Origin of the sequence: Kribbella sp. VKM Ac-2571 (assembly GCF_004362255.1) — a bacterium.
Lineage (GTDB): Bacteria > Actinomycetota > Actinomycetes > Propionibacteriales > Kribbellaceae > Kribbella > Kribbella pratensis.
The window spans coordinates 115,344-170,876 of record NZ_SNWS01000002.1 but is presented as its reverse complement, the minus strand read 5'-3'; the positions used below and the strand labels follow the sequence as shown (position 1 = coordinate 170,876).

Sequence of the window (55,533 nt, the reverse complement as noted above, 5' to 3'; positions counted from 1 at the left end):
CCATCACCAGACCGGCGGCGAGCAGACCTGCACCGGCGAGCGGCACTGCCAGCGACGAGCCGACGTGCACCTGAGTGAGTACGCCGTAGCCCGAAGCCGCGAGGACAAACGCTCCACCAATCACGTACGCACGGTCCACCTTCCCGGCGAGCGCGGTGGCCAACGGAGCCGCACCACCGACCAGCACCGACGGGGCCAGCGACCACAGCGCCGCCTTCAGCGGGCTCAGACCGTGCACCAACTGCAGGTACTGGGTCAGGAACACCGCGTTGCCCACCAGCGCCAGGGTCCCGATGGTGTTCGCCGCCAGCGACCCGCTGAACGCGCGGTTCCGGAACATCGACAGGTCGACCATCGGGTGCGCCGCGGTCCGCTGCCGCTGGACGAACAGCACCCCGAACACCAGCCCGCCCACGATCGCCACCACCGGCATGACCGCCGCACCATGAGCGGCCAGCTCCTTGATCCCCCAGATCACCGGCAGTACGGCGGCCAGCGACAGGACCGAACCGAGCAGGTCGAACCGCCCGCGCACCGGGGCCTTGAACTCGGGCAGCAGCACCGGCGCGAGGACGACCAGCAGAACCATCGCCGGGGTGTTGATCAGGAACACCGAGCCCCACCAGAAGTGCTCCAGCAGGAACCCGCCGAGCACCGGACCGAGGGTGATCCCGCCCATCATCACCGCGCTCCAGAACGCGATCGCCTTCGACCGCTGCTTCGGGTCGTGGAACATGTTCCGGATCAGCGCCAGGGTCGACGGCATCAGGGTGGCACCGCCGATCCCGAGCAGCGCGCGGGCCGCGATCAGCTGCTCCGGGTTCTGTGCGTACGCCGCCGCGACCGAGGCGACCCCGAAGCCGACAGCACCGAACAGCAGCAGCTTGCGGCGGCCGATCCGGTCGCCGAGCGAACCCATGGTGATCAGCAGGCCCGCCAGCACGAACCCGTAGATGTCGAAGATCCACAGCTGCTCGGTCGCGTTCACGCCGAGGTCCGCGCTGATGAACGGAACCGCGAAGTACAGCACCGACACGTCCATCGAGACCAGCAGCAGCGGCAGCGCGAGCACCCCGAGCGCGATCCACTCCTTGCGTCCCGCCCGTTCTGTCGAACCCATGACACCCCTCCGGAGTTATCTGTCTACGCCGCACACTGTGTGCGCCATACACAGACCATACACAAGACTGTCTATGCTGTAAACAGATAGGATCACGGAAGGAATGAGAGCCTCGCTTCGCTCGGCGGAGGGGAGGGAGAGGATGGCCGCCATGGACGAGAACGAACTGCCGCGGGTGTTGCAGCAGCTCTGGGGAATCGAGGCGCGGAGTCGCCCAGGGCCGAAACCGGCGTTCCACATCAGCGACATAGCGCGGGCCGCGATCAAACTGGCCGACGCGGGCGGGCTGGGCGCCGTGTCAATGAGCAAGGTGGCGGCCGAGCTCGGCTTCACCACGATGTCGCTCTACCGGTACGTCGACGCCAAGGACGACCTGTACGTCGTGATGCTCGAGCACGCCTTCGCCGAGCCGCCGGTCCTGGACCCGGAGCTCGACTGGCGCGGCCGGATCACCGCGTGGGCCGAGGCGTTCCGCGACGGACTGCGGCGGCACCCGTGGATCCTGCAGATCCCGATCCAGGAGCCGCCGCTGTCACCGAACCAGCTCGCGTGGATGGAGTCGGGACTGGACGCGTTCGACGGTACGCCGCTCACGCCGCAGGACCGGCTGTCCGCGATGCTGCTGGTGAACATCTACGTCCGCGGTACGGCGCAACTCACCGCGAACCTGCGCACCGAACCCGACGAGGTCCGCGAGGCCGACCGGCTCTACACCCAGCGCCTGACGATGCTCGCGACCCCGGACCGTTTCCCCGGGATCGCGGCCACCCTCGAGCAGCCCGTCGACGAGGGCTACGCCGGCGACTTCGACGCAGCCGAGTTCGCCTTCGGCCTGAACACCGTCCTCGACGGCATCCACACCCGCATCACCCGCCAAACCCCCTGACTCCGCCGCAAGCCCATTTGCCTGGTTGACCAGGCAAATGGGGGGTTCCTGACCGCTGACCAGGGTCCAGAACCCACCACTTGGTGGGTCAGCCAGGCAAATTGGTGGGTCAGCCAGGCAAATGCGGACCTGGTGGGTGGGTCAGACGTCGAGTTTGTCGGCGACGCCGCGCAGGACGGTGGCGACCTGGCGGGCGGACTTACTGTCGGGCTGGCGGCCGCGGCGGTAGCCCTCGCCGAGGCGGTCGAGGAGCTTGATCAGGTCCTCGATGACGACCTGCATGTCCTCGGGCTTCGGCCGCATCGCCTTCGCCACCGACGGCGGCGGGTCGATCAGCCGGACCTGCAGAGCCTGCTCGCCCTTGCGTCCCTCGACGACACCGAACTCGACCTTCTGGCCCGGCTTCAGGTTGGTGACACCCGACGGCAAGGCCTCGGCGCGGACGTACACGTCCCCGCCCTCCTCCTTGCTGAGGAATCCGAACCCCTTCTCGGAGTCATACCACTTCACCTTGCCAACGGGCACGGGAGACCTCTCTTTGAAACAAGCGCAGTACACGTCAATCGAACGGATGCAATCGAGCGCGCAGCGCGACTGGAAAACCCAGCGTACGTGAACCGGCGCGGCGGCGCCTCCGGGAAACTACCTGATCGAGCAGACTTCCCGCACCCCTTACAAGTTCCGGTACTTTTCGGGCTCCGGCAGCCGCTCGTTCATCGATCCGGACCGGAATCCGCGCGGGTCCACCCGCGCCGCCGGGAACCCTTCGGCCATGACCGCATTCACCAGCGGCTCGTGGTCCACCTGGTCCAGCAGCGCCGCGTCGATCTCGATCGAGGCGCTGTCCCCGAGGTCCCGGACCCGCACGTTCTGGACGCCGTACGACGCCAATCGCGAACGGACCGCCTGCTCGGCGCGATCGACGCGGGCGAGCAGGTTCGGGGTGATCCGGATGCCGTACGCGATCCGGCTGGACAGGCACGCCGCGGCCGGCTTGTCCGAGGTCTCGAGACCCCAGCTGCGCGAGGCCGTACGGATCTGCGCCTTGGTCAGCCGCGCGTCCTTCAGCGGGGTCAGCGCGCCGCGCTCGAAGGCGGCCCGGATCCCCGGCCGGAAGCCGGCGATCGCGTCGTCCGCGTTCGTCCCGGTCGCGATCGCGGTGATCCCGAACTCGTCCGCGATCGGCTGCAGCGTCTCGACCAGCTCGGCCTTGCAGAAGTAGCACCGGGCGCCCGAGTTCGCCTGGTACCCCTCGCGCTCCATCTCGTGCGTGTGCGGCGTGACGTGGCGGACGCCGAGGTTGTCCGCGAACCGCGCCGCCGGCTCGAGCTCCGCGGCCGGAAGCGAAGGAGACACTGCCGTCGCCGCGACGACGTTCGCCGGTCCGATCGCCCGCGCCGCCGCCGCGAGCAGGAACGCCGAGTCGGCGCCGCCGCTGAACGCGACCACCATCTTGTCGTACGACGACAGCCGCCGCATGAGCGCTTCGAGCCGCTGCTCGAGCACGTACTCGTCGAGCCAGGCCGGAAACTCGGTCAGATCGTTCAGCACGACGTCGGCGCCGTACGCGCGCAACTCGTCCGCGGTGAACGGGCCGGTCGCGACCGACACCGCGAGCGCGCCGGCCGCATGCGCTCCGTCGATGTCGGCAGTGTGGTCGCCGACGTAGATCGTGGCCTGGTGCTCGCGCAGCGCCGTACCTTTCTCGGCGCCGTGCAGGTCGCCGACCGGCTCGTCGACGTCCAGGCCGAGGTGTTCAAGGTGCAGCCGGACGGACGGGGTGTACTTCGCGGAGACGACCATCGTCCGCCCGCGCAACGCCCGGATCGCGGCCAGCGACTCGGCCACGCCGGGCAGCGGCAGGCTGCCCGTGATCGCGTGCGACGGGTAGTGCTCGCGGTACCGCGCGACCATCGCGTCGACCTGCTCGGGCGGGAACCAGTTCGCCATCTCCCAGGTGAGCGGCGGCCCGAGCCGGCTCACCACCAGGTCGGTGTCGATCGGCACGCCGGTCTCCGCGGCCAGCAGGTCCCAGACGGCCTGGATCCCGGGCCGGGAGTCGATCAGCGTCATGTCCAGGTCGAACCCGACCACCAGCTCCGGGACGTCGGCGGTATCGGGAGCGGGCTGGATCGCGGCGGTTGACACGTCCCCAACCCTAACAAGCGCCTGACGTCCGCATCCCGAAACGGCGTTTAAGTCCACTAAATCAGTTGGATTATGGGACATAACAACCGACCCGAGGGAGCACGTATGACCACGCAACTCGAAGCGCCGGAGATCACCGTCACCAAGGCCGGCGGGGCGATCGGCGCCGTGATCGGCAACGTCGAGCTCGGCGGCGACCTGGCGCCGGAGACCGTCGCCGCGATCCGGCAGGCCCTGCTCGACCACAAGGTGATCTTCTTCCGCGACCAGCACCACCTCGACGACGCCGGCCAGCTCGCGTTCGCGAAGTTGCTCGGTACGCCGACGCTCGCGCACCCGACCTCGAAGAGCCTCGACGGCGCCGCGAACGTGCTGCCGATCGACTCGGACTACAGCAAGGCGAACAGCTGGCACACCGATGTCACGTTCATCGACCGGATCCCCGCGATCAGTCTGCTCCGCACTGTCACGCTTCCGGCGTACGGCGGGAACACCACCTGGGCCAACACGGTCACGGCGTACGCGAATCTGCCGCAGTCGCTGCAGGCGCTCGTCGATCGCCTGTGGGCGGTGCACAGCAACAAGTACGACTACGCCGGGCATGCCGACGAGCGGCGCATCGGCGGTGTGGACGTGAGGGTCGAGGAGCACCGCAAACAGTTCGTGTCGAAGGTGTTCGAGACCGAGCACCCGGTGGTCCGCGTCCATCCCGAGACAGGCGAGCGGTCGCTCGTGCTCGGTCATTTTGTCCGCCGGTTCGTCGGACTGAGCAGCACCGAGACGACCGCGCTGTTCCAGCTCCTGCAGAACCGCATCACCAACCTCGACAACACCGTCCGCTGGCAGTGGCAGCCGGGCGACCTGGCGATCTGGGACAACCGCGCGACGCAGCACTACGGCGTCGCCGACTACGACGACCTCCCCCGGCGGCTGCACCGGATCACACTCGCCGGCGACGTACCGGTCAGCGTGGACGGCGTCCGCAGTACGCCGCGAACGGGCGACGCCTCGCACTTCTCCGCACTTGACAACTGAAGACACGATGTCCGAGCACTTGACATTCGGAGCCGTTTTGTAAACCCTCATCGGCATGGACTCGTTTGCCGATCGAACCAAGCGCCGGCTGCGTGACGAGTTGCTGGACGCTGCGCAGGACGCCATCGAGACAGGTGGGTACGACGGGCTTCGGATGGCCGAGGTCGCTCGTCGTACCGGGGTGTCCCGGCAGACCGTCTACAACGAGTTCGGCGACAAGTGGGGCGTACTGGAGGCTGTCGCGGCACGCGAGACCGAACGGTTCCTGCTGGATGTGAACGCGGCGCTCGCCGAGCAGTCCGACCCGATCGACGGTCTCCGGGCCGCGGTCGAGCGGGCGCTCACGCTCGCCGGGGAGAACCCGCTGATCAAGGCGGCGCTGAGCCAGCCGGGATCCGACCAAGCCAGCCAGCTGCTGACCACACGGGGGCAGCAGGTGCTGGAGCTGGCACAGCTACGGCTGGGTGCCCATGTCAGGGAGCACTGGCCGGAGGTGCCGGCGGAGGACGCGACCAGCTGCGTCGACGTCGCCTTGCGCGTCGTCATCAGCCACATCGTCACCCCGGGCCCTCCCCCGGCGGTGGTGGCGGCGCAGCTGGCTCGCGTCCTTTCGCCCTTCTTAGCCGAGTCACGGAGGTTGCACGTATGAACGAGTTGCACCGACAGGGCTTCACCTCGCTCCGGGCCGGCGGGCTGAACTGGGACGCGTTGCCGCTGCGGCTGTTCGACAAGGGCAACCGCAAGTTCTGGAACCCGCGCGACATCGACTTCAGCCAGGACGCCAAGGACTGGCAGGAGCTGGGCGACAACGACAAGGACAACGCGTTGATGCTCTGCTCGCAGTTCATCGCGGGCGAGGAGGCGGTGACCGAGGACCTGCAGCCGTTCCTGCAGGCGATGGCCGCCGAGGGCCGCTTCGGCGACGAGATGTACCTGACCCAGTTCTGTTTCGAGGAGGCCAAGCACACCGCGGTCTTCCGGCTCTGGCTGGACGCCGTCGGCGTCACCGAGGACCTGCACCGGTACGTCGAGAACAACCCGGGCTACCGTGCGATCTTCTACGAGGCGCTGCCCGTCGCGCTCAAGTCGCTCGCCGACGACCCGTCACCGGCCAACCAGGTCCGCGCGTCGGTGACCTACAACCACGTGGTGGAAGGAACTCTGGCCCTCACCGGGTACCACGCGTGGAACCTGCTCTGTACGGCGCGCGGCGTCCTGCCCGGGATGCAGGAGCTGATCCGCCGGATCGGCGACGACGAGCGCCGGCACATGGCGTGGGGCACGTTCACCTGCCGCCGGCACGTCGCCGGGGACGCCTCGAACTGGAAGGTCGTCACCGACACGATGGAGGAACTCCTCCCGCACGCGCTGACGCAGATCCAGTGGGCGATGGACAACTCCCCCGAACTTCCGCCGGAGATCAACCCGACCGCGTTGATGACGTACGCCGGCGATCGGGCCACCCGCCGGCTCGGCGCGATCGAGTCGGCCGTCGGCGCGGACGTGGCCGGGATCGACCTCGACTACTCCCCCGAGAAGCTCGAGGACGACTTCGGCGACGAGGACTCAGCCGCGCTGGCGGCGGTTCGCTAGCAGGACAACGAGCGCCGCAGTCGCCAGTACTGCGGGAATCCAGGTGACCGTCGTCGTACCGAGATGGTCGGCGATCTGGCCGCCGGTGAAGGCGCCCAGTGCGATCGATCCGTTGTAGATGCCCACCAGCACAGCGGACGATGATTCGGGGGCACTGGGCGCCGCCGCGTGTCCCCATGCTTGCGTGCTGACACTAGTTCCGCCGTACGCGAGACCCCAGATCACCAGTAGGACAAGGGATCCGGCGAGGGTGGTACCGAGGACGGGCATGGCCAGCGCTGTCAGGGCGATGCCTCCGGCGATGACGGTGAGAGCGCGGGTCGGGCGGAGTGCACCGGTGAGGAAGTTGCCGATGACACCGGCCACGCCGTACGCGAGGAGTAGCGTGCCGATCAGCGCCGCGCCGGCGTGCGGCTCGAGGAGCGGGCGGACGTAGGTGTACGCCGCGAAGTGGCCGGTCACGATCAGCGCGACGAGAACCAGGCCGACGCGCACCTGCCTGAGTTTCAGCACTTCCCGTACGTCGGCCAGCCGGACTGCGCGCTCCGGGGGCAGGGTGGGCAGGAAGATGCTCAGAGCAACAGTTAGCCCGAGGGCGAGCAGTCCGACGCCCGCGAAGGCCCAGCGCCAGCCGACGAGTTCACCGACGTACGCCCCGGCCGGAATCCCTAGCACGGAGGCGATTCCGATGCCGCTGAAGATGAGTGAGGTGGCCGGTCCGGCGGCGTGTTCGGGTACGACGCGGCGCGCGAGGCTGACGGTGAAGAGCCAGACGCCGCCGATCGAGATGCCCATCAGAACGCGGGCTGCGAGGAAGACCGGGTAGACCGGGGCCGTTGCGGCGATGAACGCGGCGACGGCGAGCAGCACCATCAGAGCGCTGAGGACCGTTCTGCGATCGAGCTTGCCGAGCAGCAACGGGAGGACAGGTGAGGCGACGGCGGACACGATGCCGGTGACAGTGAGGCTCAGGCCGGCGGTGCCTTCGGTGATGTGCAGGGTGTCGCTCAGAGGGGTGAGCAGGCCGACCGGGAGCATCTCGGCGGTGACCACGGTGAAGACCGTGGCGGCCATGGTCACGGAGGCGGCCCACGCCCGCGTGTCGGTGGCCGGCTGGTCGACGCAGATCGTTGTCATATCACCAGTGAGCCGTCGCGAGGTGGTGCGGAACAACGGCGATGTGGTCATGCTTGTATTAGCTGAGCTAATCGATGATCGTGGAGTTATGGCTGTCGAGATCCGCGAACTCGAGTGTTTCCTGGTGTTGTCCGAGGAGCTGCACTTCGGGCGTACCGCGGAGCGGCTCTACCTCTCGCAGAGCCGGGTCAGCCAAATGCTGCAGTCGCTGGAGCGGCGGATCGGCGGGCCGTTGTTCGAGCGGACGAGCCGTCGGGTGGCGCTGACGCCGTTAGGCAAGGAGTTCCTGACGTCCCTGCGGCCCGCGTACGCCGCTTTGGAGCGGGTGGTCGAGAACGCTCGCGAGTACGCCGCCTGCGTGAAGGGCAAGCTGCGGATCGGGTTCCAGGGGTCCGCGAACGACGACATGCTCCGGGCGGTGTCGGCGTTCCAGGCGCGTAACCCGAACTGCCTGATCGACGTCTGCGAGCTCCCGTTGAACGATCCGTTCGGAGCGCTCCGGCGCGGCACCGTCGACGCGGCCGTCGTACTGCTGCCGGTCGCCGAAGACGACCTCGTCGTGGGCCCTGTCTTCTCGCGCCACCCGCAAACCCTCGCGGTGTGCAAGCGGCACCAGCTCGCCGACCGGGCCTCGATCGACGCCGAGGACCTGGCCGGCGAGACCCTGATCGCCTTCTCCGGCCCGGCGCCCGGCTACTGGCGGCAGGCCCAGGCGCCCACCCAGACGCCCAGCGGCGCGCTCATCCACCGCGGTCCCGACGTCGCCACCTTGCAGGAAGGCCTGTCGCTGATTGCCGCCAACCGCGGCGCGATGCTCGTCTGCCAACCCACCGCTGCCCTCAACGGCCGGGCCGGCATCGTCACGGTCCCCCTGACCGGCCTCCCCGACTCCGCCCTCGGCCTCGTCTGGCGCCGCGGCGAACAGACCCCCTCCGTCAAGGCCTTCGCCGAACACCTGAAGACCTAACGACAGGAGGTGTCGGTCGGCTGGGTAGTGCACCTGAGCGGGAACCCGGTTGCGCGTACGGTGTCTCGCCGGTGCACTACCTGTCCTTGCGTACTTCGGTGTCGCTCGCGGCGACCAGGCGGCCGTCGGCGGCGTGTACTTCGAGCGGTCGGAGGGGCTGCTGATCGCGGCGGTCCAAGAGTTGTGAGTGCGGCTCACCGGGCTCGAAGGCGAAGGCCTCGCCCCACTGGCGCAAGGCCACGATGACCGGGAAGAGCGCCTCACCCTTGGCGGTCAGGACGTACTCGTGGCGGGCGCCGGCCGGGACGGTCTCGAGAATGCCGTTGTCGACCAGGGATCGCAGGCGTGCGCTGAGGATGTTCTTCGCGACCCCGAGGCTGCGCTGGAAGTCGCCGAACCGGCGGCTGCCGTCGAACGCGTCCCGCACGATCAGCAGCGACCACCAGTCGCCGACCACGTCCACCGACCGCGCCACCGGGCAGCTCTCACCGTCGAACCTGGTCCGCTTGACCATCCCACACCTCCTGGTTGCAACATGCTACCAACTTCTCTTACGGTAGCAACATGCAACCAAAACTCCTAGGGGTGGCAGCCGGCCTCGCGGTCGCCACGGTGTACTTCGCCCAGCCGCTCCTCGTCACGATGGGCAGCGACCTCGGCATCGCGCCCGGGACGGTCGGCGTCTTCGTCACCGTGACGCAGGTCGGCTACGGCCTCGGTCTGTTCTTCCTCGTACCGCTCGGCGATCGGCTCGACCGCCGGCGACTCGTCCAGGTCCAGTTCCTGTTGCTCGCCGTCGCGCTGCTCACCACTGCTCTCGCCCGGAACACGGCGATGCTGATGATCGGACTCGCCGCCGTCGGCGCACTCGCCGTCGTCGCGCAGTCCCTGGTCGTGCTCGGCGCCGCGCTGAGCGATCCGGCCGAGCGCGGCCGCACGGTCGGCACCATCACCACCGGCATCGTGCTCGGCATCCTCCTGGCCCGCACCGCGTCCGGCATCCTCACGGACCTCCTCGGCTGGCGGGCCGTCTACCTGATCGCGTGCGCCGCTTCCCTTGCAATCACAACGCTCTTCGTCCGGTCTGCCCCGCTGCCACGGGTTCGGTTGACGTACGGCGAACTACTGCGGTCGACCGTCGACCTCTGGCGCGAGCGACTGTTCCGCGAGAGCGCGATGCGCGCGTTCTTCATCTTCGCGTCGTTCTCGACGCTCTGGAGCTCGATCGCCCTGCCGCTGTCCGAGCGGTCGTTGTCCCACACCGAGATCGGCGCGTTCGGCCTGATCGGCGCAGCGGGCGCACTCGCTGCGGGACCGGCCGGACGACTCGCGGATCGCGGCCACGGGCGAGTCGTGACAACGGCCGCTTCGGTGCTGTTGGCAACAAGTTGGGCGGTCACCGCCTGGACGCCGAGATCCCTGGTGGCGTTGGCGATCGGCACGATCCTGCTCGACCTCGCCGTACAGGCCGTGCACGTCACCAACCAGAGCCGGATCTACCCGCTCCGGCCGGAGGCAGGGGGCCGGATCATCGGCGGCTACATGATCTTCTACTCCCTCGGCAGCGGCACCGGCGCGATCGCATCGACCATGCTCTACGAACGCACCGGCTGGACCGGCGTGTGCCTCCTCGGCGCAGCGTTCGGACTGGGCGCCGTACTGGCGACGATCAGCCGAGGACCGCGAGCATCTTGTCGCAGAAGTTCTCGTCGGTCACATTGCCTTCCTGGCCGGTGACCTTGACGTCTCCCAGTGAGTCGATGAACTCGTCGTCGGTCGGGTCAGTCGGCGTACCGCCGTCGTCGACCAGGATCTGGGTCCACACCGACCCGCTGTCCGGAAGGACCAGCTTGCCGTCGGAGTCGAACCAGTGGTCACCGCCGTTCACTTCATGGAAGGTGACCGTTAGGGTGCCGTTCCCGTTGTCGGTCACTTGCGTGTCCTTGTGAGCGACGTTGATCTGGTGGTACGCGGTCTTGCCGTTGGACAGGTTCGTCAGGGTGTTGGTCAGATGATCGTCCTCACGGTAGTAGGGCAACCCGTCCTGCTGATTTCCGCGGTACATGAACGACCCCGAGACGTGGAAGTCGAAATGTACGGTGTCCCCGCTGCCGCAGAAGTCCTCGATCAGACCGGTCCCGGCGTCCTCGAAGTGTTCGTGCAGGATCAGCGTGGCCGAGGCCGGGACGGCGACCGTCATCGCCAGCAGCGCAGCTCCGCAGGCCATGGGTGTTCGATGGCGCAACTTCATGGGTGTTCCCCCTCGTCAGTGTGCAGTTCCCCCCACGAACGCCCCCCGTCCGCGACACGTGACTCCCACCCACCCTCCCAGGCCCGGGCGGGCACGTACAGGTCACAGCCCCAGGAGTTCTACTGACTTCTCCCGCATTTCGACCTTGCGGATCTTGCCGGTGACGGTCATCGGGAAGTCGTCGACGAGCAGGACGTAGCGCGGGATCTTGAAGTGCGCGAGTTTCCCGCCGGCGAAGGTCCTGATCGCCTCCGCGTCGAGCGGATCCGCGCCGGGCTTGAGTTTGATCCAGGCGCAGAGTTCCTCGCCGTACTTCTCGTCGGGGACGCCAATGACCTGGACGTCGGCGATCGACGGGTGCGTGTAGAGGAACTCCTCGATCTCCCGCGGGTACACGTTCTCGCCGCCACGGATGACCATGTCCTTGATCCGGCCGACGATGTTCACGTACCCGTCCTCGCGCATCGTCGCGAGATCCCCGGTGTGCATCCAGCGCGCCTCGTCGATCGCCTCGGCGGTCTTCTCCGGCTCGTCCCAGTACCCGAGCATCACCGAGTACCCGCGGGTGCACAGCTCGCCGGGCTCACCTCGTTCGACAACCAGCCCTGTCGCCGGGTCGACGAGCTTCACCTCGACATGCGGCATCACGCGGCCGACGGTCGACGTACGGCGGTCCAGGTCGTCGTCCCGCCTCGTCTGCGTGGACACCGGCGACGTCTCGGTCATGCCGTAGCAGATCGCGACCTCGGCCATGTGCATGTCCGCGACGCAGCGCTTCATCACCTCGATCGGGCACGGCGATCCGGCCATCACGCCGGTCCGCAACGACGTCAGGTCGTAGTCGGCGAAGTCCGGCAGGCCGAGTTCGGCGATGAACATCGTCGGTACGCCGTACAGCCCGGTGCATCGCTCGTCCTGGACCGCTTTGAGCGTCGCGGCCGGGTCGAACGCCGGCCCCGGGATCACCATGCACGCGCCGTGCGTGGTGCAGCCGAGGTTGCCCATCACCATGCCGAAGCAGTGGTAGAACGGCACCGGGATACACAGGCGATCCTCGGCGGTGAACGCGATCGTCTCGGTGACGAAGAAGCCGTTGTTCAGGATGTTGTGGTGGCTGAGGGTCGCACCCTTCGGGAATCCCGTCGTACCGCTGGTGTACTGGATGTTGATCGGGTCGTCGAAGGACAGCTCCGCCTCGCGGGCGTGCAACTGGTCGACGGGGATCCGCGAAGCGTCGTCGCGGAGGGCGTCCCAGTCGCCGGTGCCGAGGTAGATTGTCTCCTCGAGGGCGGCGAGGTCAGGCTTCACTTCCTCGACCATCGCCCGGTAGTCGCTGGTTTTGAAGGCGGTTGCGCTGACCAGCAGCCGGACGCCGGACTGGTTCAGCGCGTAGGCCAGTTCGTGGGTCCGGTACGCCGGGTTGATGTTCACGAGGATCGCGCCGATCAGCGCGGTGGCGTACTGCGTGATCGTCCATTCGGCCTGGTTCGGGGCCCAGATGCCGACTCGGTCACCCTTCGCGATCCCGCGGGCCATCAGACCGCGCGCGACCAGTTCGACCTCGGCGCCGAACTCGTCGTACGTCCAACGCCGCCCGGTCTGCATCTCCACCAGCGCCTCACGGTCGCCGTACGCAGCGATCGTGCGTCTCAGGTTCGCGCCGATCGTCTCCCCCAGCAACGGAACCTCAGACACCCCGGACGCATACGAAGGCAGTCTCATGCTTGCCATGTTCACGCCCCCCGGATACCTCCGCAAGCCCTTGTGGGTGGTGCCAGACTGGCGGTTATGGACACAGGGGTGAGTGTTGTCGGGTCAGGGCAGGTTAGTGGTACGCCGGATATTTTGCGGGTCACGTTCGGGATCGAGCAGGTCGCTCCGGATGTCGCGGCCGCTGTGGCTACGGTCGGCGAGCGTACGGACGCGGTGATTGCGGCGCTGCGGGCGCAGGGGGTCGAGGAGTCGCAGCTGGGCACGAGTTCGGTGAACGTGTTCCAGGAGTACCGGGAGCCCGGCTCGGAAACGGCGTACCGGGCATCGCACACGGTCCTGGTGGAGACGAAGGACCTGACCGGCTTCGGCGCGCTGCTGAACGCGGCCGTGGATGCTGTCGGCAACAGTCTCGCGCTGCACGGGCTGCAGTTCGACATCGAGGACAAGAGCGAGCTGCTGGTCCAGGCCCGGGAGCTGGCGTTCCAGCAGGCGAAGACGAAGGCGGCGCACCTGGCCGGTCTGGCCGGGTTCTCCCTCGGCTCGGTGACCGCGATCTCCGAGAACCACGGCCAGATGCCACTCGGACTGGAGAGCCGGCGGCTGTCGGCGTCCAAGGCGTACGACTCGGCCATCAACATCGTGCCCGACGACCAGAACGTCGTGGTCTCTCTCCAGGTGCACTTCGCCTGGGCGTAACGCGGGTCTCAAATCGAGCACAGGGGTTGCGTTGTCGGCGGCGTCGTACAGACTGCTCTCATGTACGCACCGGCGCCGCTGCGGCGGCAACTGAGTCGGTCCGGGCTGTTACTGCTCGGACCGGCGTTCGTCGCCGCCGTCGCGTACGTCGATCCGGGCAACTTCGCCACCAACATCGCCGCCGGCGCGACGTACGGCTACCTACTGTGCTGGGTGGTCGTCGGCGCCAACCTGATGGCCGTCCTGGTCCAGTATCTGGCCGCCAAGGCCAGCATCGCGACCGGCCGGACCCTGCCCCAGCTCTGCCGTGACCACTTCCGCCGATCGACCTCGACTGGGCTGTGGGCGCAGGCCGAGGTGGTGGCGATCGCGACCGACCTGGCCGAGGTGGTCGGCGGCGCGATCGCGCTGAACCTGCTGTTCGGCGTCCCGCTGCTGGTCGGCGGTGTGATCACCGGCATCGTCTCGTTCGCGCTGCTCGTCTACCAGTCGAAGCGCGGCCAACGGCCGTTCGAGGCCGCGATCATCGGCCTGCTCGCCGTCGTACTGATCGGGTTCGTCGTCTCCACGGCGAAATCGGACCCATCGGCCAGCGGCGTGGTCGGCGGCCTCGTGCCGCGGCTGGACGGCACCGACTCACTCGTCCTTGCGGCCGGAATGCTCGGCGCGACGGTCATGCCGCACGCGATCTGGCTGCACGGCGCACTCGTCACCGACCGGCATTGGAAGACCATCCGCTCCGAGCTCGGCAAATCCCGCGTACTGCGGGCCACCCGGGTGGACGTGGCGGTCGCGATGGCACTGGCCGGAGCGGTCAACCTGGCGATGGTCGTGCTGGCCGCGTCCGCGCTGAAGGGCAGCGGCGCCGACTCCCTCGACGCCGCCCACCTCGCGATCGGCGACCGGCTCGGGCAGCTGCCGGCTTTGCTGTTCGCGCTCGCGCTCCTGGCCAGCGGCTTCGCGTCCTCCTCGGTCGGGACGTACGCCGGTTCGGTGATCCTGGACGGTTTCTGGAAACGGCATGTCCCACTCCCGGTCCGCCGCCTGATCACCCTGATCCCGGCCCTGCTGATCCTTGCGATCGGCATCGACCCGAGCCGCGCACTGGTGGTATCCCAGGTCGTGCTGAGCTTCGGCATCCCCTGCGCACTGTGGCCGCTGGTGAGATTGACCGCTTCCCGGCGCGTCATGGGCGACCTCGTCAACCGGAAGGCGACTACTCTCGCCGCATGCCTGGTAGCCACCGCCGTCACGGCCCTCAACGTCGTACTGATCGTGCTGACTGTGCGGGGATGACGTGACCCGGGTGTACGCCGTGAGCGACATCCACGGCCACCTGGAGAAACTGAGGGCCGCACTTCAGGCTGCCGGCCTCACCGATGCCGACGGCAACTGGGCCGGCGAAGACGCCCGGCTCTGGTTCCTCGGCGACTTCTTCGACCGCGGCCCGGACGGCATCGGCGTACTGCGGTACGTCCGCGGCCTGATCGACCAGGCGCCGGACGGCGCGAGCCGGATGCTGCTCGGCAACCACGAGATCCTCGCGCTCGGGATGTACAAGTTCGGCGACACGTTCGTCCCGCACGACGGCATCACGCTGCGCAGCTTCGAGCGTTCGTGGGCCCTGAACGGCGGCCAGGACCGCGATCAGGAGCTGCTCACCGACGACGACGTCGCCTGGCTGCTCGACCAGCCGCTGCTCGGGCTGGACGCCGACCAGTTGCTGATGCACTCGGACACCGCCGAGTACGTCGAGTGGGGCGACACGATCGACCAGATCAACTCCACGGCCGCGGCCGAGCTGCACTCCGACGACATCGAGGTGTGGTGGGAGATCTGGCGCCGGACGACGTCGCGGTACGCGTTCCGCGGTCCGAGCGGTCCGGACGTCGCCCGGATCCTCCTCCAGCACCTCGGCGGCCGCCGGATCGTGCACGGCCACAGCATCGTCGCCGATCAGCTCGGCATCGACCCGCAGTTCCTCACCGGCCCGCACCTGTACGCCGACGGTCTCGCCCTGGGCATCGACGGCGGCGCCTTCGACGGCGGCCCGTGTCTAGTGGTCGAGCTCACCGCGGAGTGACTCGACAACCACATCCAGGCAGGACCGGAAGGATCGCTTTCCGCCGGCGTCGATCCACCTGCTGAACGCGTTCTGGAGCACCGCCGAGCCCACCTGTGCCAGCAGCGCGGCGTCCTCCGCCGGCAGCCCACGCTCCTCCAGCCCGTCGCGGAGCGCAGCGGTGACGGATGCGAGCTTGGTCCGCTCGCGCTCCTGCAGCTCGGGGCTCGCGGCGATCACGGCACGGCGTACGTCGGTGTCCTCGGCCACGTCCGCGAGCAGTTCACCGATTGCCACGGCGGTCTGCAGCACGGCGGGCCACGGTGCGACCGAGGGGTCGACGGCGCGGATCGCCTCGGTCACGGCCGCGGGCAGGCGTTCCGAACCCGCGAACAGGACCTCGCGCTTGTCCGGGAAGTAGCGGAAGTACGAGCGCCGGGTCAGACCGGCGTGCTCGGCGATCTGGTTGACGGTCACCGCGTCGTACCCGTGCTCGGCGTACAGCTCGAGAGCGGCCTTGCGCAGCCGCAGCTCGGCTCCGGGGTCCCATCGCGCCATGTTCGGAGTCTAGCAAGAGTGATGTCTCAGGGTGTTATCGTGAGTGATGACACTCTGAGCCATCACTCTTCAGGAGGATCGACATGATCTGGATTCTTGGCGCGACCGGACGGACCGGGCGCGCGATCGCGGCCCAGGTCGCGGCGCGCGGCGGTACGCCGGTACTGGTCGGACGCAACGCCGAACGGCTCCACAAGACCGCCGCCGAGCTGGGGCTCGCCGGCGTCGAGGTGATCGAGACCGATCAGCCGGCCGCCGAGATCGCCCGCCGCCGGCCTACCGTGGTGGTGAACACGATCGGCGGGTACGCCGAGACCGCCGTGCCGATCGCGCGGTCGTGCCTGCCAGGCGGGCACTACGTTGACCTGGCCAACGATCTGGTGGCGATGCCGCGGCTGCTGGCGTTGCACGACGAGGCGGTCGCCGCAGGCAGCACGTTCGTCACGGGCGCCGGGTTCGGCGTACTGGGAACCGAGGCGGTGGTCGCTCACCTGTGTACGGATCGACCGACGCCGAGCCACGTGCAGGTGGACGCTCTGCCGTCCGTGGCGATCGACGGAGGGCTGCTCGGCGAGGCGCTGGCGCGGTCGATCATCTCCGGGCTGACCACTGGCGGGGTCCGCTACGAGGGTGGCCGGATGGTCCCGGCGCGACTGGGAGCCGATCCGCGCGAGCACTCGCTGCCAGATGGTCAGACGGCGAAGTCCGCTGGGGCTGCCACCGGTGAACTGCTGGCGGCGCAGCTGTCGAGTGGTGCGCCGGCTGTTGTCGCGACGTCCGCGTTGATTTCGGGTTCACGCGTCGTGCGGGTGTTGCTGCCGGTGGCCGGGGCGTTGCTGAAGATCGCGCCGCTACAGCGGTTCGCCGTACGACGGCTGGCGGCGGTGGAGGCGAAGCCCGCGCCACGTCCGCGGGAGCACACCTGGGGACACGCGGTCGTGTCCTGGGCCGACGGGACGACGCGGGAGGGCTGGCTGCGTACCGGGGACGCGATGGACTTCACCGCGAGCGTCGCAGCGGAAACCGCCGTACGGCTGGCTCGCGGCGAAGGCCGGCCCGGTGCGTACACGCCGGCCCGCGCCCTCGGCCCCGAACTCGCGGAGGCCGCAGGTGGAGCTATTTCACTGTGCTGATCATCGCCGGATCCGGGAATGCCGCGAGGGCGTGCCGGGTTGTCAGCGGTTATGGCGGACAAGACTGTGAAGATTCCTGGACCGGACCACCCGATCACCGTGGGAAAGAACCCGGACCGGGTGGTCGTGAAGGTCGGCGACCAGGTCATCGCGGACACCCGGGACGCGCTGTCGCTGCAGGAGGCGAGCTATCCGGCGGTGCAGTACATCCCGCGGGACGACGTCGACCTCACGTTGCTCGAGCGCACCGAGCACCAGACCTACTGCCCGTACAAGGGCGACGCGTCGTACTACAGCCTCCTCCCCGCCGGGGCGGACGGCGTGAACGCGGTCTGGACGTACGAGCAGCCGTACGACGCGGTCGCCGACATCCGCGACCACCTCGCGTTCTACCCCGACAAGGTGTCGATCGAGATCATCGCCTAGGGCGTGGAACCATCAGCCACGCCCTATCACCGGGGCGAGGAGTTGCGGCGGTACGACGTGAGTCTGGTCGGGTAGTTCTGTGAGTGTCGCGTTCGGCAGGATCGGGACGATGCGGTGCGCGGCGTCGAGCATGAACGGCGCGGTCGCAGTCCCGGCGATGACGAGAGTCGGCGGCTTGATCGCTCGGAGCGTTTCGACCGGGGTGGTGCCTTCGTGGCCCATGACGGCGAAGTCGTAGGCGAGCGTCGGCGCCAGCTCGGCGAGTCCCGGAGTAGCGGCAAACTGCAACGCCTCGGGTTTGGGCACGCCTGTCATCAGCAGGAACAGCTCGACTGCCTCCCGGTTCTGGCCGTTCCGGATCAGTTCGAGCACCTTCTCGCCGTCCTCCGACGGGTCCACGTCGTCCGGCCCGTACGGCGGCTCGTGCAGCACGACCCTGGTGAACGGCAGCCTGCTCGCTGCGATCGCCGCGAGTCCCGCACCGGACGAGTGCCCGTAGAGAGCCGCCGTACCGCCGACGACTGTCAGTAGCGCGGCGATGTCGTCCACCTCGCGCTGGACGTCGTACGGCGGGTTGTCGCCGGAGTCACCGCGACCGCGACGGTCGTACGTGACCACGTCGAAGTGGTTCGCCAGCTCGTCGGCGAGCGACCGGAGCGCGTGCCGATCGCACAGTGCTCCCCCGACCAGGATCAGCGGGTGTCCGCTGCCCAGCCGGTCGTAGGCGATCGTCGTACCGTCCGCGGACGTCACTTTCTCCATCTGCTGCTCCTCTGTCGTCGTAGCTGACGTACAGGACGTCGGAGCCGTTCGGGACGCTTCGACATATCTGGTGGCGCGTGGACTTTCCGGGTGGTTCACTGCTTCGCGATGATCACCAGAGTCGATGACTACCTGCACAGGGTCCCGTTGTCCGGTTCGGTTGCCGAACAGGTCGGACCGTTCACTCTGTTCCGCAGTACGACGATTTGGCCGTACTACGCGCGCCCTGTGCCCGGCTCGGGGGTGACGATCGAGCCGGCGGACATCGAGCTGGTCCGCGCGCGGTGTGCCGAGCTGGAGATCCCACTGAGCTTCGAGTGGGTCGTAGAGACCTGTCCCTCGTTGGGCGACGCTGCGGCGGCTGCTGGCCTCAACGTGGTCGAGCACCCGTTGCTGGTGCTGGAGCGCGCGGACTTCCGCCCTGTCACGGCTGATGCCCGCTGCGAGATCCTGTCCGCTGACGAGGAGTTGGTCCGTCAGGCGCGTGCGGTTGCGGGACTCGCGTTCAGCGAGCCGGGGACGGGCATCGGCAAGGCTGGACCGGCCGAGAGAGATGCAGCGGCTGCTGAGATGTCGGCCGACATGGTTTCAGCTCTGCAGAACAGGGTTCTCCGTGGTGTGGCTGTAACGGCCGGTGCGTTCACCGACGACGGCATGGTGGCCAGCGGGACGCACCAGCCGGTCGACTCCACCACGGAGATCGTCGGCGTCGGCACACTGCCTTCCATGCGTCGCCGCGGCCTTGCAGCCGCCGTGACCTCGGCTTTGGTCGAGCACGCACTGGACAACGGCGTGGACCTGGTGCTGCTGTCCGCCGAGTCGGACGCGGTCGCAGCGGTCTACGAACGCGTCGGCTTCCACCGGATCGGACAAGCCGGAGCCGCTGAGTGACTGGGAGTCCTAGTACCCGCCTCGTCGTACTGCGCGGGAACTCGGGCTCCGGCAAGTCCACCACGGCCCGGTCGCTGCGTGAACGTCTGGGCCGCGGTACGGCGTGGGTCGAGCAGGACTATGTCCGCAGGATCCTGCTCCGCGAGTACGACCTCCCGGGTGGCGTGAACATCGGACTGATCGATCTGAACGTCCGCTATGCGCTCGACCACGGGTACGACGTAGTGCTCGAGGGCATCATGGACGCCGGCCGGTACGGCGACATGCTGCGGCAGCTCACCGTCGACCACCGCGGGACGACACTGCACTACTACTTCGACATCCCGTTCGAGGAGACCGTCGTACGGCACAGCACCCGGGACCTGCCCGGTGTGGAGCCGCACATGATGCAGGACTGGTACCGCGAGCACGACGTACTCGACGGAATCGAGCAGACCGTCATCGGCCCGGACTGTGCACTGGCCGAGACCGTCGCCAAGATCCTGACCGCCCTCGGCGAGCATCCCGTACCGTTGGAGGGATGAGCACGACCGAGCCGACCCGTCCCCGTACCCTCGCTGAGGCGTTGCGGGGCTGGGATGACGCCGCACTCGGTGAACTGCTGCGACGGCGACCTGACCTGGCGTTGCCGATTCCCGCGGACACCGGGCAGTTGGCTGCGCGCGTGACGAGCAACGCGTCGGCTGCGCGTGCGATCAACCGGCTGGACGAGTTCGGTGTGGACCTGTTGGAGGCGCTGTCCGCGCTGCCGGAGCCGGTGAACGTGGAGTTGCTGGCGCAGGGTGTCGGCCAGCCGGAGGAGGTTGTCCGGCCGCGGGTGACTGAGCTGCTGGAGCTCGCTCTGGTGTGGGGGACCCAGGACGACCTGCGGCCGATCCGTGCGGTGCACGAGCTGCTTGGACCGACGCCGGCTGGGCTCGGTCCGATCACGACGCGGCACTTCGGCGATCTGGATCAGTTGATCGACGACGCCGGTCCGGACGCGCGCGCCGTACTGGACAAGCTCACCTGGGGTCCGCCGACCGGTTCGGTGGAGAAGGCCGACCGGCCGGTGACGATCGCGTCGGCCCGGACGCCGGTAGAGCGGTTGCTGGCGCGCGGTCTCGTCGTACCCAAGGACGCGAACACAGTCGTGCTGCCTCGGCAGATCGGGCTGCACCTGCGGGGCGGGCGGGTGCTGGCGTCGACACGACCGGTGCCTCCGCCGCTCGCAGGTAAGAAGGTGTCGGCCGCTATCGCTGACCGGGCTGCGGCTGGTGCTGCGCTCGACCTGGTGCGATTGGTTGACCGGGCTCTGGAGCAGCTGGGGACCGAGCCACCGCCAGTACTGCGCACAGGCGGCGTGGGTGTCCGTGAGGTACGCAGCCTGGCCGGAAAGATCGGTGTGGAAGAGCAGACCGCTGCAGCGGTTCTGGAGATGGCGTACGCCGCGGGGCTCGTTGCTGCGGTGGAGGTCGGGACCAGCGAGCTGTGGCTACCGACCAGTGCCTACGACGACTGGCTGGAGCTGGACCTGGCGCATCGGTGGGCTCAGCTCGTCATGGCGTGGTTCTCCGGCCTCAGGGCGATCGGACTGATCGGGCGTCGGGACAGCACCGGCAGTACGGCGGCTGCGCGGGAGCGACTGATCAACGCGTTGGCGCCGGATCTGGAGCGGTTGCTGGCACCGGAGATCCGTGTGCTGGCGTTGCAGGCGCTGGCCGAGGCTGGTGCGGGTACTGCGCCGGCTGCAGAGACTGTGGTGATGTGGGTGGCTTGGCATCGTCCACGGCGCGGTGGGCAGTTCCGGGACGACCTGGTCGAGTGGAGCGTGTCTGAGGCTGCCCTGCTCGGGTTGACCGGGTTGGGTGCGCTGGCGGCACATGCGAAGCCGTTGCTGGGACCGGAGCCGACAGCTGACGAGCTGGCCGAGGCAATCAGTCCACTGATGCCAGAGCCAGTGTCTGAGGTGCTGCTGCAAGCTGACCTCACTGCGGTGGCTCCTGGGCCTTTGGTGCGGACCGTGCAGGATGAGTTGTCGGCCATGGCGGACGTGGAGTCCGACGGTGGCGCCGGCGTCTACCGGTTCAGTGAGAGCTCGGTACGGCGTGCTTTCGACCTCGGGCGCACTGCGGAGCAGTTGCACGCGTGGTTGGCGGAGCATTCACGTACGCCGGTGCCTCAGCCGTTGACGTACCTGGTCGACGACGTTGCACGACGGCACGGCGTACTGCGGCTGGGGACCGCGTCGACGTACCTGCGGTGTGATGACGAGAACGTACTGACCCAGCTGCTCAACTCGAACCTGCCTGGTGTGCGGTTCCGTCGGTTGGCGCCGACCGTGGTGGTGTCGCCGTCACCGCCCGACATGGTGCTGAGTCGGCTGCGGGACGCTGGGTTGGCTCCGCTGGCGGAAACCTTCGACGGAGCGTTGCATGTCACCGGCGCACCGCGACGTGGCGAGGCGCCGCGTCGACGTACCAGCCGGGACTTCAACGAGAGCGCGTTCGACCTGACCGATGACCAGGTGAAGGCGGTCATCGAGAAGGTCCGCGCCGGCGACCGGATCGCCGCCGAACGCCCCGGCGACGACGGCCTGATCGCACCCGCCGCCCCCGCCGAAACCATCGCCGTCCTGACCAACGCCGCCGAGGCCCACACCCGCACCTGGATCGTCTACGTCGACCACAACGGCCACTCGTCCGAACGCATCGTCGAACCCGTCCGAGTAGCCGACGGCTGGCTGACCGCCTACGACGACACCACCGAAACCCCCCGAACCTACGCCCTCCACCGAATCTCCACAGCCCGCCCAGTCGACTGAGCCCCGCGGACTGTGAGGTCGCAATCTACGGCGCCGGGGTTGGTTGTTGGGGCGGTCAGGCACAATGGAGGGTCGGGGCGACGATAGGAGTGCGGGTGACGGACGGTCCTTTGATCGTGCAGTCGGACAAGACCTTGTTGCTGGAGACGGCGCACGCGGACGCTAGCGAGTGCCGGAAGGCTATTGCGCCGTTCGCCGAGTTGGAGCGGGCGCCGGAGCACGTGCACACGTACCGGCTGACACCGCTGGGCCTGTGGAACGCGCGGGCCGCGGGGCATGACGCCGAGCAGGTGATCGACGTACTGCTGCGCTACAGCCGGTACCCGGTCCCCCACTCGTTGCTGGTCGACATCGCCGAGACGCTGGACCGGTACGGGCGGCTGCGGCTGGAGAAGCACCCGCAGCACGGTCTAGTACTGGTGACGACCGACCGACCGGTGCTGGAAGAGGTACTGCGCAGCAACAAGGTGAAGCCCATGCTGGGCGCCCGGCTCGACGACGACACCGTCCTGGTGCACCCGTCGGAGCGTGGTCACCTCAAGCAGACCCTGCTGAAGCTCGGCTGGCCCGCCGAGGACCTGGCCGGGTACGTCGACGGTGAGGCACACCAGATCGACCTGGTGACCGACGGTTGGCAGCTGCGCCCGTACCAGGAGCAGGCGACCGACTCGTTCTGGCACGGCGGCTCCGGTGTCGTCGTACTCCCATGTGGCGCCGGCAAGACGATCGTCGGCGCAGCCGCGATGGCGCAGGCCTCCGCGACCACGCTGATCCTGGTCACCAACACCGTGTCCGCGCGACAGTGGAAGGACGAGCTGCTGAAGCGCACCAGCCTCACCGAGGAGGAGATCGGCGAGTACTCCGGTGCGCGCAAGGAGATCCGTCCGGTGACGATCGCGACGTACCAGGTGATGACGACGCGCCGGAAGGGCGTCTACACGCACCTGGAGCTGTTCGACGCGCGCGACTGGGGCCTGATCGTGTACGACGAGGTTCATCTGCTGCCCGCGCCGATCTTCCGGATGACCGCCGACCTGCAGACCCGTCGCCGGCTCGGACTGACCGCGACGCTCGTCCGCGAGGACGGCCGCGAGGGTGACGTGTTCTCGCTGATCGGCCCGAAGCGGTACGACGCTCCGTGGAAGGACATCGAATCGCAGGGCTGGATCGCGCCCGCGGACTGCATCGAGGTGCGCGTGGATCTCGAGCAGACCGAGCGGTTCGTGTACGCGACCGCCGAGCCCGAGGACCGCTACCGCCTGGCCGCCTCCACCCCGGCGAAGTCCAAGCTGGTACGACGGATCGCCGAGCACCACGCGGACGAGCCCCTGCTCGTCATCGGTCAGTACATCGACCAGCTGGATGAGCTGGGTGAGCGCCTGGAGTGCCCGGTGATCAAGGGCGAGACCACGGTGAAGGAACGGCAGCGTCTGTTCCAGGCGTTCCGCACCGGCGAGATCAAACGACTCGTGGTCAGCAAGGTCGCCAACTTCTCCATCGACCTCCCCGAGGCGTCGGTCGCCATCCAGGTCTCCGGCACCTTCGGCTCCCGCCAGGAAGAAGCCCAGCGCCTCGGCCGCGTCCTCCGCCCCAAGGGCGACGGCCGCACCGCCCGCTTCTACTCCATCGTCGCAAGAGACACCATCGACGCCGAATTCGCCGCCCACCGCCAACGCTTCCTAGCCGAACAGGGCTACGCGTACACGATCGTGGATGCAGAGAACCTGTTTGCGTAATGTGCAAGGTCGACAGGACATGTCGGGTGCCAACAGTTCATCGCCTCGCTCAACGTCTGCGGTTCCAGGCGAGATTCGAGGGACATGTCCTGTCGAGGTTGTACGCAATCAGCCGGCAAGACGCCGAGCCAACGCGGCCCGGACGGTCGCGACGACCCAGGCCGGGTCTCCAACGACCTGCTCGTAGGTGAATCGGAGCACGAGCCACCCTGCCGCCACCAACTCGTCGTACCGGTGGCAGTCAGCGGCAAAGTCCCGCCGAGATCCGTGGAACTCGAAGCCCTCCGCCTCGAGTGCCAACCGGGCCTTTCGGTGCCCCAGATCCACCCTGGCCCGAAACCGCCCATGAGTCACCAGGACCTGCGGTTCGAAGTCGTCGATGCCCGCACTGATGAGAAGTGCCCGCAGCATCGACTCGAGGATGCTGTCTGAGAGGCGGGTCGCGGCTGCGGCTGTTCTGCGCGCGTTCGGACAGCCGTACCCACGCATTGCGGCTGTGGCGGCAAGAAGCTCCTCCTGGCTGAGCCGGCCGGTAGCGAGGGCTGCGTCCGCGACGGCCAATGCCTCGCCGAACGGGAGGATGCGGGAGCAGTCGACGACGGTCCGAAGCACCGAGGTGAGCCGGTTCCGGCGCTCGCTGGAGGTGGTCTCGGCCCAATGCAGGACGGCGGGCGGTCCCGGGCGTGGGTGGCGGTTGGGCGGGATGATGACGTGGGGCTTGTGCGGTTCCAGCAGCAGCGGAAGGCCCAGAGCCTTCGCCGCGCTGACGTGCGAGAGGACTCCGTCGTACGTGAGCACGGCCAGCTCGTCGGCCGGAAGGCCCGGCACCGCATAAATCCCCAGCGCGATCCGCTGTACCTCACCCCGCTCCAGCGCAGCCTCGACCGCGCGGCGGGAGGTCGCCCCGACCAGCTCGGCCCGGGTCGCCCAGCCGCCTTGGCGCGCGAGAACCTCACCAACCGATTCCATCCGAGGATGGTGCCTCAGCGGGGTCGATCGGTGAGTCGGCTTGTCCACAGGGGCAAGCTCGACAGGACATGTCCAGGTCCGATGGTGTGACGCACGCTCAGCTGACTGGCCGATGCTCTTCAGTGGACGTATATGTCCTGTCGAGCTTGCACGCGCTATTCGCCTAGGCGGGTGTGGATGCCGTTGAAGTGGCGTTTCATGGAGTGGGCGTAGGTGTCGGGGTCGGCGGACTGGAGGGCGTTCAGGAGGTCTCGGTGCCAGGCGGCGGCGTCGGCGGGGGTGTAGCGGGCGCCGGGGAGGCGGGCGTCGACCTGGGCGAAGGTTCGCCAGAAGACTGACAGCAGGTCGATGACCAGGGCGTTGCCCAACGGCTCGTAGAGGGCTTGGTGGAAGGCCCAGTCCTCGTCGGGGAAGTACTGCCCGTCGGCGGCCTTGGCTTCCATGCGTTCGACGATCGGTTCGAGGGCGTCGTACCCGTGCTCCTTGAAGTGCCCGACCACGTCGTCGGCCAGGCCGACCTCGATGGCCTGGCGGACCTCCAGGACGTTCTGGACGTCGCGGAGGTCGCCGGCCATCGACTGGGACATGCGGAACGCGAGGCCGTCCTCCAGGGACTGCAGGTTCACCTCGCCGACGTACGTGCCGTACCCGTGCCGGATCTCGATGATGCCGACCGCCTGCAGCGCCTTCATCGCCTCCCGCAGCGGGTGCCGGCCGACGCCCAGCTGCGCCATCAGGTCCTGCTCGTTCGGCAGCGGGTCACCCGCCTTCAGACCGCGTTCCAGGATGTACGACTTCATCGCGTCGCGGATGAAGGACTGATTCCCTGCCGCACCACGTGCCCGGCTGAGCCCACCCGTCGTCACTGCCGGCCTCCCTCTACCTAGGACCGCTCAGTGTAATCCGGCCCGTTCCAGGAGCGGTCGGACCGCGGCGATCTCCGTGTCGTTCAAGGGGATCGAGGGGTACGCCGTAACTGGGCAGTCGATCACGCCCAACAGGTACAACCCCGCTTTGAACGCGCCGAGCGCCGCCGAGCTGGCCCCCATCCGGGACCGGTCCGCCACGTTGATGATGTCGAACAACCGGAACAACCGGTCCTGCTCATCCCGCGCCGCCGCGGCATCACCACCCACCGCAGCCTTGAACAACCGCACGTACCCAGCCGGGTCCACGTTCCCGAGACCAGGTACGACGCCGTCCACCCCGAACGCCAGCGCCGAGTCGACCGTCACCTCGGACCCAGTCATGATCACGAAGTCGTCGAGCACCTTCTCCCGACGGGACAGCACCAGCTCTCGCAGCGAAGTCTCCTGCCCGGACGAGTCCTTCACACCTGCAATCACCCCCTGCTCGCCAAGAGACATCACAAGAGCAGCCGGGAGCTTGGTGCCTGCCCGCGGCGGGATGTCGTACGCATACAGAGGCGTGTCGCTCGCAAGCGACGCCAGCCGCACGAAGTGACGCTCGATCTCAGCAGGATGAGTGGCCGCATAGAACGGCGCCGTGGCGACGATGCCGTCCACACCGGCCTTCAACGCGGCAGAGACGTGCGCAGTGACCCGGTTGGTCGAGGTGTCGATGACGCCGGCCAGTACCGGCACCTGTCCAGCCACCTCCGCGACAGTCGTCTCCAGCACGACCTGTCGCTGCTCGTCGGTCAGAAACGTGCCTTCGCCGGAGGTGCCGAGCACGAACACCCCGTCCACACCCCCGGTCAGCTGGTACTGGATCAGCCGGGCCAGCGATGCGGTATCGACGTCGTACGACGGGGTGAGCGGAGTGACCAGCGGAGGTACGACACCGGTCAGATGGGCGGATGCGGTCAAGGGGTCTCCCAACCTCAAAGGGCGAATGTGGCGAAGCGCAAGGTCGCGAACGAGGACGTCTCACCGGCCTCGTAGAAGATCCCGATCGAGCCGTCGGGCAGCAGGACCAGATCGGAGTACCCGGCCATGCCCTGGTGCACGACCAGCTCCGGCTTCCACGACGTACCGGAATCCGCGCTGACGAAAACGGTCAGTTCCCGGCGCGACGTCGGGTTGACCGGTGTGGACAGCAGCAACCGCCCGTCCGGCAGGCAGAGCACGCTGCCCTGGATACCGGGTGCGGTGATCTCGGGAATCCCGGCGTACGGCGCATCGAGGGTCTGACCGCCGTCGGAGGACCAGGCGTGCACGCGGGCCGGGCCGGTGCCCTGGTGGTTGCGGGCGTTGAAGTACAGCCGCCCGTCGGGCAACTCGGCGACTGCGGTCTCGTTCGCGTTGATCTCCGCGCCGCCGTTGCGGTCCACAAACCCGACGGACCAGGTGAAACCACCGTCGTCGCTGTAGATGCAGTGCCCACCATTGAGACCATCCGACGGCACATAAGAATGATTGGCCGGTACGACGAGACGCCCGGAGCGCAGCGTGATCCCGTGGCAGGGACCCGTGGCGTACCAGCCCCAGTCGCCCGGCTTCACCTCCGCCGTGATCTCGCGGGTCGGACTCCAGGTCGCACCGTCGTCAGCGGACCGCTGCACGAATACACGCCGCCCGTTGACAGCATCGGCGCCCCGGGCAAGCGACATCTCGACCGCGTCGGCGCCGTTCTGCACCGTCACCAGCACGATGTCCCCGGAGGCGGGGTCGACCAACGGAACCGGATTTCCACAGGTCTTGCCCGGCACCGCCGACACCACCTGCAGCGGCAGCCAGGTCCGGCCGCCGTCGAGCGAACGACGCAGTACGACCTCGATCTCCCCCGCGTCGCCGGCTCCGTGCAGCCGGCCCTCGCAGAACGCGAGCACCAGCGAGCCGTGCGCCAGCACCGACGGGATGCGGAACGTGTGGTAGCCGCTCCCGGCCGGATCGAAGATTTCCAGAGCGCCGACCCTTGAAGACATAGGACGTACTATGTCATGGTGTGGCCCTCCGATGGAAGTGAGGCCTCATGCCGGTCAGCAGAAGAACATTCCTCGGCGGTGGTCTGGCCGCCGCCGCTGTCGCGGTCACGGGTACGCCGCTGCTGGCGGGGTGCGCGTCCGACAAGAAGAACACCGCCGCGGCGAACGCGGCCGTCAAGCTGCCGACGTACACGAAGTACGGCCAGATCACGCCGGACCTGCCTGGCACCGACGTGGTGCTGGACGGCTTCCTGAAGTACCCGGCGAACCCGGTGAAGGCGATCGCCGAGGCTCCTGGTGACGGCAAGCCGATCACGTTCATGACGAACATCCCCGGCGCCATCCCGCCCGCCGCCGACAAGAACCAGTTCTGGCAGGAGCTCAACAAGCGCCTGGGCTCCGAGCTGCAGATCAGCATGGCGTCGAACGACGAGTACAAGGACAAGTTCGCGACCCGGATCGCGGGCGGCGACCTGCCCGACATCCTGAACATCCCGCCGGACACGCCGCAGATCCCCGGTCTGGTGAAGTCCAAGTGCATGGACCTGACCGAGCACCTGTCCGGCGATGCGATCAGCAAGTACCCGTTCCTGGCGAACATCCCGGCCGAGTTCTGGAAGGGCTGCGTCTTCAACGGCGCCATCTACGGCGTCCCGGTGCCGCGCGGTATGTCCCGTACGTCGCTCGCGCTGTACCGCGAGGACCTGCTCGCCGCGAAGGGCATCAAGAACCCGGCGCCGAAGAACTTCCAGGAGTTCTTCGACCTGGCCAAGGAGATGACCGCGGCCAAGCAGAACAAGTGGGCCTGGACCCGGGTGCCGATGTCGACGATCCGGATGATGCTCGGGATCCCGAACGTCTGGAAGGAAGAGGGCGGCAAGTTCACCTCGATGTACGAGCACGAGGCGCAGGAACAGGCCCTCGAGGCCGGCCGCAAGATGGTCGCCGCCGGCGTGATCAACCCGGACGCTTTCAACGACAAGGCCAGCGCCCGCAAGCAGTGGTTCAACGGCGGCATCGCCGCGTTCGACTACGACAGCTTCGTGGCCTGGAACCAGTACTACAACGACAACAGCGCCGGTGACGCGTTCGCCGTGAACATGCTCGACGTACCGGGCTTCGACGGCGGCGAGGGCAAGCCGTGGATGGGTTCGGCGCTGAACAACGTGACGGCGTTCAGCAAGAACAGCACGCACTCCGCCGAGACGCTGCTGAAGGTCGCGAACTGGATGGCGGCGCCGTTCGGCACCGAGGAGTACCTGTTCCGCAAGTACGGCGTCGCGGGCCGGCACTACACGTTGCAGGGCACGGACCCGGTTCCGACCAAGGTGGGCACCGTGGAGACCGGTATCGGCCTGCAGTACATCAGCGACTCGACGCTGGCGCTGTACTGGGCCGGCAAGCCGGACGTGCCGCAGAAGCAGCACGCGATCCAGGAGAAGGTCGCGAAGCGGCTCGTGTACGACGCGTCGTACGGGCTGTACTCCGACACGGCGTCGAAGAAGCAGACCCAGCTCAAGAAGACGATGGACGACCTGGAGAACCAGATCGTGCAGGGCAAGAAGCCGGTCTCGGACTGGAAGGCGGCCGTGCAGACCTGGAAGTCCTCCGGCGGCGACAAGATGCGCTCCGAGCTCGAGCAGGCGCACGCCGACACGGCAGGGAAGTAATGCTGCAACGATCTACGAAGCGTCCGCAGCAGCAGCTGAGCCTCGGCCGGCGGCTGCTGCGGGACCGCGTGCTGCTGCTGTTCGCGCTGCCCGGGGTCGCGCTGATCATCGCGTTCCACTACGTGCCGCTGCTGGGCAACGTGATCGCGTTCAAGGACTACCAGCCGTTCCTCGGGATCAACGCGAGCGACTGGTCGGGCTGGGAGAACTTCAGCGTGATCTTCAACGGCGACCCGGCGTTCCTGCGGGCGTTGAAGAACACGCTGATCCTCACGTGTCTGCAGTCGATCTTCGTGTTCCCGGCGCCGATCCTGCTCGCGCTGCTGCTGAACTCGTTGTTCTCCGAGCGGATCAAGCGGATCGCGCAGAGCATCCTGTACCTGCCGCACTTCATGTCCTGGGTGATCGTGGTCGCGCTGTTCCAGCAGATGCTCGGCGGCAGCGGCCTGCTGAACAACTACCTGCGGTCGCACGACCTGTCGACGATCAACATCATCGGGAACTCCGAACTGTTCCACGTGCTGCTGACGTCGCAGATCATCTGGAAGGACACCGGCTGGGCGACCATCCTGTTCCTGGCCGCGCTGTCCCAGATCGACTCGCAGCTCTACGAGGCCGCGAGTGTGGACGGTGCGAGCCGGATGAAGCAGCTCTGGCACGTCACGCTGCCGGGACTGCGCGGGATCATCATCCTGCTGTTCATCCTGCGGCTCGGTGACTCATTGACCGTCGGTTTCGAGCAGATCATCCTGCAGCAGCAGGCGGTCGGCCGGGACGTGAGCGAAGTACTGGACACGTACGTCTACAACAACGGCGTACTCGGTGGCGCCTGGGGTGTCGCGGCGGCGGTCGGCCTGGTGAAGGGCATCGTCGGAGTCATCCTCGTGCTGACCGCGAACAAGGTGGCGCACATCTTCGGCGAGCAAGGGGTGTACCAGCGATGACTACCAAAATCGTGCCCCAGAAAATTGTGCAGGGCGTGCCGATGCCCGGCTGGCCGATGCGGATCTTCAAGGGTCTCGTGCTGCTGGTCTTCTGCGCGGTCGTGATCGTCCCGTTCGTCGGGGTGATCTCGACCAGCGTGGCGCCGAACAAGCAGATCAACGAGTCCGGCGGTCTGGTGCTGCTGCCGAAGTCGATCAACTTCGGGGCGTACGAGTCGTTGTTCGCCGGCGGCGTGGTGACGCGGGCGTTGTTCGTCAGCATCTTCGTCACGATCGTCGGGACGCTGCTCAGCCTGACCGTGTCGTGCCTGCTGGCCTACGCGTTGTCGCGGCCGGGTTTCGTCGCCGGGCGGCCGATCCTGCTGGTCGTGCTGTTCAGCATGTTGTTCTCCCCCGGCATCATCCCGCTGTACCTGACGGTCAAGGGCGTCGGGTTGCTGGACAGCATCTGGGCACTGATCGTGCCGACGATGATCAGCGCCTTCAACGTCGTCGTACTGCGGGCGTTCTTCATGAACCTGCCCAACGAGCTCACCGAGAGCGCGCGGATCGACGGCGCGGGCGAGTTGAAGACGTTCACCAACATCGTGCTGCCGCTGTCGAAGGCGGTGCTGTCGGTGATCGGCCTGTTCTACGCGGTGGCGTACTGGAACGCGTTCTTCTCCGCACTGCTGTACCTCAACGACTCGAAGCTCTGGCCGTTGCAGCTGGTACTGCGGACGTATGTCATCAACGACACTCAACTCGGCAGCGCCGAGCTCGGCACCGAACTGCTCCCGCCGCAGGCGTCGATCCAGATGGCGATCCTGGTGGTCTCGATCGTACCGATCCTGGTGATCTACCCGTTCCTGCAGCGGCACTTCGCCAAGGGTGTTCTGACCGGTGCCGTGAAGGGCTGATCACGACCGCGTCTCAACCAGTCTTCGGGGGTTGCCCAGGGCAACGTCAGGGTTGCGCCTGGGCAAACCCTGTGGGATCGGCGAGTACCGTCGAACGGTATGGGGATAGCTGCTGCCGAACGGGTGGGGACAGGCCGGGCACAAGTCTTCGGGAGGGTGGTACGGGAAGCAGTCCTGCTGGCAACACTGTTCCTGGTCTACAGCGCGGGCCGGCAGATCGCGGGCCGGCACACCGGGTCGGCGTTCGACCATGCGCACGAGGTCCTGTCGTTCCAGAACTGGCTACACCTCCCGAACGAGGCCTCCATCCAGCACTGGGTGCTGCAGTTCCCGCGGCTGGTCGAGGGCGCGAACCTGTACTACGCCAGCGTGCACGCCCCGCTGACCGCCGCAGTACTGCTCTGGCTGAGCATCTGGCGGCCGAAGGCGTACTCGCATGTCCGGTGGACGATGGTGTCGCTCACCGGACTGGCGCTGATCGGTCACATCGCGTTCCCGCTGGCGCCGCCGCGGATGATGCCGGGCTTCGTCGACACCGGGCTGCGCTTCGGCCAGTCCGTGTACGGCCCGGACCACACCGGCGGCGCGGTGAACCAGTTCGCCGCGATGCCGAGCCTGCACGTCGGCTGGGCCGCGCTGATCGCGCTGTCGATGATCCTGATCACCCGGTCGCGCTGGCGGTGGCTGTGGCTGCTGCACCCGATCATCACGTTCAGCGTCGTCGTGGTGACCGCCAATCACTACTGGCTGGACGGCATCGTCGCTCTGGTACTGCTGGCGGCCAGCCTGCCCCTCCTGCTGCGGCCCGGTCTGCAGGCCGACAGGCCACGGACCCGTAATTCGGTTCCACCGCGCAGAGTGCTCAAGTAACGTAGCTGGGCTCCCCCACTCTCGCCGGAGGTTTCAGCATGCCCTCAGACACGTCCGACACTCTCCAGGCCGAGAAGGACTACCTGAAGACCTCCCGGGCGGCCCTGGCGCTGATGCGGGAGAAGACCGGCGCACTGGAGATCCACAGCGCGGACCGGGTCAACCAGGAGTTCCTGCAGGCCGCCATCTTCCGGCGGATGAAGGAGCTGGAGGACGACCCGGACGTGCCGCTGTTCTTCGGCCGGCTGGACTACCTCGAGCCGACCGACGAGACGTTCCACATCGGTCGCCGGCACGTGAACGACGCGGAGGGCGAGCCGCTGGTGGTGGACTGGCGGGCAGACATCTCGGTGCCGTTCTACCGGGCCAGCAAGACCGAGCCGATGGGCGTCGGGGTACGTCGGCGGTTCGGCTTCACGCACGGCGAGATGACCGCGTTCGAGGACGAGGATCTCACCGCGAGCGGGCAGGACGAACAGCACAGCGACATCCTGGACGCTGAGATCGAGCGCCCCCGTTCCGGCCCGATGCGCGACATCGTGGCCACCATCCAGCCGGAGCAGGACGTGATCGTCCGGGCCGGCGTCGACGAAACCATCTGCGTACAGGGCGCACCTGGTACCGGAAAGACCGCGGTCGGGCTGCACAGGGCGGCGTACCTGCTCTATGCGTACCGCGACCAGCTCAGCCGGGCCGGTGTGCTCGTCGTGGGCCCGAACGCGAGCTTCCTGCGGTACATCGGGGACGTCCTCCCCGCACTCGGCGAGATCGAGGCGAAGCAGACCACCGTCGAGGAGTTGGTCGCCCGCGTGAAGGTGGCCGGTCCGGGGCCGGCAATGGTCGACGTACTCAAGGGCGACGCCCGCATGGCCGAAGTACTGCACCGGGCCGTCTGGTCGCACGTCAAACTCCCGGAAGAGTCCCTCGTCGTGCCACGGGGAGCGCACCGCTGGCGAGTGGCGGCGTACCAGGCCGAAGAGCTCGTCACCGAGCTGCGCAGCCGTGGCATCCGGTACGGCGCCGGCCGCGCGATGCTGCCGCAACGGCTGGCCCACGCCGTACTGCTGCGCATGGAGGCGGCCGGTGACTCCCCCGACGACCGGGTGCAGGACTCTGTCGCGCGCAGCCGTCCGGTCAAGCAGTACGCCGACGCACTCTGGCCGGCTCTGGACCCGGCGAAGCTGCTCTTCCGCCTCTTCACCGACCCGAAGCTCCTCGCCGAGCACGCCGACGGCAGCCTCACCGCGGAGGAGCAGGCACTGTTGCTCTGGGACAAGGTGCCGCGCTCACCCGGCGCTGCCAAGTGGTCCGTTGCGGACGCCACTCTGATCGACGAGATCGCCGACCTGGTCGACCGTACGCCGTCACTCGGCCATGTGGTGCTGGACGAGGCACAGGACCTGTCCGCAATGCAGCTGCGTGCGGTCGGCCGGCGTTGCTCGACCGGCTCGATGACTGTGCTCGGTGACATCGCGCAGGGCACCACACCGTGGGCCACACCGTCGTGGGACGAGGCACTGAAGCACCTGGGCAAGACCAGCGCGCACACCGAGGAGCTGACCGCCGGCTTCCGCGTCCCCGGGCAGGTGATCGAGTACGCCGCCCGCCTCCTCCCGACGATCGCTCCGCACCTCAAACCACCCACAGCGGTACGACGGGCGCGCGGTGAGCTGACCATCACTCGCGTACCGGACAGCCTGGCTGCTGCGGTGACGGCAGTCCGTGAGGTGTCAGAGCGCCCCGGCTCGATCGGGCTGATCGTCCCGGACGCACTGGTCCCCGCAACCCGGAAAGCCTTGCAGGGCATCGCTTTCTCGGTTCTTGGCGATGAGGACGACGTAGACGCACACCTGGACGTCGTACCGGCGTCTCTCGCCAAAGGTCTCGAGTTCGACCACGTGGTGCTGGTGGAGCCGGCCGGCATCGTCTCTGGTGAAGCCGACGAGCGAACCGGACTCCGTCGCCTCTACGTCTGCCTGACTCGTGCCGTCACGTCACTGGTCGTTCTGCACAATGAAGACCTGCCGGCGGTACTAGAAACCCCGTGACCCGCCGGACCGGCGCGACGAGCGCCGGGACGACCCGCCACCACTGGAGCGCGTCCGCGACGAATAGGAGCGGCGGCGGCTCGGGCCGCTGTACCAACTGCTCCCACCGTCGTCGTCGGAGCCGCTGCTCGACGAGGCCGCCCAGTCACCGACGGAGCTGCCGACGTTCGAACTGAAGCGGCCGAAGCGCGCACCTGGCCGACGGGACCGCCAACGCGACCGCATCTCCTCGCCGCGACGCCGGAAGTCGGAGTCGGGGAACCACCACACGCGGCCGTCGCCCTGCGACCAGTACCCGTCGACGTACGCCGCGAGGTCCTCGGCGTGCTCCCAGTACGGCCGCTCGATCTGCCAGCCCTTCACCATGCGGATCTCGGGCTTCTCGCCGGCCTCGTCGCGCTGCTTGCACCCCGCGCAGACGTCCACGTTGCGCGCAGCGCCCTCCTCGGGCTTCCACTGCACCTCGGCCACACTCGGGCCGTGCCGCGGGTCGAAGAAGCAGGGCGGCGTCGGCTCCGGGACCGGCTCGCCCGCGCGCACTGCGTCGAGGCAGCGAAGGCCGTAGCGGGCCGAGCCGAGCAGCGTCGTCACCGCCTGGATGTCGTTGTCGCCCTTGGCCTGGTCGAGCCGGTGCCGTGCCTTCTCGACGGTGTCCAGCACGTCTTTCGACAGCTTCGACTGCTGCGCGTCCGAGACCGTCGGCAGCGCGGAGACCTGCTGCGAGAGCTCGATGATCTCTTCGTCGAGCAGCGGCTGCGCGACCTTCAGGTGAGCCTTCTCGTCCTGCCGACGCGCGCGTCGGGCACTCAGCCCGGTCACGGTGACCCAGAGCCCGATGATTCCGGCCACGCCACCGGCGTACGGCGCGGCGTCGACGTAGAACGGCTTGTTCACGACCTGAGCGCGCTGGATGAACCTCTCCAGCATCGACTCGTAGTCCGGCGCGCAGCAGTCGACCGCCTGGTCCACCGCGTCGCCCACGAAGTACGTCGGCCCGTGGTCGGCCCGCTGTACGGCGTGCAGCCCGCGGCCGTTGGACTGTGACGACGCATCGACCAGTACGGCGTACACGCCCTCGACGCCCACACGGTCGTACAGCTGGTCCGCGATCTCCTCGCCCTCCCAGGCGGGCCGCGAGTAGTACTTGCTCTCCGACTTGTTGATCTTCTCCGCGGGGATCACCGCGATCCGAATCGGTGCGCCGGCGCTCTTCGCGGCCGCGTCGAGCTGGGCGGTCTCGCTGGGGCTCAGCTCGGTCACGTCCGGGTCGACCCAGACACCGGCGTCACCGAGGTGGCCGGCCACGGTGTTCATGTACGCGTCGGGGTCGCCGGCCGCGTGCGCCAGCGGCGCGGGCAGGACCCACAGGGTGACGACGGCGAGCGCGCCGAGCAGACGTTTCATCGTGCTCCTCCCGAGAGCCGCTCACGGCAGGCGGTGCAGACCGGGACTTCTCGCGGCCGCCCGCCAGGTGGCGTGTACATCCAGTCCGTCACGGAGGTGCCGTGGCCGGGGTCGAAGAAGCAGGCGGCACGGCGGGCAGGTGCGGGTGTTCCGGCGACCTTCGCCTGCGCACAGGCCAGCCGCCACCGCCCGTACTCGACCGTGGATCGCACTGCACGCAGCTCGTCGTCGTCGGGTTCGCCGTCGACCACGCGGCCGGCGTCGGCGTACGCATCCATCGCCGCCTGCACATCCGCTGCCGTGTCCACGCCGTCCAGACGCACGTCCGCGGCATCCAGTTCCTCGCCGAACCGCGTGACGTCCTCCCGAGCGGTCGCGCGCCGCTCGTCGAGCGAGTCGACCTCGTCCGGCAACACGTCGTACGACGGCCGGTAGAGCGCAGGACCTTCGTCCTTGCGCGATCGTGTCCTCCACCACCACAAGGCGAGGCCACCGGCGATCAGCACGACCAGGGCGATCATCAACGGCCACAGCCAACCCGCTGTGCCTTTGGGCGCCTTCTGTACGCCGAGTTGGTCCAGCACCCCGTTGAGCATGCCGACCGGGTCCGAGCGGCTGTGCTTGTCCAGCTCGCTCGTGAGGATGTCCGCGATCGGTGTGTCGACCCCGACCGCGCTCCCCCAGGCGATCGCGCCACCGAACACGACGAGGTAGATGCCGTCGGCCTGCTGGCGATCCACCAGTTGGTCGACGTACGTGTGTGCGGCCGCGCTCTTGTCACCGGTGGTGAGTACGGCAGCGGGCACGACCGCGATGCGAATCGCCGGGTCGTGCCCGCTTACTCGTTCGGCCAGCTCAGCCGCGTCCTTGTCCGGTACCAGTGACCGCTGCGTCGGGTCGACGTACACAGGTGAGGTCTTCCACCCGCCGACCACCGCGGCGGGGTCGTTGGACCCCGTCAGGGTGGTGGCGAGCAACAGCACACCGGCAAGCAGACGCATGGGCAGAAGAGTGCCCTATTGCCGGTTCTCCTCAGTCAGCGGCGGCTGTGACGTAGATGTCCTGGTCCCGCTCGAGCTCCTCGACCTGCTGCAGGGAGGAGTCCCGCCAGAGTGCGTAGAGGAGGCCCAGCACGACCAGAGACAGTGCGGAGGCCAGCACGGGGAGGTAGCCGACCCCGAGTGTCTGGATGACCAGTCCGCCGACCACAGCGGACAGTCCGGCACCCAGGTAGATCGCGGACGCGTTCAGGGAGATGAGCAGTCCGCCGCCGAGCTCCAGCAGCAGGTTCTGGATCGGTGGGTTGAAGGCCCAGGTCAGCATGCCCCACACCACCAGCGCGGCTCCAGCGCCGACCTCGGTCGTCAGCGTCAGGTCGAGCGTGGCGAGGACGGCGGTGATGCCAGTCATCAGGACCACCAGGGTTCGGAGGCTGCCGAACCGGTCGGTGATCCGGCCGCCGAGGAGGTTGCCGATGACCGCGCCTACGCCGTACAGGAGTAGGAGGAGACCGGTGACGTTGCCGGTCAGGCCGGCGGTGTGCTTGAGCAGCGGGACGATGTAGATGTACACGCTGAACGCCGCGAGCACGGCGAGCACGGTCATCGCCAGGATGATCTGCACGCGTCGGTCCGTCACCCCGGCGAAGCGCTCACGCAGGCTAACCACAGGAGGTGCGTCGACCTTCGGGAGCGCGGCGCGCTCGGCAATGGCGACCAGTACGGCGACAGCGGCGATGAGAGCGAACACGCCCTTGTAGCCGAGTGTCGGGCCTAGCAGCGTGCCTGCGGGTACGCCGAGCACCAGTGCGAACGTGAGACCGCCGAACACGATTGCCACTGCCCTACCGCGTTCCTCCGGTGGCAGCAGGCTGGTGGCGAACAGTGTGGCGGCCGGTGTGTAGACGGCGGCGCCGAACGCCGCCACGACGCGACCGACGATCAGGATCGGGTAGTTCACGGCCAGCGCGGCGATCAGGTTGCCGAGCGCAGCCAGCACGAGTGCGGCGATCAGGAGGGTACGGCGCTCCCACCGGCCGGTCAGCGTGGACAGGATCGGCGCACCGATCGCGTACGACAGCGAGAACGCGGTGGCGAGTTGGCCGGCTGCGGTCAGCGAGACGTGCAGCTCGGAGCTGACGTCGGGCAGCACGCCGGACACGACGTACGCGCTGGTGCCGACCGCGAACGCACCGGCGCCGAGCAGGTAGATCCGTGCGGACATCGAAGACCTTCCGGTCGAGGTTCACTAGTTCGATCGCTATCGTACTACGATCATCGTCGAACTTCGACAGGCGTCGTACTATGGACTCATGGGCACCAAAGTTCTCCCGCAGCCGGAGCGGGACGAGATTCGCGTCGAGGCGGTTCTCCAGGCGCTGGGCGAGCCGGTCCGGCTGACGATCGTGCGCGCGCTCGCCGAGAACCCGGCCGGCGTCTGCTGCGGCGACATCGAGCTGCCGGTGACGGCGTCCACGCGCGCCCACCACCTCAAGACCCTGCGCGAGGCAGGCGTCCTGTCCACGCACACCGACGGCACCCGCCGGATCAGCATCCTCCGCCGCGAAGACCTGGAAGCCCTCTACCCAGGCCTGCTCACCGGCATCTTGTCGGCGAAGCAGTAAACAACCGCAAGGTTGCGGTGGGACGGTTGTAGAAGTGCGGCTGGCAGACTGAAGCCGTGGTGGAGCTCCGGGCGCGGTGGGACGACCTGGTGCCCGGGTCTGCCTCGCTCGCGGACGAGCTGGTCGCGCGGTACGTCGAACGCACCCGGCGCGCGTACCGCGACCACTACCTCGGCATCGTCCTGACCGCGCTGGACTCGCTCATCCAGCTCTCCACGGACCCCACCAGCGTCCGGCTCGCCGCCTGGTTCCACCGCGCCGTCCACGAGCCCGGCGGCACCCCGTCCGAGGACGCCGAGGCTTCTGCCCGGCTGGCCGAGCGCCTCCTCCCGCAGTACGGCGTGCCACCGATCCGCATCGCCGAGGTCGCCCGGCTGATCCGTCTGACCGGTGACCTCGCCGCACCGCCGCCGGACGCCTACGCGCCACCCCGCCGCGACGCGAACGGCGACGTACTACTGGACGCGGTCAACGCGATCCTCGCCTCCGACCCCAGCCGGTACGCCGTACACACAGCCGAGGTACGACGCGACGCCGGCGACCGCAAGGTCGCGCTCGAGAACCGGTACGACGAAGTCCGCGAGCTGCTCGACGGACACCTCTACCGCACGCAACTGGCACGGCAACGCCTCAGCCCGGTCGCCCGGGTCAACCTCGAAGCAGAGCTCGCCGGACTCGACAGTGAACTCCCGGCCCCGTGGCGCGGTTGGCAACAAGCCGCGCTAACTGCCACAGCCACCTTCGCCGCCATCGCAGCCGCCGTGGTCGCGATCGCCGCGTCCGGTGCGTCCTGGCAGACACCAGCAGCACAAGACGAGGCCGGCTGGCCGACAGTCGCACTGGCCGTCCTCTCCTTCTTCAGCGCACCAGCGCTGTTCCGGTGTGCCCGTAGCGCCAGCCAGCGCGCCCGCCTCATCGCAGGCGCCGTACTGGCGATTGCTGTGACCGGTCTGCTCATCGCCTGGGCCCAAGCGCCGAGAACGAACGTAGCTGTCGGCGTGGGCCTCCGCGTCCCGTTGCTGATCTCCGCACTGGTCTTGCTGCTGGTTGCTGGAGCAGCTGCCCTCGTGGCGTCACTCCTCCGCACACGGACGGCCCGCTACCTCCCGGCGCGCAACCTCGGCCAGCAGCTTGCCTGGCTCGCCGTACCGGGAGCAGTCGCCCTCATCCTGCTGCTGATCGTGCAGCCTCTGTCCCGCAGCTACGTGCTCGGCTCCAACGAGCGGGTCGAGGGCACGCCGCGCGACGCCGGCAAGGCCAGACCGTCGGTCCTCGACGGCAGCGTCGCGTGGGTCAGCGATTCCGTCGCAGGCACCGGCGCGGAGGAAGCGATCGGCACCAGGTACGGCGTCGCCGTACCCCGCCCGAGCGGTGTGGTCGAAATGCTCGACGCGGCCACCGGTGCGCTGCGCTGGCGCTACAGCCGCTCCGACTCCGACGAGAAGCCCGTGATCGCGGCCACCGGCAACGGCGACTACGTACTGGCGCAGTTCGCTGACGTCGGCTACCTGCTGCTCGACGCGAACACAGGTCGCCGCAAAGCCGCGTGGCCCGGCCGTACGCGAGACCGCTTCATCCTGCAGACCCAGCCCCTCCTCACCGGCGAACGCTCCGGCAAGCTGCACGGTGTCGATCCGGGCGGTCACGAGCGCTGGACCTACGACTCCGGCGACTGCACCGAGCTCGGCGCCATCGCCACCGCCGAGACCGTGCTCACCTTCGTCAGCCACACCTGCGACGACCGTCCGGACGAGATGACCGCCCTGGACGTCCAGTCGGGCAAGAAGCTGTGGACCAGGACCTCAGCCGACACCTACCGCCGACCGGTCGTCGTGGCCGGTCTGGTGGTCGTGGCCGAGCCCGGCGGCGACTCCGACGTACCAGCCGCGCTGACCGCGATCGAGCCGCGCACCGGCGACATCCGCTGGCGCTGGGACGTGCCGAAGCCCTGGGCCTGCCGCACGCTGCTGAACGCGGCCGGAAAGTACCTGATCGTCGTCGACTGCCCGGGGCCGAGCAGCCAGGAGAACCGTCGGAGCGTCGTCACCGCGATCGACGCGAACACCGGACTGACCGCCTGGCAGACCCTGGCACCGGTGAGCCCACGGACCAAGGTCACTGTCACGGCCGACGGCCGTGTCATCTCGCTGGGCCGCGGCGCCGGAGGCTGCGTCGCGAACGTGGTCAGCCGCGCCGGCTTCCGGCAGGTCAAGCTGCCCACTGGCATCACTTGCGGCCGCGACCCGCGAGCCGTCGGCAACCTGGTCCTCACCTCCGGCCAGAACACCGTCATCGCCCTGCGCTAGTGACTCCGCGTAGTGGACCTCCTTCAAAGGTCCTCCGACCGACGCCGGAGTGTGACGTAGAGCGCAATTCCACGGCTGCGATTCGTTGCGGAGCGCATCTGTCGGAGCAGTCAGGTGACGAGCCGATATCGCTTTGGCCACGGACCGATCCGGGAACCCCGGATCGGTCGGCCGAGACTCCCTACCGGTGCCAGACTCCATAGCCATGGACCTGCGCGACCGGTGGAATCGCCTGCTGCCGCACGCGCAGCCGTTGGGCGATGATCTGCTGGCTCGTTACGCAGAGCAACATCGCCACTATCACGACCAGCAGCACCTGACCGAGGTCCTGCAGACCGTCGACGAGCTGGCCGAGTACGCCGCGGACCCGGATACGGTCCGGCTGGCGGCCTGGTTCCACGACGCGATCTACGACCCGCAGGCCGACCCCGGCGAGAACGAAGAGGTCTCGGCCCAGCTGGCCGAGCTCGAGCTGGCGGCGTACGGCGTCGAGGCCGAGCGGGTCGAGGAGATCGGGCGCCTGGTCCGGCTGACCGCGAAGCACGACTGCGCCGAGGGCGACCGCAACGGCGCGGTGCTCTGCGACGCCGACCTGCGGATCCTGAGCCTGCCGGCAGCGCGGTACGACGAGTACGCCGCCGGGATCCGGCAGGAGTACGCGCACGTCGCCGACCGGGATTTCGCCCGCGGCCGGGTGTCGTTCCTGCGGAGCCTGAGCGAGACGCGGTTGTACGCGACACCGCGCGGCCATGAGGAGTGGGAACGACCGGCCCGGGAGAACCTGACCCGGGAGGTCGGGTCGCTGGGCCCTAAGGCGGCCCGGCCGATCGGCGGGCTGGTCCCGGTCATCTACTTCGGCGCCGCGCTCGGTGCGATCGTCGCCTCCTCGGTCCTGCTCGGCCGCGGTCTCGGAGCGGCTCCCAAGTGGCCGGCCGACCCGTCCGACATCGGCGGCTTCCCGGTCTGGGCACCGATCGCCGGTACCGCTGTGGCCACCGCACTGGCCTGTGCGTGGTTCCGGCGGTCCCAGCAGCGCCTGGTGACCGTCCCGGCGATCGTCTTCGCCGCAGTCGGCCTGATCGCGATCGGCGTGTGTTGGTGGCGCTGGCCGGTCGCTCAGCCCGGTGCAGCCATGTCGGAGCGCTGGCCGTACCTGCTGCTCGCTTCTGCGGCTCTAGTGCTTGGCGGTGCGTTGCTGGCGCTGGCGCGACGATTGCGACTCGCACCGCCGTATGCACAGGGTCCTCCGCGTTGGCTCGGGGTCGGTGCGACCGCTGTATGTGGCGCGCTGCTGGCGTGGATCGTGGTGTCGGCTGGTGAGCCCTTCGTGCAGGCCCGGCTGGAGACCGCCAACACAGTCAGCACGACCACGACAGCTCAGCCGACGCAGCTGCCGGTGCAGCTCGACGGGACGCTGGCCTGGAGCCGTGAGGTGCCGGCGACCGGCGCCATCACCGGTACGGCGGGCGGAGTCGCGGAACTGCGCTCGGACGGCGTGGTCATGTCCGACGCGGCCACGGGCCAGATCCGGTGGCGCTACGCGCGGGCCGACGTACAGGACGCCGCCTCCAGTGGCGCCAAGGGACTCGTGGTGTCCGCGGACGGGCGGACCATCGTCGCGCATCTCCCCCGCTCCGACTACCGCGAACCCGCGGGCATCAAGCTGCCGACGTACGCCGTACTCAACGCTGTGAGCGGTGAGGTGCTGACCGAGGTCGACACTGACGGGACCGCACTGGCTGTCGACTCGGACCAGCTGCTCGTGGCTGAAGGCAACTACGTGGTCGCGCACGGCGTGAGCAGCCCGACGCACTGGCGCGCGCAGGTGCGCTGCAACGTGACGCAGGGCGAGCTGGTCGGCGATCAAGCAGTCGTTGTGGACGCCTGTGCCCGGAACAGTGCCGTCGTGCGCGGTCTGGACATCAAGACCGGGGCCCAGCGGTGGGAGGTCGACCTGGGCACCCGGATCGACCTGAGCGCAGAGCTGGACCCGTCGACGTGGGTCGGCGAGCTGGTCGCCGTACCGGACACCCGTGAGGTCTCCGGGCTGATCTGGACGGCCGCCGCGGGCGGCACGCTCCACCAGTGGTCCGTGGACATCGGCGAAGGCCACCTGCTCTGGACAACGCCCGTGCCGGGCACGCCAAGGCCACGGCTCGGGTCCTCGTCCTGCGACGCGCAACTGGCCGCCACGCACGCGTCACTGGTCCTGATCACCTGCCGGACCGGGAACGACCCCGGACAGCCCCAGACGTACGACGTGTCGTCGTCGAACCCTGCCGACGGGACACCGCAATGGCATCACCTGCTGCAGGTGCCGCCGCGGCTCCAGCAACCGGAGTACCCGCGGAACGGGTTCGGACTGCTGCCGGACGGCCGTGTGGTGACGCTGATGCCGCAGCCGAACGGCAGCTGCTCTCCGGTCATGATCGGCACCACCGGCATCCAGTCGCGACCGATCCTGCCCAGCCCGAACACGCAGTCGGTGGCAAAGTCCGAGGAAGTCACCTGCAACAAGCCGGCCGTCACCGTGGCCGCCGCTCGCCCGATCTTCTCCGACGGCACCCGGCTCTTCGCACTGAACTAGGGAATATCTGTTGCCGCGGTAGTGGTTGACACCTACCGTGATCCGCATGTTCCGCGTGGTTTTCGAGTTCGACCTGTCAGGCAAGAGCCTGACGGGCGCTCCCACGTGGGCACCGTCAGTCGATTCAGCCACTCGAAGCTGACCCTCCTCCTGCTGAGCAGGACCCGCGGAGGAGGGTGGCTCGCACCGGCCCCCTCCACGCGGTGACAGCGCTGTGAGGGCTTGCCGGAGGGTCCTGGCTTCCAGCCGAATCTTCTGACAGACAAAGGATTTCTCATGGCCAAGAGCCAGTTCGTGCGGACCAAGCCGCACCTCAACATCGGGACGATGGGTCACGTCGACCACGGCAAGACCACGCTGACCGCCGCGATCACCAAGGTGCTCGCGGAGCGCGACCCGAGTGTCAACCGCTTCGTCGCCTTCGACGGCATCGACCGTGCGCCGGAGGAGATGCAGCGCGGGATCACGATCAACATCTCGCACGTCGAGTACGAGACCGCGACCCGGCACTACGCGCACGTGGACATGCCCGGGCACGCCGACTACGTGAAGAACATGATCACCGGCGCCGCCCAGGTGGACGCCGCGATCCTGGTCGTCTCCGCGCAGGACGGCGCCATGCCGCAGACGCGGGAGCACGTGCTGCTCGCGCGCCGGGTGGGCGTGCCGTACCTGGTGGTCGCGCTGAACAAGGCCGACACCGTCGACGACCCGGAGCTGCTCGACCTGGTCGAGCTGGAGGTCCGTGAGCTCCTCTCGGAGTACGGCTTCCCCGGCGACGACGTACCGGTCGTTCGCGTGTCCGGACTGAAGGCGCTGGAAGGCGACCCGCGGTGGACCGCCGCGATCGGCGAGCTGCTGGACGCAGTCGACAGCTACGTGCCGGTGCCGGACCGTGAGCTGGGCGAGCCGTTCCTGATGCCGATCGAGAACGTGCTCACCATCAGCGGCCGCGGCACAGTGGTCACGGGTGCGGTCGAGCGCGGTTCGCTGAAGCTCGGCGACGCGGTCGAGGTCGTCGGTCTCGGCCCGACGGTCACCAGCACGGCGATCGGTATGGAGACGTTCGGCAAGTCGCTGGAGTCCGCGGACGCGGGCGACAACGCGGCGGTGCTGCTGCGTGGCGTGAAGCGCGACGAGGTCCGTCGCGGCCAGGTGGTGGCGTTGCCGGGCAGCGTGCAGCCGCACCGGAAGTTCCGGGCGAACCTGCACGCGCTGTCCACGGCCGAGGGCGGCCGGCACACGCCGTTCGCCGCGGACTACCGGCCGCAGTTCTACTTCCGGACCACGGACGTTTCCGGCGGGATCGACCTGGGTGAGATCGCCCTGGTGATGCCCGGCGACACGATCGAGCTCGGAGTGGAGCTGGAGAAGCCGATCGCGATGAACGTCGGCCTCGGCTTCGCCGTCCGCGAAGGCGGCCACACGGTCGCCGCCGGCACAGTGACCGAACTGCTCGACTGAACAAGACGGCCCTCGACCTCAACCGGTCGGGGGCCGTTTTCTGTGTCGCAGCCCCGCGGCGATCAGTCGCCGCACGAGCTCGCGGCTGGTGACCGGTACGGCGCCGGCGGCGATCAGGTCGTCGTAGCGGTCACTGGGTACGTCGTAGTGGTCGCGGTCGAAGCCCCGGGCCGGAATGCCGGCCGCCTTCGCGAAGGCGTGCAACTCCTCGTAGGACTCGTCACTGACCAGGTGCGACCAGATGCGGTTCCAGGCCGGCCAGGCGGGCGGATCGATCAGGATCATTCGCGCGCGTCCTGGGCGTCGAGCAGGTTGCGCCAGGAGCGGACGAACCGCGAGTTCACGTACGCCTTCGTCCACGAGCCGTCCTGGCGGACCGACGTACCGACATGGAAACGCCGTACGCCGCTCTGGTACAGCCAGGGCACGTGTTCGGGCTGCAGACCGCCACCAGCCATCATCACGCCGGCTACCGCAGGGTCCTCCTTGGCCAGCTTGCACAGGTCGTCCAGACCGTGGCTGACACCAATGGACGAGCCGGCCGTCAGCACGCAGTCCAGCCCGGGCAGGGTGCGTAGCGCACGCCAGGCAGCTTGCTGGTCGAGCACTGCGTCGATAGCGCGGTGGAACGTCCACGGCGTACCGGCGAACGTGCTGACCAGTGCGGACACCGACTCGACGTCCACCTGGTTGTCCGGGGTCAGGAACCCGAGCACGAAGCCGTCCGCACCTGCGGACAGGAAGGACTGCGCCATCGCGGTCAGCCGGTTCAGGTCGGCGCCGTTCGCGGTGAACGAGTTCTCCAGCCGCAGCATCACCCGCAACGGCAGATCGGTGACGCGGCGGATCGCGCTGACGGTCGACACCGACGGGCACAACCCGTCCGCCTCCATCGAGGCGCACAGCTCCAGCCGGTCCGCCCCGCCCTCCTGTGCCGCCTCCGCATCCGCCGGATGCAGCGCGATGATCTCCAGCAACGAACCCATGGGCGCAATCATCTCCCATATTGCTGTTGCACTCCTCCAAGGTCTTCTGTATCGTTTTTCTAGAACGATTTAGAAGAACGATACAGATGAGGTGACCGAGATGCCGGGCGTGACGCTGAAGACCGTGGCCAAGGCCGTGGGCGTGTCGCCGTCGACCGTCTCGAACGCCTACAACAAGCCTGATCAGCTCTCGACCGCGCTGCGCGAGCGGATCCTGGCCACCGCCCAGGAGCTCGGGTACGCCGGACCGGACGCCTCGGCGCGCGCACTGCGCAGCGGGAAGGCCGGTGCGGTCGGGGTGCTGTTCACGGACAAACTGGCCTACGCCTTCTCGGACCCGTACGCGGTCGGCTTCCTGGCCGGGCTCGCGGAGGTCGCCGAGGAGTTCGCCACCAGCCTGCTGCTGATGCCGCTCAGTTCCACCGACATCGCCGGCGGCAGCAACGCCGTACAGCAAGCCGCGATCGACGGGGCGGCGATCTTCTGCGTGCCGGGCGGTCATCCGGCGCTCGAGATCCTCGCCAACCGCGGGATCCCCGCGGTGTCGACCGATCGGGGCGATCACCCGGACCTGTCCTGGGTCGCGATCGACGAGGTCGAGGCGGCCGCGCAACTGGGTGAGCACCTGACCCGGCTCGGTCACCGCGAGGTCGTCGTACTGGTCGACAACGCGCAGGCAGCCGGCGGCCAGCCGGTGGAGCTGACGCTCGACGAGGTCGGGTACACCGACTGCGAGCTGCGGATCCGGGGCCTACAGAAGGCGATGCCGGATGCACGGTTGCGGATCGTCTCCGGGGGCCACAACGCGTTCGCGTCCGGGCTGCGGGGCGCGGAGTTCGTGCTCGACTCACAGCACCGGCCGACGGCAATCGTCGGACTGAGCGACGTGCAGGCGCTCGGCGCGCTGGAGGCGATGAAGGTCCGGGGGCTGACCCCGGGTCGCGATCTCAGCCTGGCCGGATTCGACGACATCCCGGCCGCGTCGGCGGCAGGGCTGACGACTGTCCGGCAGCCGATCAAGGACAAAGGGCGAGCGGTCGGCCGCATCCTGCTCGACCCGGCAGTCACCGAACGCCAACTCCTGATGCCGACGCAGCTGATCGTCCGCTCGAGTAGCGGACCGGCTCCCAAGCACTGACAACTCCACACACCTCCCTGGGACCACTCGGTTCCCGGGTCGATCAAGCACGCTCTCAGGAGGGAGCAGAACCATGACGTACTTCATTGCCGGCAACACCGCCGTCGAGAACGCCCGCAACCTCTCCCAGTCGGCGCTCCCGAACGCTCCCCAGCAGCCGTACGACGAGCCCCGCCCGCGTCGCGCCTTCACGGTCCGCGCGCGCATCAGCGCCGTACTCCGCACCACCGCCAACCAGGAACTCCGCCTCGCCAACCGCATCGACCCCACCTGCTCCGCCAGCTGACCCAACTTTGAGAAGCCACCGCCCATTTCCGCCACCGAGATCCGGTTGGTGGCTTCTCAAAGTTGACCGCGGTGGACGTGGAGACGTCCCGGCCGCGTGGATTTGTCGGAGCCGTCTGGCACTCTGAAGGGCGATGAACGAGCCAGGGGTGTTGCTGACCGCGCGGGCGATGGTGCTTCACGACCTCGCCGCGCGGGGCTTCGACGACGCGGTGATGGTGTCCTTGCTGGAGGACGCCGTCGCCGGACGTCAGTGGTGGCTGGACCAGTGGCCGGACGGTGCCGAACACATCGCCGGCCTGGTCGCGCAGGACGTCCAGGACCGCCTGGTCGACTCCGGGGTCCGCTGGCCGCGCTGCACCGCCTGTGACGACCTGCACGACCACGAGCTCCGCATCGAGCCGGAGCTCGGCCCTGACCCGCAGTGGGTCTGCGAACGCGCCGGCATCTCCGTCGCACCCCTGGGACACCTCACCTGACCCTTCCGGGTAATACCTGATTGCCCTACATGTAGCCAGACTACTATTGTCTGTCTACATGAAGGTCTTGAACGTGCTCCGGGCGACGGCCGGAGTCCATGCGCTGGCGATCTGCCTGGAGCCGGTGTTCGCGGGCACCTACCTCGACGGCTCCCCCGCCGGCATGCGGATGCACGAGCCGATCGGGCTGGCCCTGGCCTTCCTCGGACTCGCACAGTTGCTCATGGCAACGATCTGGTGGCGGACCGGCGGCCGCTGGGCCGCGCCCGCGGCGAGCCTGCTGATCGTGGCGGGCGAGGTCTTCCAGATCGCCATGGGTTACAGCCGCCAGCTGGCGATCCACGTCCCGCTGGGCATCGCGCTGGTTGCGACCGCGGTCGTCTTCGCGTTCTGGGTCAACAAGCGGCAGGCGGTCGCCGCATGATCACGCTCGAACCGCAACCGGCGGCCAAGGTACGTCGGCCGCGCGTCAGCCTGCACGTCCTGCGGATCACGCTAGTTCTGCACGCCGCGTTCGTGATCGCCCAGCCGATCGCGGCGGGCTACTTCCTGTCCGGCAACGTCGACGCGATGACCAGCGTGCACAGCACGGTCGGCGGCACCATCTGGATGATCGCGCTCCTCCAGACCGTCGCGGCCGCCTGCTACACGCTCGCCGGCCGCGGCCGGATCTGGCCGCCGCTGGTCTCCCTGCTCCTAGTCGTCGCCGAGTTCGTCCAACTCACCTTCGGTTACCTGCAGAACTTCGCCGTGCACGTCCCGCTCGGGACCGCGATCGTCGGCACCGTCTGCTGGATGACGGTCTGGTCATTTCGTCGCACCGCACGCCTGAGCCGCCGGGAGGCGAAACGATGAAGATGTCCCGCCGCGGATTCATAGGTGTCGCCGGCGCCACCCTGGCCCTCAGCGGCTGTGGCCAGGAGGCCAAGCCTGCACAGGCCGGAGAACTCCTGCGCAGCAAGGCGAAACTGCCCACACCCTTCCAGGTCCCGCTGCCGATCCCACCGGTCAAGAAGCCGATCCGCTCCGACTCGAAGGCCGACTACTACCGGGTCGTCCAGCAGAAGGCGAGCCTGGAGATCCTCCCCGGCCTGAAGACCGAAGTGATGGGGTACGACGGCCTACTCCCCGGCCCCACGTTCGACGTACGCAGCGGTCGCACCACCGTAGTCGAGCAGGTCAACGAACTCGACGTGTCGACCGTGGTTCACCTGCACGGCGGCCACACTCCCGCGCCGAGTGACGGCTGGCCGCTCGACCTCATCATGCCCGCGAACGGTCAGCACGGCGGACACCACATGTCCGGTGGCGACATGACGATGGGCAAGCGCACCTACACGTACCCGAACACACAACGCGCGGCGACCCTCTGGTACCACGATCACACGATGGACTACACCGCACCGCAGGTCTATCGCGGATTGTTCGGCCTGCACATCATCCGCGACGCCGAGGAGGAGAACCTCCCGCTACCGAAGGGCGATCGGGACATCCCGCTCGTCATCGCGGACCGTGCGTTCGACGCGGACGGGTCGTTCTTGTACCCCGCCGCGAAGGACGGTCACGGCGTCGAGTCGGCGTACATGGAAGGTGTCGTCGCGGACGTCACGCTGGTGAACGGCGCACCCTGGCCGGTGCACGAGGTGGACGCGGTCCGGTACCGCTTCCGCATTCTCAACGCCAGCAACGCCCGCCGGTACGAACTCGCCTTCGACACGGGCCCGGCGAAGTTCGTGCAGATCGGCAGTGACGGCGGACTCCTCGACAAGCCGGTCGAGCACAAGACGCTGGTGATCGCGCCGGCCGAGCGGTTCGACGTGATCGTGGACTTCTCGCAGTACCAGCCCGGCGACGAGGTCACAGTCGTCAACAAGCTCGACAGCAACTCCGGCGTACTACGCTTCAAGATCGCCCGCAAGGCGCCCGACGACACAAGCATCCCGGCGAAGCTCTCGTCGTACGCGGTGACGCCACGGCCGGCCGGTGTCGTACGGCGGGAGTGGCGGTTCCGCCGTGGTGACGCCGGGGGCCACCGGGGCTGGACGATCAACGGGAAGGCGTTCGATCCCGCGGTGATGCAGGCGCAGGTGAAGCTGGACCAGTACGAGATCTGGTCGTTCGTCACCGACGTACACCACCCGGTACACGTCCACCTCGCGCCGTTCCAGGTCCTCACCCGCGGCGGGCGCAACAAGCTGTCGGCCTACGACCACGGCTGGAAGGACACGGTCGACATCCGCCCGGCCGAGGTCGTCGAGGTCCTCGTCAAGTTCAGCGCCCACAAGGGCAAGTACCTGATCCACTGCCACAACCTCGAGCACGAGGACATGGCGATGATGGCGGCCTTCGAGACGATCTAGGAACGACGAAGCAACTTGAGGGCGAGCGCCACTGTCCAGCCCCAACCGATGATCACGCTCAGCCGCTGGAAGAGGCCGCCGACCTCGACCAGCCCGGACACCTGACGGAAGCCCGCACCGGCCAGGGCGAAGCATCCCAGATACGTCGTTGCGCTGAGCAACGAATATGTCAGCCAACGGCGGTCTCCGCTGCGGGACAGCAGGACCTGTGCCGCGCCGAGGGCGACGAACGCGGGCAACGAGAATCCGTCGTGCAGGCCACCGGACGTGGTGTAGGCCGCGACCGCCGGCGTACCGACCGGAAACCCGCTGACCGGGTCCGTCGTGAACGCTCCCGCGCCGAGCAGCCCGACTCCCCACACTCCGATCAGTACGGCGCCTGCGCGAAACCCCGGGCGCCAGACGCCGGCCGCGAACGCGACGGTGAGCACACCGGCGACCAGGAAGTTCGCGACCTGGATCCATCCGTGGCTTCCGAGCTCCAAGGAGCTCACCGGATGCCGGAGGGCGTCGTACCCGGAACCCTTGAAGGCGCCCTCCAGCAGGAAGACCGCGACGAAGAGCGGCCCGGCGACCAGTCCGCACCGGAGCAGCGTGACGCGCATCAGCGGGTCCCGGCGGCGAGGGCTTCGACGGCCTGGGCATGCAGGGCGATGCGGTCGACGCCGGCGGCTCGCAGGGCGCGGGCCACGCGGCCGCGTTCGGTGCCGAGCAGGCCGACGAGAATCCGCATCGGGCCGAAGCGTTCACCTTTGGGGGAAGCGTCCATCCCACGACGCAGCACCAGCTTCGTCGACTCACCGATCTGCGGGTCGCGGCCCGGCTCGGGTGTTGCTGCCGGCAACTGTTCGGTCCGGACAGCGATCCCCGCGACGGCCAGGCTCTGCTCCCACTCCTGGTTCAGCGCCGTCCTGATCGTCTCCTCGGTGAGCCCGGCCGCGGCCAGCAGCCGCGCCGCCGCCGAGTCCTCCAGCGCGGCCACGGCAAGCAGTACATGCTCGGCCTCGATCGTCCGGGAGCCGTCCCGGCGAGCCTCGGCGCGCGCGGCGTGCACCACGATCGCGCGTACGTCCTTCGTATCCGGCATCAGCGCCTCCTCAGGGCAACCCCGGCGGCGACCAGCCGTCGGGCGTGTTTCTTGTGCACGGCCTGCCGGGTGACGCCCAGGACTTCGGCCACCTCGGACCAGCTCCAGCCGGCCCGCATCGCCTTCTCCACCTGGCTGTCCTCCAGCCGGTCGGCGAGCCGCCGCAACGCCACCACCGCGGCCAGCCCGGCCGCGGGATCCTCGTGATCCACTAACTCCGTCATACAAGCAACCTAAGTTGACAACAACCAACTTGTCAACCAAGGTTGCTAATCGGAACACGTCACCCGAGGGTTGACCGGAGGTCGCGATTCTGCCTATAGTCAACACATCGGTTGATCAAGGGAACGGTTGATAAAGATGATGGTTGACGATGATCAGCTCGACCGGTCGTTCGCGGCACTGGCGGACCCGGTCCGGCGAGCGATGATCGCGCGGCTGTCGCGCGGCCCGGCCACCGTGAACGAACTGGCCGACCCGTTCCCGATCACCAAGCAGGCGGTGTCGCGGCACATCCAGGTGCTCGAGGCCGCCGGGCTGATCACCCGGACCCGGGACGGCCAGCGCCGCCCGTGCCACCTGGTGCCGGCCGCCCTCGAAGCACTGACGAGCTGGATCGACGAATACCGGCTCGAGACCGAACGCCGCTTCCGCCGTATGGACGCGCTGCTGAAGAACACGAACGAGTAGTGAGACAAGGAGCAGACCAATGTCGGGAACCGTCATCAACACCCCAGCCGGCACCCCGTTCGTCGAGGTGACGCGCGAGTTCGCCGCGACGCCGGCGCAGCTCTTCCGGGTCATGACCGACCGCGACCTGGTGTCCGAGTGGCTCGGCCCGCGGGAGCTCGACGCGACTGTCGAGGAGTACGACGTACGGACCGGTGGGAAGTACCGCTACATCCACCGCGACGAGTCCGGTGAGTACGCGTTCCGCGGCGTCTTCCACGCGGTGGAGCAGGACAAGCTGGTCATCCAGACCTTCGAGTGGGAAGGCGCGCCGGGCGAGGTCTGCCTGGAGAAGATGACGCTCGAGCCGACCGAGAAGGGCGTCCGCCTGCACCAGCATTCGGTGTTCCCGTCGGTCGAGGCCCGCGACCAGTCGATCGAGCACGGCATGGAGCACGGCATCCGCGACTCGATGGATCGCCTGGCCGAGCTACTCGCGAAGGAGAGCTGACATGAGCCAGGTCGTCGTCGACATCTCGGTATCGCTGGACGGGTACGTCACCGGGCCCAACGCCGGCGTCGGCAACGGGCTCGGGGATGGCGGCGAGGCGGTGCACGACTGGGTCTTCCACGGCAACGACGCGGATCGCGCCGTACTGGATGCCGCCTTCGAAGCGAGCGGCGCGGTCGTCCAGGGCCGGAACCTGTTCGACGTGATCGACGCCCCGGATGGGTGGAGCGACGAGATGGGGTACGGCGCGAAGCCAACCGGCGAGCTCAACCCACCCATCTTCGTCGTCACCCACACACCACCCGAGAAGACCCGCCTCGGTGATCGGTTCCGCTTCGTCGGCAGCCCCTCGGAGGCGGTCGCCCAGGCGCTCGAAGTTGCCGGGGGCAAGGACGTCTACGTGATGGGCGGCGGGCAGATCTGTCACGCGGTGCTCGCCGAGGGGCTGGCCGACGTACTGCGGTTGCACCTCGCTCCCGTCGTACTCGGAGGCGGGACCCGGTTGTTCCCCGCCGAGCCCGCGCCAGCGTACGCGCTCGAACTGATCGAGGCTGTGTCTACCCCGGCGGCCCAGCACCTCACATACAGGATGGTGAAGTAGTCATGGGAAACGTCATCGCATCTGCCGTCGTGTCGCTCGACGGCTTCGTCGCAACCACCGAGGACGAGGTCGGACCGCTGTTCGACTGGTACAACAACGGCCCGGTCGAGGTGTACGGGACCGATCCGGGCCGCCCGTTCCATGTCAGCCAGGCGAGCGCGGACTACATGAACACGGCCTGGCGCAAGGTCGGTGTGGTGCTGTGCGGCCGGCATCTCTTCGACATCACCAACGGCTGGGAAGGCGTCCCGCCGTTCGGTGAGCATGTCGTCGTCGTCACGCACGAGCCGCCCGCCGACTGGCCGTTCCCGGACGCGCCGTACTCATTCGTCAGCGGGATCGAGCAGGCCGTCGCGAGGGCCCAGGAACTCGCCGGCGACCGCGACATCTCGCTCGCTGCGGGGAACCTGACCGGCCAGGCCCTGCGGGCCGGACTGGTCGACGAACTCTCGTACAACGTCGTCCCGGTGATCTTCGGAACCGGCAAGCGCTTCTTCGGCGACTACGCCGGCGACCAGCTCCTCCTGGACAACCCAAAGGTCATCGAGGGCGACCGAGTCACCCACCTGCACTACCGCGTCAGCAAGGGATGATCCGCGATCACGGTGCGGGACCCTGGGGCCACCTCGGTGAAGCCCGCGTCCTGCACCACCGGGAGACGCGTGGCCAGCAGTTCCTGCCACTGGGCGCGGCCGGCGGTCCGCACCGCCAGCGCGAAGTCGGCCGCCGCCCACTCCTTCCTCCCCGCTGACGACAAGGCCCACCACGCCAGCTGCGCCGCATGCCCACACTGCGCCATCGCCTTGCCACTGGACATCTCGAGGGTGGGGTTGAGCCACAGGACCGGCACGCCGGATTCGACCGGCGGAAGGTCGGCGGTGTCCTCGAAGTCGGTGCCTGTGACCTGGAGCTTGAACAGCTCAGGAGGTACGTCGTCCACCCCTGTCGGCGGAAACACCCGAACCTCGGCCACAGCCTCCAGTGATCCGACACCCGTCCCGCGCACCGTGATCCCCGGCAACGCCTCGGCGCGGCGCCATTCGATCCCTCGGGCGCGCTTGGTGATCTTGCGGATGCGGTTGTCCTGCCAGGCGGCCATCGCCGGCGCCCACTCGCCCTCGCCGTACGACCGCTCGTCGGCCAGGATCGCGAGCACCGCCCGCGCCGCCGTCTCGAGGGCGTCGGTCTGGGCCGGCCGCGCATTCTTCTCGACTCGCACGACGAGGGTGAGCACTTGTTCCACACCGCGAGTCTGCCAGGGCTGTAGGTTGGCACCATGCAGCAGTACCTGGATCTTCTTCGGCACGTGTTGGACAACGGGGTGGAGAAGGGGGACCGGACCGGGACGGGCACGTTGAGCGTGTTCGGGTACCAGTCGCGGTACGACCTCAGCCAGGGTTTCCCGGCGGTGACGACGAAGAAGCTGCATCTGCGGTCGGTGATCGGGGAGCTGATCTGGTTCCTCAGCGGCTCGACGAACGTCAAGTGGCTGCACGAGAACAACATCTCGATCTGGGACGAGTGGGCCGACGAGAACGGTGAGCTCGGTCCCGTCTACGGCTACCAGTGGCGGTCCTGGCCGACACCCGACGGGCGGCACGTGGACCAGATCGCGAACCTGATCGCGTCGATCAAGAACAATCCGGACTCCCGCCGGCACATCGTGAACGCGTGGAACGTGGCCGACGTGGACGACATGGCGTTGCCGCCGTGTCACACCATGTTCCAGTTCTACGTCGCGGACGGACGGCTGTCCTGCCAGCTGTACCAGCGCTCGGCCGACATCTTCCTGGGCGTGCCGTTCAACATCGCGTCGTACGCGCTGCTCACCCACATGGTCGCGCAGCAGACCGGGCTCGAGGTCGGTGACTTCGTGCACACGCTCGGCGACGCGCACCTGTACCTGAACCACCTGGACCAGGCCCGCCTGCAGCTCACCCGCGAGCCGCGTCCGCTGCCGACCCTCCAACTCGCCAAGCGCGACTCGATCGACGGCTACGAGATCGCCGACGTCGAGCTGATCGGCTACGACCCGCACCCCGGCATCAAGGCGCCCATCGCCGTATGACCGTCATCCTCATCGCCGCGGTCGGACGGAACGGTGTGATCGGGCGGGACAACGACCTGCCCTGGCGGATCCGCGAGGACCTGCAACGGTTCAAGCAACTCACCCTCGGCCACACACTCGTGATGGGCCGCAAGACCTACGACTCGATCGGCCGCCCGCTCCCGGGCCGCCGTACCGTCGTGGTCACTCGGCAACCCGGCTGGTCCGCGGACGGCGTCGACATCACGTACTCCCTCGAAGAGGCCTTGAAGTACGACGGCACGCTGTACGTCGCCGGCGGCGGCGAGATCTACCGCCAGGCCCTCCCGTACGCCGACACCCTCGAACTCACCGAGGTCGACCAGTCCCCCGACGGCGACGTCACCTTCCCGACTGTCGACCCCGGCGTGTGGACCGAGACCACCCGCGACACCCACGACGGCTTCTCCTTCGTCAGCTACCGCCGCAGCTGTACACCTTGACACGATCCGACAATTCCAGTTGTGTTGCCCCCCAAATCAGCGAGGTGGTATGAGGACAACATCCGGGGTGGGATTCCTCGAGCAACTGGATTTCGACTATTTAACCGACAGCCATCAGCTCCTTGGACCTCAGTTCAGCGCCGAGACTTCTCTCGAGGAGTCGCAGGACTGTCCGATCCGGGGTTCCTTGGCATTCCTCGTCTGGCAGGACAACTTGGTCTTTGTCGGCAGGCTGACGCGCGGCCATCGGTCAGGGCCTCGACGGAGCATCAAATTGGAATTGGTCAGCAAGGTCGAACC

The 55,533-nt window shown here is 68.1% G+C and carries 59 protein-coding genes (2 of these 59 running past the window's edge); 37 read left to right on the top strand and 22 right to left on the bottom strand.

Annotation, left to right across the window (positions count from 1 at the left end):
- Positions 1-1,120: the 5' portion of an MFS transporter gene (locus EV651_RS04800; protein ID WP_133782443.1), read on the bottom strand. Its footprint begins 434 nt before the window's first position; only the first 1,120 of its 1,554 coding nucleotides appear in the window; it begins with the start codon at positions 1,118-1,120; the stop codon falls past the left edge of the window.
- 151 nt (positions 1,121-1,271) lie between these two features.
- Here EV651_RS04800 and EV651_RS04795 point away from each other — a divergent pair, with 151 nt between their 5' ends.
- Positions 1,272-2,006 carry a TetR/AcrR family transcriptional regulator gene (locus EV651_RS04795; protein WP_166658500.1) on the top strand — a complete coding sequence of 245 codons (735 nt, stop codon included), beginning with the start codon at positions 1,272-1,274 and terminating at the stop codon, positions 2,004-2,006.
- Positions 2,007-2,147: 141 nt separating this feature from the next.
- On the opposite strand, the gene EV651_RS04790 is transcribed toward EV651_RS04795, so the two are convergent.
- Positions 2,148-2,531, bottom strand: coding sequence for a cold-shock protein (locus EV651_RS04790; protein WP_130384459.1), 384 nt, complete (start codon positions 2,529-2,531; stop codon positions 2,148-2,150).
- Between the two features lie 147 nt (positions 2,532-2,678).
- Positions 2,679-4,154: an ATP-dependent sacrificial sulfur transferase LarE gene (larE, locus tag EV651_RS04785; RefSeq protein WP_202870163.1), complete on the bottom strand. Its 1,476-nt coding sequence runs from the start codon at positions 4,152-4,154 to the stop codon at positions 2,679-2,681.
- 105 nt (positions 4,155-4,259) lie between these two features.
- On the opposite strand from larE, the gene EV651_RS04780 reads away from it, so the two are divergent.
- The 3 genes from EV651_RS04780 to EV651_RS04770 are packed head-to-tail and all read left to right on the top strand — an operon-like array spanning position 4,260 to position 6,782.
- Complete coding sequence (locus EV651_RS04780) at positions 4,260-5,189, top strand: TauD/TfdA family dioxygenase (protein ID WP_133782437.1); 930 nt, start codon at positions 4,260-4,262, stop codon at positions 5,187-5,189.
- Positions 5,190-5,244: 55 nt separating this feature from the next.
- Positions 5,245-5,838, top strand: coding sequence for a TetR family transcriptional regulator (locus EV651_RS04775; RefSeq protein WP_133782435.1), 594 nt, complete (start codon positions 5,245-5,247; stop codon positions 5,836-5,838).
- On the top strand, positions 5,835-6,782 hold the full coding sequence (locus EV651_RS04770) for a R2-like ligand-binding oxidase (RefSeq protein WP_130384463.1): 948 nt from the start codon (positions 5,835-5,837) through the stop codon (positions 6,780-6,782). Before EV651_RS04775 ends, EV651_RS04770 begins: the two co-directional genes overlap by 4 nt.
- Here EV651_RS04770 and EV651_RS04765 read toward each other — a convergent pair.
- Positions 6,756-7,919 carry an MFS transporter gene (locus EV651_RS04765; protein ID WP_133782433.1) on the bottom strand — a complete coding sequence of 388 codons (1,164 nt, stop codon included), beginning with the start codon at positions 7,917-7,919 and terminating at the stop codon, positions 6,756-6,758. The genes EV651_RS04770 and EV651_RS04765 overlap by 27 nt on opposite strands.
- 88 nt (positions 7,920-8,007) lie before the next feature.
- Between EV651_RS04765 and EV651_RS04760 the strand changes: the two genes are divergently transcribed.
- The gene (locus EV651_RS04760; RefSeq protein ID WP_202870162.1) at positions 8,008-8,886 is read left to right on the top strand and encodes a LysR family transcriptional regulator; all 879 of its coding nucleotides are present in this window, start codon (positions 8,008-8,010) and stop codon (positions 8,884-8,886) included.
- A 76-nt stretch (positions 8,887-8,962) separates the two neighbouring features.
- On the opposite strand, the gene EV651_RS04755 is transcribed toward EV651_RS04760, so the two are convergent.
- A complete protein-coding gene (locus EV651_RS04755; RefSeq protein ID WP_133782429.1) occupies positions 8,963-9,400 on the bottom strand; it encodes a helix-turn-helix domain-containing protein in 438 nt (145 codons plus the stop codon).
- A 50-nt stretch (positions 9,401-9,450) separates the two neighbouring features.
- Here EV651_RS04755 and EV651_RS04750 point away from each other — a divergent pair, with 50 nt between their 5' ends.
- Positions 9,451-10,623: an MFS transporter gene (locus EV651_RS04750; protein WP_133782427.1), complete on the top strand. Its 1,173-nt coding sequence runs from the start codon at positions 9,451-9,453 to the stop codon at positions 10,621-10,623.
- Here EV651_RS04750 and EV651_RS04745 read toward each other — a convergent pair.
- Positions 10,556-11,137 (bottom strand): hypothetical protein, encoded by a 582-nt coding sequence (locus EV651_RS04745; protein ID WP_133782425.1) that lies wholly within the window; start codon positions 11,135-11,137, stop codon positions 10,556-10,558. The two genes, EV651_RS04750 and EV651_RS04745, sit on opposite strands and share 68 nt — an antisense overlap.
- Before the next feature lie 102 nt (positions 11,138-11,239).
- Positions 11,240-12,859: an AMP-binding protein gene (locus tag EV651_RS04740; protein ID WP_238156664.1), complete on the bottom strand. Its 1,620-nt coding sequence runs from the start codon at positions 12,857-12,859 to the stop codon at positions 11,240-11,242.
- Between the two features lie 66 nt (positions 12,860-12,925).
- Here EV651_RS04740 and EV651_RS04735 point away from each other — a divergent pair, with 66 nt between their 5' ends.
- The 3 genes from EV651_RS04735 to EV651_RS04725 are packed head-to-tail and all read left to right on the top strand — an operon-like array spanning position 12,926 to position 15,629.
- Entirely contained in the window at positions 12,926-13,546 is a 621-nt protein-coding gene (locus EV651_RS04735; protein ID WP_133782421.1) for an SIMPL domain-containing protein, read from the top strand.
- Between the two features lie 60 nt (positions 13,547-13,606).
- A complete protein-coding gene (locus EV651_RS04730) occupies positions 13,607-14,842 on the top strand; it encodes an Nramp family divalent metal transporter (protein ID WP_133782419.1) in 1,236 nt (411 codons plus the stop codon).
- Between the two features lie 19 nt (positions 14,843-14,861).
- On the top strand, positions 14,862-15,629 hold the full coding sequence (locus tag EV651_RS04725) for a metallophosphoesterase (RefSeq protein ID WP_238156662.1): 768 nt from the start codon (positions 14,862-14,864) through the stop codon (positions 15,627-15,629).
- Here EV651_RS04725 and EV651_RS04720 read toward each other — a convergent pair.
- Positions 15,603-16,166 carry a TetR/AcrR family transcriptional regulator gene (locus EV651_RS04720; protein WP_133782415.1) on the bottom strand — a complete coding sequence of 188 codons (564 nt, stop codon included), beginning with the start codon at positions 16,164-16,166 and terminating at the stop codon, positions 15,603-15,605. The genes EV651_RS04725 and EV651_RS04720 overlap by 27 nt on opposite strands.
- A gap of 83 nt (positions 16,167-16,249) precedes the next feature.
- Between EV651_RS04720 and EV651_RS04715 the strand changes: the two genes are divergently transcribed.
- A complete protein-coding gene (locus EV651_RS04715; RefSeq protein ID WP_133782413.1) occupies positions 16,250-17,299 on the top strand; it encodes a saccharopine dehydrogenase NADP-binding domain-containing protein in 1,050 nt (349 codons plus the stop codon).
- 51 nt (positions 17,300-17,350) lie between these two features.
- On the top strand, positions 17,351-17,725 hold the full coding sequence (locus EV651_RS04710) for a DUF427 domain-containing protein (protein ID WP_133782411.1): 375 nt from the start codon (positions 17,351-17,353) through the stop codon (positions 17,723-17,725).
- 12 nt (positions 17,726-17,737) lie between these two features.
- Here EV651_RS04710 and EV651_RS04705 read toward each other — a convergent pair whose 3' ends face one another.
- Positions 17,738-18,487 carry an alpha/beta fold hydrolase gene (locus EV651_RS04705; RefSeq protein ID WP_133782409.1) on the bottom strand — a complete coding sequence of 250 codons (750 nt, stop codon included), beginning with the start codon at positions 18,485-18,487 and terminating at the stop codon, positions 17,738-17,740.
- 108 nt (positions 18,488-18,595) lie between these two features.
- On the opposite strand from EV651_RS04705, the gene EV651_RS04700 reads away from it, so the two are divergent.
- From EV651_RS04700 to EV651_RS04685, 4 genes are all read left to right on the top strand, one after another.
- Positions 18,596-19,378 (top strand): GNAT family N-acetyltransferase, encoded by a 783-nt coding sequence (locus tag EV651_RS04700; RefSeq protein WP_133782407.1) that lies wholly within the window; start codon positions 18,596-18,598, stop codon positions 19,376-19,378.
- Positions 19,375-19,902: a kinase gene (locus EV651_RS04695; RefSeq protein WP_133782405.1), complete on the top strand. Its 528-nt coding sequence runs from the start codon at positions 19,375-19,377 to the stop codon at positions 19,900-19,902. The genes EV651_RS04700 and EV651_RS04695 overlap by 4 nt, the downstream gene beginning before the upstream one ends.
- Positions 19,899-22,181, top strand: coding sequence for a helicase-associated domain-containing protein (locus EV651_RS04690; protein ID WP_133782403.1), 2,283 nt, complete (start codon positions 19,899-19,901; stop codon positions 22,179-22,181). Before EV651_RS04695 ends, EV651_RS04690 begins: the two co-directional genes overlap by 4 nt.
- 95 nt (positions 22,182-22,276) lie before the next feature.
- A complete protein-coding gene (locus EV651_RS04685; protein WP_133782401.1) occupies positions 22,277-23,917 on the top strand; it encodes a DNA repair helicase XPB in 1,641 nt (546 codons plus the stop codon).
- Positions 23,918-24,025: 108 nt separating this feature from the next.
- Here EV651_RS04685 and EV651_RS04680 read toward each other — a convergent pair whose 3' ends face one another.
- From EV651_RS04680 to EV651_RS04665, 4 genes are all read right to left on the bottom strand, one after another.
- Entirely contained in the window at positions 24,026-24,886 is an 861-nt protein-coding gene (locus EV651_RS04680; RefSeq protein WP_133782399.1) for a DUF559 domain-containing protein, read from the bottom strand.
- A 155-nt stretch (positions 24,887-25,041) separates the two neighbouring features.
- On the bottom strand, positions 25,042-25,752 hold the full coding sequence (locus tag EV651_RS04675; protein ID WP_133782397.1) for a FadR/GntR family transcriptional regulator: 711 nt from the start codon (positions 25,750-25,752) through the stop codon (positions 25,042-25,044).
- Positions 25,753-25,779: 27 nt separating this feature from the next.
- Positions 25,780-26,715 carry a dihydrodipicolinate synthase family protein gene (locus EV651_RS04670; RefSeq protein WP_133782395.1) on the bottom strand — a complete coding sequence of 312 codons (936 nt, stop codon included), beginning with the start codon at positions 26,713-26,715 and terminating at the stop codon, positions 25,780-25,782.
- Positions 26,716-26,729: 14 nt separating this feature from the next.
- Positions 26,730-27,773 carry an exo-alpha-sialidase gene (locus EV651_RS04665; protein WP_133782393.1) on the bottom strand — a complete coding sequence of 348 codons (1,044 nt, stop codon included), beginning with the start codon at positions 27,771-27,773 and terminating at the stop codon, positions 26,730-26,732.
- A gap of 47 nt (positions 27,774-27,820) precedes the next feature.
- Between EV651_RS04665 and EV651_RS04660 the strand changes: the two genes are divergently transcribed.
- The 5 genes from EV651_RS04660 to EV651_RS04640 all read left to right on the top strand — a co-directional run bounded on the left by EV651_RS04660 (position 27,821) and on the right by EV651_RS04640 (position 34,204).
- Positions 27,821-29,443, top strand: coding sequence for an extracellular solute-binding protein (locus EV651_RS04660; RefSeq protein WP_133782391.1), 1,623 nt, complete (start codon positions 27,821-27,823; stop codon positions 29,441-29,443).
- On the top strand, positions 29,443-30,387 hold the full coding sequence (locus tag EV651_RS04655) for a sugar ABC transporter permease (protein WP_133782389.1): 945 nt from the start codon (positions 29,443-29,445) through the stop codon (positions 30,385-30,387). The genes EV651_RS04660 and EV651_RS04655 overlap by 1 nt, the downstream gene beginning before the upstream one ends.
- Positions 30,384-31,286, top strand: coding sequence for a carbohydrate ABC transporter permease (locus EV651_RS04650; RefSeq protein WP_166658499.1), 903 nt, complete (start codon positions 30,384-30,386; stop codon positions 31,284-31,286). Before EV651_RS04655 ends, EV651_RS04650 begins: the two co-directional genes overlap by 4 nt.
- Before the next feature lie 156 nt (positions 31,287-31,442).
- Positions 31,443-32,156 carry a phosphatase PAP2 family protein gene (locus EV651_RS04645; protein WP_238156661.1) on the top strand — a complete coding sequence of 238 codons (714 nt, stop codon included), beginning with the start codon at positions 31,443-31,445 and terminating at the stop codon, positions 32,154-32,156.
- 38 nt (positions 32,157-32,194) lie between these two features.
- Positions 32,195-34,204 (top strand): AAA family ATPase, encoded by a 2,010-nt coding sequence (locus EV651_RS04640; RefSeq protein ID WP_133782385.1) that lies wholly within the window; start codon positions 32,195-32,197, stop codon positions 34,202-34,204.
- On the opposite strand, the gene EV651_RS04635 is transcribed toward EV651_RS04640, so the two are convergent.
- From EV651_RS04635 to EV651_RS04625, 3 genes are read right to left on the bottom strand one after another with little or no spacing between them, the layout of a single operon-like run.
- Complete coding sequence (locus EV651_RS04635) at positions 34,190-35,608, bottom strand: hypothetical protein (RefSeq protein WP_133782383.1); 1,419 nt, start codon at positions 35,606-35,608, stop codon at positions 34,190-34,192. The two genes, EV651_RS04640 and EV651_RS04635, sit on opposite strands and share 15 nt — an antisense overlap.
- On the bottom strand, positions 35,605-36,609 hold the full coding sequence (locus tag EV651_RS04630; protein WP_133782381.1) for a hypothetical protein: 1,005 nt from the start codon (positions 36,607-36,609) through the stop codon (positions 35,605-35,607). Before EV651_RS04630 ends, EV651_RS04635 begins: the two co-directional genes overlap by 4 nt.
- Positions 36,610-36,640: 31 nt before the next feature.
- On the bottom strand, positions 36,641-37,831 hold the full coding sequence (locus EV651_RS04625) for an MFS transporter (RefSeq protein WP_133782379.1): 1,191 nt from the start codon (positions 37,829-37,831) through the stop codon (positions 36,641-36,643).
- 88 nt (positions 37,832-37,919) lie between these two features.
- Here EV651_RS04625 and EV651_RS04620 point away from each other — a divergent pair, with 88 nt between their 5' ends.
- The 4 genes from EV651_RS04620 to tuf all read left to right on the top strand — a co-directional run bounded on the left by EV651_RS04620 (position 37,920) and on the right by tuf (position 44,588).
- Positions 37,920-38,231 carry a helix-turn-helix transcriptional regulator gene (locus EV651_RS04620; protein WP_133782377.1) on the top strand — a complete coding sequence of 104 codons (312 nt, stop codon included), beginning with the start codon at positions 37,920-37,922 and terminating at the stop codon, positions 38,229-38,231.
- Positions 38,232-38,287: 56 nt separating this feature from the next.
- On the top strand, positions 38,288-40,537 hold the full coding sequence (locus tag EV651_RS04615; RefSeq protein ID WP_133782375.1) for a PQQ-binding-like beta-propeller repeat protein: 2,250 nt from the start codon (positions 38,288-38,290) through the stop codon (positions 40,535-40,537).
- Positions 40,538-40,742: 205 nt separating this feature from the next.
- Positions 40,743-43,124, top strand: coding sequence for an HD domain-containing protein (locus EV651_RS04610; RefSeq protein ID WP_133782373.1), 2,382 nt, complete (start codon positions 40,743-40,745; stop codon positions 43,122-43,124).
- A 276-nt stretch (positions 43,125-43,400) separates the two neighbouring features.
- Positions 43,401-44,588, top strand: a complete 1,188-nt coding sequence (gene tuf / locus EV651_RS04605; protein ID WP_133782371.1) for an elongation factor Tu — start codon at positions 43,401-43,403, stop codon at positions 44,586-44,588.
- A gap of 18 nt (positions 44,589-44,606) precedes the next feature.
- On the opposite strand, the gene EV651_RS04600 is transcribed toward tuf, so the two are convergent.
- The gene (locus EV651_RS04600) at positions 44,607-44,873 is read right to left on the bottom strand and encodes a DUF4031 domain-containing protein (protein WP_133782369.1); all 267 of its coding nucleotides are present in this window, start codon (positions 44,871-44,873) and stop codon (positions 44,607-44,609) included.
- Entirely contained in the window at positions 44,870-45,574 is a 705-nt protein-coding gene (locus EV651_RS04595; protein WP_133782367.1) for a copper homeostasis protein CutC, read from the bottom strand. Before EV651_RS04595 ends, EV651_RS04600 begins: the two co-directional genes overlap by 4 nt.
- A gap of 100 nt (positions 45,575-45,674) precedes the next feature.
- Between EV651_RS04595 and EV651_RS04590 the strand changes: the two genes are divergently transcribed.
- The 6 genes from EV651_RS04590 (at position 45,675) to EV651_RS04565 (ending at position 49,836) form a co-directional block, all read left to right on the top strand.
- Positions 45,675-46,712, top strand: a complete 1,038-nt coding sequence (locus EV651_RS04590) for a LacI family DNA-binding transcriptional regulator (RefSeq protein ID WP_133782366.1) — start codon at positions 45,675-45,677, stop codon at positions 46,710-46,712.
- 73 nt (positions 46,713-46,785) lie between these two features.
- The gene (locus EV651_RS04585; protein ID WP_133782364.1) at positions 46,786-46,998 is read left to right on the top strand and encodes a hypothetical protein; all 213 of its coding nucleotides are present in this window, start codon (positions 46,786-46,788) and stop codon (positions 46,996-46,998) included.
- Positions 46,999-47,131: 133 nt separating this feature from the next.
- Entirely contained in the window at positions 47,132-47,476 is a 345-nt protein-coding gene (locus EV651_RS04580; protein WP_133782362.1) for a hypothetical protein, read from the top strand.
- Positions 47,477-47,534: 58 nt separating this feature from the next.
- Entirely contained in the window at positions 47,535-47,900 is a 366-nt protein-coding gene (locus tag EV651_RS04575) for a hypothetical protein (protein WP_133782360.1), read from the top strand.
- Entirely contained in the window at positions 47,897-48,331 is a 435-nt protein-coding gene (locus tag EV651_RS04570) for a hypothetical protein (protein ID WP_238156660.1), read from the top strand. The genes EV651_RS04575 and EV651_RS04570 overlap by 4 nt, the downstream gene beginning before the upstream one ends.
- The gene (locus tag EV651_RS04565) at positions 48,328-49,836 is read left to right on the top strand and encodes a multicopper oxidase family protein (protein ID WP_133782358.1); all 1,509 of its coding nucleotides are present in this window, start codon (positions 48,328-48,330) and stop codon (positions 49,834-49,836) included. Before EV651_RS04570 ends, EV651_RS04565 begins: the two co-directional genes overlap by 4 nt.
- Here EV651_RS04565 and EV651_RS04560 read toward each other — a convergent pair.
- The 3 genes from EV651_RS04560 to EV651_RS04550 are packed head-to-tail and all read right to left on the bottom strand — an operon-like array spanning position 49,833 to position 51,147.
- Positions 49,833-50,441: a DUF998 domain-containing protein gene (locus EV651_RS04560; protein WP_133782356.1), complete on the bottom strand. Its 609-nt coding sequence runs from the start codon at positions 50,439-50,441 to the stop codon at positions 49,833-49,835. The genes EV651_RS04565 and EV651_RS04560 overlap by 4 nt on opposite strands.
- Positions 50,441-50,923: a Clp protease N-terminal domain-containing protein gene (locus EV651_RS04555; protein ID WP_133782354.1), complete on the bottom strand. Its 483-nt coding sequence runs from the start codon at positions 50,921-50,923 to the stop codon at positions 50,441-50,443. The genes EV651_RS04560 and EV651_RS04555 overlap by 1 nt, the downstream gene beginning before the upstream one ends.
- Positions 50,923-51,147 (bottom strand): hypothetical protein, encoded by a 225-nt coding sequence (locus EV651_RS04550; protein WP_133782352.1) that lies wholly within the window; start codon positions 51,145-51,147, stop codon positions 50,923-50,925. The genes EV651_RS04555 and EV651_RS04550 overlap by 1 nt, the downstream gene beginning before the upstream one ends.
- 136 nt (positions 51,148-51,283) lie before the next feature.
- On the opposite strand from EV651_RS04550, the gene EV651_RS04545 reads away from it, so the two are divergent.
- From EV651_RS04545 to EV651_RS04530, 4 genes are read left to right on the top strand one after another with little or no spacing between them, the layout of a single operon-like run.
- Positions 51,284-51,613, top strand: a complete 330-nt coding sequence (locus EV651_RS04545; protein ID WP_133782350.1) for a helix-turn-helix transcriptional regulator — start codon at positions 51,284-51,286, stop codon at positions 51,611-51,613.
- Positions 51,614-51,632: 19 nt separating this feature from the next.
- Entirely contained in the window at positions 51,633-52,103 is a 471-nt protein-coding gene (locus EV651_RS04540; protein WP_133782348.1) for an SRPBCC domain-containing protein, read from the top strand.
- A 1-nt stretch (position 52,104) separates the two neighbouring features.
- Positions 52,105-52,704 carry a dihydrofolate reductase family protein gene (locus EV651_RS04535; RefSeq protein ID WP_133782346.1) on the top strand — a complete coding sequence of 200 codons (600 nt, stop codon included), beginning with the start codon at positions 52,105-52,107 and terminating at the stop codon, positions 52,702-52,704.
- A 2-nt stretch (positions 52,705-52,706) separates the two neighbouring features.
- Positions 52,707-53,297 carry a dihydrofolate reductase family protein gene (locus tag EV651_RS04530; RefSeq protein WP_133782344.1) on the top strand — a complete coding sequence of 197 codons (591 nt, stop codon included), beginning with the start codon at positions 52,707-52,709 and terminating at the stop codon, positions 53,295-53,297.
- Here EV651_RS04530 and EV651_RS04525 read toward each other — a convergent pair.
- Positions 53,276-53,947 carry an aminoacyl-tRNA hydrolase gene (locus EV651_RS04525; protein WP_238156659.1) on the bottom strand — a complete coding sequence of 224 codons (672 nt, stop codon included), beginning with the start codon at positions 53,945-53,947 and terminating at the stop codon, positions 53,276-53,278. The two genes, EV651_RS04530 and EV651_RS04525, sit on opposite strands and share 22 nt — an antisense overlap.
- Before the next feature lie 33 nt (positions 53,948-53,980).
- On the opposite strand from EV651_RS04525, the gene EV651_RS04520 reads away from it, so the two are divergent.
- From EV651_RS04520 to EV651_RS04510, 3 genes are all read left to right on the top strand, one after another.
- Complete coding sequence (locus EV651_RS04520) at positions 53,981-54,772, top strand: thymidylate synthase (protein ID WP_133782342.1); 792 nt, start codon at positions 53,981-53,983, stop codon at positions 54,770-54,772.
- Positions 54,769-55,233, top strand: a complete 465-nt coding sequence (locus EV651_RS04515; RefSeq protein ID WP_133782340.1) for a dihydrofolate reductase — start codon at positions 54,769-54,771, stop codon at positions 55,231-55,233. Before EV651_RS04520 ends, EV651_RS04515 begins: the two co-directional genes overlap by 4 nt.
- A gap of 67 nt (positions 55,234-55,300) precedes the next feature.
- A protein-coding gene (locus EV651_RS04510; protein ID WP_133782338.1) for a hypothetical protein crosses the window boundary here: on the top strand, positions 55,301-55,533 show its 5' end (the start). It continues 1,030 nt past the right edge of the window; 233 of the gene's 1,263 nt are visible here — the first part of the coding sequence; it begins with the start codon at positions 55,301-55,303; its stop codon lies off the right edge, out of view.

Coding starts and splice junctions, on each gene's coding strand:
- EV651_RS04745 (WP_133782425.1), bottom strand. CDS start 11,137: ATGAAGTTGCGCCATCGAACACCCATGGCCTGCGGAGCTGCGCTGCTG.
- EV651_RS04600 (WP_133782369.1), bottom strand. CDS start 44,873: ATGATCCTGATCGATCCGCCCGCCTGGCCGGCCTGGAACCGCATCTGG.
- EV651_RS04730 (WP_133782419.1), top strand. CDS start 13,607: ATGTACGCACCGGCGCCGCTGCGGCGGCAACTGAGTCGGTCCGGGCTG.
- EV651_RS04620 (WP_133782377.1), top strand. CDS start 37,920: ATGGGCACCAAAGTTCTCCCGCAGCCGGAGCGGGACGAGATTCGCGTC.
- EV651_RS04710 (WP_133782411.1), top strand. CDS start 17,351: ATGGCGGACAAGACTGTGAAGATTCCTGGACCGGACCACCCGATCACC.
- EV651_RS04760 (WP_202870162.1), top strand. CDS start 8,008: ATGGCTGTCGAGATCCGCGAACTCGAGTGTTTCCTGGTGTTGTCCGAG.
- EV651_RS04660 (WP_133782391.1), top strand. CDS start 27,821: ATGCCGGTCAGCAGAAGAACATTCCTCGGCGGTGGTCTGGCCGCCGCC.
- EV651_RS04625 (WP_133782379.1), bottom strand. CDS start 37,831: ATGTCCGCACGGATCTACCTGCTCGGCGCCGGTGCGTTCGCGGTCGGC.
- EV651_RS04735 (WP_133782421.1), top strand. CDS start 12,926: ATGGACACAGGGGTGAGTGTTGTCGGGTCAGGGCAGGTTAGTGGTACG.
- EV651_RS04555 (WP_133782354.1), bottom strand. CDS start 50,923: ATGCCGGATACGAAGGACGTACGCGCGATCGTGGTGCACGCCGCGCGC.
- EV651_RS04740 (WP_238156664.1), bottom strand. CDS start 12,859: ATGAGACTGCCTTCGTATGCGTCCGGGGTGTCTGAGGTTCCGTTGCTG.
- EV651_RS04715 (WP_133782413.1), top strand. CDS start 16,250: ATGATCTGGATTCTTGGCGCGACCGGACGGACCGGGCGCGCGATCGCG.
- EV651_RS04610 (WP_133782373.1), top strand. CDS start 40,743: ATGGACCTGCGCGACCGGTGGAATCGCCTGCTGCCGCACGCGCAGCCG.
- EV651_RS04575 (WP_133782360.1), top strand. CDS start 47,535: ATGAAGGTCTTGAACGTGCTCCGGGCGACGGCCGGAGTCCATGCGCTG.
- EV651_RS04770 (WP_130384463.1), top strand. CDS start 5,835: ATGAACGAGTTGCACCGACAGGGCTTCACCTCGCTCCGGGCCGGCGGG.
- EV651_RS04720 (WP_133782415.1), bottom strand. CDS start 16,166: ATGGCGCGATGGGACCCCGGAGCCGAGCTGCGGCTGCGCAAGGCCGCT.
- EV651_RS04560 (WP_133782356.1), bottom strand. CDS start 50,441: ATGCGCGTCACGCTGCTCCGGTGCGGACTGGTCGCCGGGCCGCTCTTC.
- EV651_RS04545 (WP_133782350.1), top strand. CDS start 51,284: ATGATGGTTGACGATGATCAGCTCGACCGGTCGTTCGCGGCACTGGCG.
- EV651_RS04585 (WP_133782364.1), top strand. CDS start 46,786: ATGACGTACTTCATTGCCGGCAACACCGCCGTCGAGAACGCCCGCAAC.
- EV651_RS04590 (WP_133782366.1), top strand. CDS start 45,675: ATGCCGGGCGTGACGCTGAAGACCGTGGCCAAGGCCGTGGGCGTGTCG.
- EV651_RS04540 (WP_133782348.1), top strand. CDS start 51,633: ATGTCGGGAACCGTCATCAACACCCCAGCCGGCACCCCGTTCGTCGAG.
- EV651_RS04530 (WP_133782344.1), top strand. CDS start 52,707: ATGGGAAACGTCATCGCATCTGCCGTCGTGTCGCTCGACGGCTTCGTC.
- EV651_RS04580 (WP_133782362.1), top strand. CDS start 47,132: ATGAACGAGCCAGGGGTGTTGCTGACCGCGCGGGCGATGGTGCTTCAC.
- EV651_RS04595 (WP_133782367.1), bottom strand. CDS start 45,574: ATGGGTTCGTTGCTGGAGATCATCGCGCTGCATCCGGCGGATGCGGAG.
- EV651_RS04780 (WP_133782437.1), top strand. CDS start 4,260: ATGACCACGCAACTCGAAGCGCCGGAGATCACCGTCACCAAGGCCGGC.
- EV651_RS04515 (WP_133782340.1), top strand. CDS start 54,769: ATGACCGTCATCCTCATCGCCGCGGTCGGACGGAACGGTGTGATCGGG.
- EV651_RS04565 (WP_133782358.1), top strand. CDS start 48,328: ATGAAGATGTCCCGCCGCGGATTCATAGGTGTCGCCGGCGCCACCCTG.
- tuf (WP_133782371.1), top strand. CDS start 43,401: ATGGCCAAGAGCCAGTTCGTGCGGACCAAGCCGCACCTCAACATCGGG.
- EV651_RS04650 (WP_166658499.1), top strand. CDS start 30,384: ATGACTACCAAAATCGTGCCCCAGAAAATTGTGCAGGGCGTGCCGATG.
- EV651_RS04640 (WP_133782385.1), top strand. CDS start 32,195: ATGCCCTCAGACACGTCCGACACTCTCCAGGCCGAGAAGGACTACCTG.
- EV651_RS04795 (WP_166658500.1), top strand. CDS start 1,272: ATGGACGAGAACGAACTGCCGCGGGTGTTGCAGCAGCTCTGGGGAATC.
- EV651_RS04520 (WP_133782342.1), top strand. CDS start 53,981: ATGCAGCAGTACCTGGATCTTCTTCGGCACGTGTTGGACAACGGGGTG.
- EV651_RS04550 (WP_133782352.1), bottom strand. CDS start 51,147: ATGACGGAGTTAGTGGATCACGAGGATCCCGCGGCCGGGCTGGCCGCG.
- EV651_RS04750 (WP_133782427.1), top strand. CDS start 9,451: ATGCAACCAAAACTCCTAGGGGTGGCAGCCGGCCTCGCGGTCGCCACG.
- EV651_RS04765 (WP_133782433.1), bottom strand. CDS start 7,919: ATGACAACGATCTGCGTCGACCAGCCGGCCACCGACACGCGGGCGTGG.
- EV651_RS04700 (WP_133782407.1), top strand. CDS start 18,596: ATGATCACCAGAGTCGATGACTACCTGCACAGGGTCCCGTTGTCCGGT.
- EV651_RS04690 (WP_133782403.1), top strand. CDS start 19,899: ATGAGCACGACCGAGCCGACCCGTCCCCGTACCCTCGCTGAGGCGTTG.
- EV651_RS04535 (WP_133782346.1), top strand. CDS start 52,105: ATGAGCCAGGTCGTCGTCGACATCTCGGTATCGCTGGACGGGTACGTC.
- EV651_RS04570 (WP_238156660.1), top strand. CDS start 47,897: ATGATCACGCTCGAACCGCAACCGGCGGCCAAGGTACGTCGGCCGCGC.
- EV651_RS04705 (WP_133782409.1), bottom strand. CDS start 18,487: ATGGAGAAAGTGACGTCCGCGGACGGTACGACGATCGCCTACGACCGG.
- EV651_RS04665 (WP_133782393.1), bottom strand. CDS start 27,773: ATGTCTTCAAGGGTCGGCGCTCTGGAAATCTTCGATCCGGCCGGGAGC.
- EV651_RS04635 (WP_133782383.1), bottom strand. CDS start 35,608: ATGAAACGTCTGCTCGGCGCGCTCGCCGTCGTCACCCTGTGGGTCCTG.
- EV651_RS04680 (WP_133782399.1), bottom strand. CDS start 24,886: ATGGAATCGGTTGGTGAGGTTCTCGCGCGCCAAGGCGGCTGGGCGACC.
- EV651_RS04630 (WP_133782381.1), bottom strand. CDS start 36,609: ATGCGTCTGCTTGCCGGTGTGCTGTTGCTCGCCACCACCCTGACGGGG.
- EV651_RS04655 (WP_133782389.1), top strand. CDS start 29,443: ATGCTGCAACGATCTACGAAGCGTCCGCAGCAGCAGCTGAGCCTCGGC.
- EV651_RS04775 (WP_133782435.1), top strand. CDS start 5,245: ATGGACTCGTTTGCCGATCGAACCAAGCGCCGGCTGCGTGACGAGTTG.
- EV651_RS04755 (WP_133782429.1), bottom strand. CDS start 9,400: ATGGTCAAGCGGACCAGGTTCGACGGTGAGAGCTGCCCGGTGGCGCGG.